This window comes from Streptomyces sp. NPDC018045, assembly GCF_044327445.1.
Classification (GTDB): Bacteria; Actinomycetota; Actinomycetes; order Streptomycetales; family Streptomycetaceae; genus Streptomyces.
Map to the genome: position 1 here is coordinate 1 of NZ_JBIRFL010000001.1, position 56677 is coordinate 56677.

Annotated in this window: 52 protein-coding genes and 1 pseudogene (1 of these 53 cut by a window edge); 13 read left to right on the plus strand and 40 right to left on the minus strand. The window is 71.6% G+C overall.

Features of this window, described 5'->3' with window-relative positions; all coding sequences use genetic code 11:
• Positions 1-144: 144 nt before the first annotated feature.
• A complete protein-coding gene (locus ACH4EB_RS00005) occupies positions 145-1635 on the minus strand; it encodes a hypothetical protein (RefSeq protein WP_398344933.1) in 1491 nt (496 codons plus the stop codon).
• 271 nt (positions 1636-1906) lie between these two features.
• Between ACH4EB_RS00005 and ACH4EB_RS00010 the strand changes: the two genes are divergently transcribed.
• Complete coding sequence (locus ACH4EB_RS00010) at positions 1907-3772, plus strand: endonuclease/exonuclease/phosphatase family protein (RefSeq protein ID WP_398344935.1); 1866 nt, start codon at positions 1907-1909, stop codon at positions 3770-3772.
• A gap of 192 nt (positions 3773-3964) precedes the next feature.
• Here ACH4EB_RS00010 and ACH4EB_RS00015 read toward each other — a convergent pair whose 3' ends face one another.
• The 7 genes and pseudogenes from ACH4EB_RS00015 to ACH4EB_RS00045 all read right to left on the minus strand — a co-directional run.
• Positions 3965-4789 (minus strand): EI24 domain-containing protein, encoded by an 825-nt coding sequence (locus ACH4EB_RS00015; RefSeq protein ID WP_398344936.1) that lies wholly within the window; start codon positions 4787-4789, stop codon positions 3965-3967.
• A 216-nt stretch (positions 4790-5005) separates the two neighbouring features.
• On the minus strand, positions 5006-6007 hold the full coding sequence (dapD, locus tag ACH4EB_RS00020) for a 2,3,4,5-tetrahydropyridine-2,6-dicarboxylate N-succinyltransferase (protein WP_398344937.1): 1002 nt from the start codon (positions 6005-6007) through the stop codon (positions 5006-5008).
• Positions 6008-6179: 172 nt separating this feature from the next.
• The gene (locus tag ACH4EB_RS00025; protein ID WP_398344938.1) at positions 6180-6719 is read right to left on the minus strand and encodes a TetR/AcrR family transcriptional regulator; all 540 of its coding nucleotides are present in this window, start codon (positions 6717-6719) and stop codon (positions 6180-6182) included.
• Positions 6719-7039, minus strand: coding sequence for a DMT family transporter (locus ACH4EB_RS00030; protein WP_398344940.1), 321 nt, complete (start codon positions 7037-7039; stop codon positions 6719-6721). Before ACH4EB_RS00030 ends, ACH4EB_RS00025 begins: the two co-directional genes overlap by 1 nt.
• A gap of 70 nt (positions 7040-7109) precedes the next feature.
• Positions 7110-7475 (minus strand): VOC family protein, encoded by a 366-nt coding sequence (locus tag ACH4EB_RS00035; RefSeq protein WP_398344941.1) that lies wholly within the window; start codon positions 7473-7475, stop codon positions 7110-7112.
• A gap of 55 nt (positions 7476-7530) precedes the next feature.
• On the minus strand, positions 7531-7758 hold the full coding sequence (locus ACH4EB_RS00040; protein ID WP_398344942.1) for a DUF397 domain-containing protein: 228 nt from the start codon (positions 7756-7758) through the stop codon (positions 7531-7533).
• Positions 7751-7924, minus strand: a pseudogene (locus tag ACH4EB_RS00045) (helix-turn-helix transcriptional regulator); the annotation flags it as partial. The pseudogene ACH4EB_RS00045 and the gene ACH4EB_RS00040, both read right to left, overlap by 8 nt.
• Positions 7925-8042: 118 nt before the next feature.
• On the opposite strand from ACH4EB_RS00045, the gene ACH4EB_RS00050 reads away from it, so the two are divergent.
• On the plus strand, positions 8043-8267 hold the full coding sequence (locus tag ACH4EB_RS00050) for a hypothetical protein (protein WP_398344943.1): 225 nt from the start codon (positions 8043-8045) through the stop codon (positions 8265-8267).
• An 80-nt stretch (positions 8268-8347) separates the two neighbouring features.
• On the opposite strand, the gene ACH4EB_RS00055 is transcribed toward ACH4EB_RS00050, so the two are convergent.
• The 8 genes from ACH4EB_RS00055 to ACH4EB_RS00090 are packed head-to-tail and all read right to left on the minus strand — an operon-like array spanning position 8348 to position 15021.
• Positions 8348-8683 carry a metal-sulfur cluster assembly factor gene (locus tag ACH4EB_RS00055; RefSeq protein WP_398344944.1) on the minus strand — a complete coding sequence of 112 codons (336 nt, stop codon included), beginning with the start codon at positions 8681-8683 and terminating at the stop codon, positions 8348-8350.
• Entirely contained in the window at positions 8680-9138 is a 459-nt protein-coding gene (gene sufU, locus ACH4EB_RS00060) for a Fe-S cluster assembly sulfur transfer protein SufU (protein WP_398344945.1), read from the minus strand. The genes ACH4EB_RS00055 and sufU overlap by 4 nt, the downstream gene beginning before the upstream one ends.
• A gap of 20 nt (positions 9139-9158) precedes the next feature.
• Complete coding sequence (locus ACH4EB_RS00065; protein WP_398344946.1) at positions 9159-10415, minus strand: cysteine desulfurase; 1257 nt, start codon at positions 10413-10415, stop codon at positions 9159-9161.
• Positions 10412-11176, minus strand: coding sequence for a Fe-S cluster assembly ATPase SufC (gene sufC / locus ACH4EB_RS00070; protein WP_398344947.1), 765 nt, complete (start codon positions 11174-11176; stop codon positions 10412-10414). The genes ACH4EB_RS00065 and sufC overlap by 4 nt, the downstream gene beginning before the upstream one ends.
• Positions 11177-11182: 6 nt before the next feature.
• Entirely contained in the window at positions 11183-11518 is a 336-nt protein-coding gene (locus tag ACH4EB_RS00075; RefSeq protein WP_398344948.1) for a non-heme iron oxygenase ferredoxin subunit, read from the minus strand.
• Positions 11515-12699, minus strand: a complete 1185-nt coding sequence (gene sufD / locus ACH4EB_RS00080; protein WP_398344949.1) for a Fe-S cluster assembly protein SufD — start codon at positions 12697-12699, stop codon at positions 11515-11517. Before sufD ends, ACH4EB_RS00075 begins: the two co-directional genes overlap by 4 nt.
• 55 nt (positions 12700-12754) lie before the next feature.
• The gene (gene sufB, locus ACH4EB_RS00085) at positions 12755-14176 is read right to left on the minus strand and encodes a Fe-S cluster assembly protein SufB (protein WP_398344950.1); all 1422 of its coding nucleotides are present in this window, start codon (positions 14174-14176) and stop codon (positions 12755-12757) included.
• Complete coding sequence (locus tag ACH4EB_RS00090; RefSeq protein ID WP_398344951.1) at positions 14173-15021, minus strand: helix-turn-helix transcriptional regulator; 849 nt, start codon at positions 15019-15021, stop codon at positions 14173-14175. The genes sufB and ACH4EB_RS00090 overlap by 4 nt, the downstream gene beginning before the upstream one ends.
• Before the next feature lie 305 nt (positions 15022-15326).
• On the opposite strand from ACH4EB_RS00090, the gene ACH4EB_RS00095 reads away from it, so the two are divergent.
• From ACH4EB_RS00095 to ACH4EB_RS00105, 3 genes are all read left to right on the plus strand, one after another.
• Positions 15327-16289 carry an ABC transporter ATP-binding protein gene (locus tag ACH4EB_RS00095; protein ID WP_398344952.1) on the plus strand — a complete coding sequence of 321 codons (963 nt, stop codon included), beginning with the start codon at positions 15327-15329 and terminating at the stop codon, positions 16287-16289.
• Entirely contained in the window at positions 16286-17089 is an 804-nt protein-coding gene (locus ACH4EB_RS00100) for an ABC transporter permease (RefSeq protein WP_398344953.1), read from the plus strand. Before ACH4EB_RS00095 ends, ACH4EB_RS00100 begins: the two co-directional genes overlap by 4 nt.
• Positions 17090-17199: 110 nt before the next feature.
• The gene (locus ACH4EB_RS00105; RefSeq protein WP_398344954.1) at positions 17200-18228 is read left to right on the plus strand and encodes a heme A synthase; all 1029 of its coding nucleotides are present in this window, start codon (positions 17200-17202) and stop codon (positions 18226-18228) included.
• A gap of 88 nt (positions 18229-18316) precedes the next feature.
• Here the strand turns inward: ACH4EB_RS00105 and ACH4EB_RS00110 are convergent, their stop codons facing one another.
• From ACH4EB_RS00110 to ACH4EB_RS00120, 3 genes are all read right to left on the minus strand, one after another.
• On the minus strand, positions 18317-19369 hold the full coding sequence (locus ACH4EB_RS00110) for an amidohydrolase (RefSeq protein ID WP_398344955.1): 1053 nt from the start codon (positions 19367-19369) through the stop codon (positions 18317-18319).
• Positions 19370-19554: 185 nt separating this feature from the next.
• On the minus strand, positions 19555-19929 hold the full coding sequence (locus ACH4EB_RS00115; protein ID WP_398344956.1) for a hypothetical protein: 375 nt from the start codon (positions 19927-19929) through the stop codon (positions 19555-19557).
• A 135-nt stretch (positions 19930-20064) separates the two neighbouring features.
• Positions 20065-21015, minus strand: a complete 951-nt coding sequence (locus tag ACH4EB_RS00120; RefSeq protein ID WP_398344957.1) for a heme o synthase — start codon at positions 21013-21015, stop codon at positions 20065-20067.
• Between the two features lie 698 nt (positions 21016-21713).
• On the opposite strand from ACH4EB_RS00120, the gene tkt reads away from it, so the two are divergent.
• The 5 genes from tkt to pgl are packed head-to-tail and all read left to right on the plus strand — an operon-like array spanning position 21714 to position 28373.
• Positions 21714-23792 (plus strand): transketolase, encoded by a 2079-nt coding sequence (tkt, locus tag ACH4EB_RS00125; RefSeq protein ID WP_398344958.1) that lies wholly within the window; start codon positions 21714-21716, stop codon positions 23790-23792.
• A 35-nt stretch (positions 23793-23827) separates the two neighbouring features.
• Positions 23828-24946, plus strand: coding sequence for a transaldolase (tal, locus tag ACH4EB_RS00130; protein ID WP_398344959.1), 1119 nt, complete (start codon positions 23828-23830; stop codon positions 24944-24946).
• Between the two features lie 6 nt (positions 24947-24952).
• Positions 24953-26476 (plus strand): glucose-6-phosphate dehydrogenase, encoded by a 1524-nt coding sequence (zwf, locus tag ACH4EB_RS00135; protein WP_398344960.1) that lies wholly within the window; start codon positions 24953-24955, stop codon positions 26474-26476.
• A complete protein-coding gene (opcA, locus tag ACH4EB_RS00140; protein WP_398344961.1) occupies positions 26473-27594 on the plus strand; it encodes a glucose-6-phosphate dehydrogenase assembly protein OpcA in 1122 nt (373 codons plus the stop codon). Before zwf ends, opcA begins: the two co-directional genes overlap by 4 nt.
• Positions 27591-28373, plus strand: a complete 783-nt coding sequence (gene pgl / locus ACH4EB_RS00145) for a 6-phosphogluconolactonase (RefSeq protein WP_398344962.1) — start codon at positions 27591-27593, stop codon at positions 28371-28373. The genes opcA and pgl overlap by 4 nt, the downstream gene beginning before the upstream one ends.
• 347 nt (positions 28374-28720) lie before the next feature.
• On the opposite strand, the gene ACH4EB_RS00150 is transcribed toward pgl, so the two are convergent.
• The 14 genes from ACH4EB_RS00150 to ACH4EB_RS00215 all read right to left on the minus strand — a co-directional run bounded on the left by ACH4EB_RS00150 (position 28721) and on the right by ACH4EB_RS00215 (position 45817).
• Entirely contained in the window at positions 28721-28984 is a 264-nt protein-coding gene (locus ACH4EB_RS00150; RefSeq protein ID WP_398344963.1) for a hypothetical protein, read from the minus strand.
• Positions 28984-30636 carry a glucose-6-phosphate isomerase gene (gene pgi, locus ACH4EB_RS00155; RefSeq protein ID WP_398345701.1) on the minus strand — a complete coding sequence of 551 codons (1653 nt, stop codon included), beginning with the start codon at positions 30634-30636 and terminating at the stop codon, positions 28984-28986. The genes ACH4EB_RS00150 and pgi overlap by 1 nt, the downstream gene beginning before the upstream one ends.
• 215 nt (positions 30637-30851) lie before the next feature.
• Positions 30852-31187: an RNA polymerase-binding protein RbpA gene (locus ACH4EB_RS00160; protein ID WP_003986538.1), complete on the minus strand. Its 336-nt coding sequence runs from the start codon at positions 31185-31187 to the stop codon at positions 30852-30854.
• Between the two features lie 158 nt (positions 31188-31345).
• A complete protein-coding gene (secG, locus tag ACH4EB_RS00165; RefSeq protein ID WP_388148656.1) occupies positions 31346-31582 on the minus strand; it encodes a preprotein translocase subunit SecG in 237 nt (78 codons plus the stop codon).
• Positions 31583-31715: 133 nt separating this feature from the next.
• A complete protein-coding gene (gene tpiA, locus ACH4EB_RS00170; RefSeq protein WP_398344964.1) occupies positions 31716-32492 on the minus strand; it encodes a triose-phosphate isomerase in 777 nt (258 codons plus the stop codon).
• 6 nt (positions 32493-32498) lie between these two features.
• Positions 32499-33710, minus strand: coding sequence for a phosphoglycerate kinase (locus tag ACH4EB_RS00175; protein WP_398344965.1), 1212 nt, complete (start codon positions 33708-33710; stop codon positions 32499-32501).
• Positions 33711-33824: 114 nt separating this feature from the next.
• A complete protein-coding gene (gene gap / locus ACH4EB_RS00180; RefSeq protein ID WP_398344966.1) occupies positions 33825-34829 on the minus strand; it encodes a type I glyceraldehyde-3-phosphate dehydrogenase in 1005 nt (334 codons plus the stop codon).
• 171 nt (positions 34830-35000) lie between these two features.
• A complete protein-coding gene (locus ACH4EB_RS00185; protein WP_398344967.1) occupies positions 35001-37952 on the minus strand; it encodes a M14 family zinc carboxypeptidase in 2952 nt (983 codons plus the stop codon).
• A 1023-nt stretch (positions 37953-38975) separates the two neighbouring features.
• Positions 38976-39965 (minus strand): DNA-binding protein WhiA, encoded by a 990-nt coding sequence (whiA, locus tag ACH4EB_RS00190; RefSeq protein WP_003987139.1) that lies wholly within the window; start codon positions 39963-39965, stop codon positions 38976-38978.
• Entirely contained in the window at positions 39956-41023 is a 1068-nt protein-coding gene (gene yvcK / locus ACH4EB_RS00195) for a uridine diphosphate-N-acetylglucosamine-binding protein YvcK (RefSeq protein ID WP_398344968.1), read from the minus strand. Before yvcK ends, whiA begins: the two co-directional genes overlap by 10 nt.
• On the minus strand, positions 41020-41982 hold the full coding sequence (gene rapZ, locus ACH4EB_RS00200; RefSeq protein WP_398345702.1) for an RNase adapter RapZ: 963 nt from the start codon (positions 41980-41982) through the stop codon (positions 41020-41022). The genes yvcK and rapZ overlap by 4 nt, the downstream gene beginning before the upstream one ends.
• Positions 41983-42008: 26 nt before the next feature.
• Positions 42009-44090: an excinuclease ABC subunit UvrC gene (gene uvrC, locus ACH4EB_RS00205; RefSeq protein ID WP_398344969.1), complete on the minus strand. Its 2082-nt coding sequence runs from the start codon at positions 44088-44090 to the stop codon at positions 42009-42011.
• A 175-nt stretch (positions 44091-44265) separates the two neighbouring features.
• Positions 44266-45162, minus strand: a complete 897-nt coding sequence (locus ACH4EB_RS00210) for a hypothetical protein (protein WP_398344970.1) — start codon at positions 45160-45162, stop codon at positions 44266-44268.
• A gap of 4 nt (positions 45163-45166) precedes the next feature.
• Positions 45167-45817 carry a papain-like cysteine protease family protein gene (locus ACH4EB_RS00215; protein ID WP_398344971.1) on the minus strand — a complete coding sequence of 217 codons (651 nt, stop codon included), beginning with the start codon at positions 45815-45817 and terminating at the stop codon, positions 45167-45169.
• A gap of 336 nt (positions 45818-46153) precedes the next feature.
• Here ACH4EB_RS00215 and ACH4EB_RS00220 point away from each other — a divergent pair, with 336 nt between their 5' ends.
• On the plus strand, positions 46154-47098 hold the full coding sequence (locus tag ACH4EB_RS00220) for a hypothetical protein (RefSeq protein WP_398344972.1): 945 nt from the start codon (positions 46154-46156) through the stop codon (positions 47096-47098).
• A 26-nt stretch (positions 47099-47124) separates the two neighbouring features.
• On the opposite strand, the gene ACH4EB_RS00225 is transcribed toward ACH4EB_RS00220, so the two are convergent.
• The 6 genes from ACH4EB_RS00225 to ACH4EB_RS00250 form a co-directional block, all read right to left on the minus strand.
• On the minus strand, positions 47125-47511 hold the full coding sequence (locus tag ACH4EB_RS00225; protein ID WP_398344973.1) for an MTH1187 family thiamine-binding protein: 387 nt from the start codon (positions 47509-47511) through the stop codon (positions 47125-47127).
• 60 nt (positions 47512-47571) lie between these two features.
• Positions 47572-48729 (minus strand): MAB_1171c family putative transporter, encoded by a 1158-nt coding sequence (locus ACH4EB_RS00230; protein WP_398344974.1) that lies wholly within the window; start codon positions 48727-48729, stop codon positions 47572-47574.
• Entirely contained in the window at positions 48714-49283 is a 570-nt protein-coding gene (locus ACH4EB_RS00235) for a hypothetical protein (RefSeq protein ID WP_398344975.1), read from the minus strand. Before ACH4EB_RS00235 ends, ACH4EB_RS00230 begins: the two co-directional genes overlap by 16 nt.
• 243 nt (positions 49284-49526) lie before the next feature.
• Positions 49527-49937 carry a Rieske 2Fe-2S domain-containing protein gene (locus ACH4EB_RS00240; protein WP_398344976.1) on the minus strand — a complete coding sequence of 137 codons (411 nt, stop codon included), beginning with the start codon at positions 49935-49937 and terminating at the stop codon, positions 49527-49529.
• Positions 49938-49972: 35 nt separating this feature from the next.
• The gene (locus tag ACH4EB_RS00245) at positions 49973-51421 is read right to left on the minus strand and encodes a sugar porter family MFS transporter (protein ID WP_398344977.1); all 1449 of its coding nucleotides are present in this window, start codon (positions 51419-51421) and stop codon (positions 49973-49975) included.
• Between the two features lie 6 nt (positions 51422-51427).
• On the minus strand, positions 51428-52462 hold the full coding sequence (locus ACH4EB_RS00250; protein WP_398344978.1) for a zinc-dependent alcohol dehydrogenase family protein: 1035 nt from the start codon (positions 52460-52462) through the stop codon (positions 51428-51430).
• 175 nt (positions 52463-52637) lie between these two features.
• Between ACH4EB_RS00250 and ACH4EB_RS00255 the strand changes: the two genes are divergently transcribed.
• Both ACH4EB_RS00255 and ACH4EB_RS00260 read left to right on the plus strand, forming a co-directional pair.
• Positions 52638-53645 (plus strand): LacI family DNA-binding transcriptional regulator, encoded by a 1008-nt coding sequence (locus ACH4EB_RS00255; protein ID WP_398344979.1) that lies wholly within the window; start codon positions 52638-52640, stop codon positions 53643-53645.
• A 38-nt stretch (positions 53646-53683) separates the two neighbouring features.
• A complete protein-coding gene (locus ACH4EB_RS00260; RefSeq protein ID WP_398344980.1) occupies positions 53684-54631 on the plus strand; it encodes a carbohydrate kinase in 948 nt (315 codons plus the stop codon).
• Between the two features lie 144 nt (positions 54632-54775).
• Here ACH4EB_RS00260 and uvrA read toward each other — a convergent pair whose 3' ends face one another.
• Positions 54776-56677, minus strand: the 3' portion of a protein-coding gene (uvrA, locus tag ACH4EB_RS00265) for an excinuclease ABC subunit UvrA (protein ID WP_398344981.1). Its footprint extends 1173 nt past the window's final position; only the last 1902 of its 3075 coding nucleotides appear in the window; its start codon lies off the right edge, out of view; the stop codon is at positions 54776-54778.

The following is a 56677-nucleotide window of genomic DNA, read 5'->3' on the forward strand; positions in this document are numbered from 1 at the left end:
TGTTTGCTTTCCCCCCGGGGGCCCGCGGGGGGGGGGGGGGGGGGGGGGGGGGGGGGGGGGGGGGGGGGGGGGGGGGGGGGCCGGTGCTTTTCCCCCCCCCCCCCCCGCCGGTCACGACAGCCCGAGGGAGCCGCCGCGAAAGCCTCAACTCCCCTGGCGGGAGCGCGCCTTGAAGGCGGCCTTGCGGGCCTCCTTGGCGGCCTTCTTGTCCGGGTGGAGGCGGCCCATGGCCTCCAGGACGTCGGCGGTCGCCGGGTGGTCCACCCGCCAGGCGGCATCGAAGAATCCGTTGTGCTGGCCCACCACTCCCTCGACGAGGGCGCGCAGCTCGTCGGCGCTCTCGTCGGCGGCCTCGGCCGCGCCGAGCTGGGCCGCGATGGTGTCCACGGTCAGCCAGAAAATCATGTCCTGGGACGGCTCGGGGATCTCGGCGGCGCCGCGCTCGGCGAGCCAGACCCGGGCCAGGCCACCCAGCTCCCGGTCGTCGAGCACCTCGCGCAGCGCGGGCTCGGCCTCCGGCCCGGCCAGCGACAGCGTCTGCTGGCAGGCCAGCCGGCGCAGCGGCCCGTCCTCGTCGTCGCCGCGGGCGGCGGAGAGCAGGTCGCGGGCGGCGTCGACGGGCGTACGGGCGGCGAGCCACTGCTCGGACTCGGCCTGCGCCAGGGGCTCCGGATAGCCGGGCAGCGCGTCCAGGAGGACGTCGGCGCCCTTGTCGGTGAGGTCGCCGACGGCCGGGGCATCGACGCCCGCGTCCAGCATCCGGGCGCGTACGGCGTAGATGCCCAGCGGGGTGAGGCGGACCATCCCGTAGCGGGAGACGTCCTCGTCGTCCAGGGGCTCGGGCGCCCGGGTGGTCGTGCCGTCCTCGTCCAGCTCCTCGATGAGCGCCTCGTCCACCGGCTGGTAGGCGACCAGGCCGATCGGCTCCAGCACCCGGAACTGGTCGTCGAGGCGCATCATCGCCTCGGAGACCTCTTCGAGGATGTCGTCGGTCGGCTCGTCCATGTCGTCCGGGACGATCATGGAGGCGGCGAGGGCGGGCAGCGGCACGGCCTGCTCGGGGTCCTCGTTCAGGGCGGTGAGCAGGTAGAGGTTGCCGAGGATGCCGTCCAGCAGCTCGGCTTCCTCCTCCGGGTTCCAGTCGATCGCGTCCAGGTCCAGTTCGCCGCCCTCGGCGAGCTGGTCGGCGATGTCGGAGAGATCGGGCGCCACGGCGTCGGCGAGCACGGTCTCCATGCCGCCGAGCCAGATGTCGAGGATGTCCTGCGGGCTGCCGGAGGTCAGCAGCGGCAGCTCCTCGCCGGGGGCGGCGGTGCCGGCCGTGGCGTCGTCGGGCCGGTCGTCGTCCTCTTCGGCGCTCTCCTCGATCTCCACCAGGCCGGTGTCGACCGCGAGCTGCCAGGCCTCGGCGGCGTATCCGGGGCCGTCCTCGTCCCCGGCCAGGCCGAGGTGGTCGACGGCGCCGGCCAACTGCTCGTGGAGGAGTTCGCCGCCGACTCCGACGGGGACGCCGGGCTCGGCCCAGCGGGCGAGCCGTGCGGCCCGGGCGAAGAGCGGCGCGCTCAGCGCCTCCCGCGCCAGCTCCGCGTCGGAGTGCAGCCGCACCGGCGGCAGGGTCGGGCGGTCTGCGGACATCTCGGGTTCAGCTCCTCGTGCGGACTACGGCTCGTGCGCAGCCCCAGCGTAGACGGAATTCCGTGCATCTCGGGCGGTTCACCTTGCTTTCCGTTCCCGTACACCCGGCGGACCTTGACAACTGCCGTGGCCACACAAGAGATTGACGCGCGTAGAGGCTGCCGGACCGTTTCCGCTCCGCTCCTTTCCGTCTTCTTCCTCCCCGCTCCGCTCCTTCTCACGTCCCGCTCCCCCTCCCCCCCTCCCCTCGCTCGCCTTCCGGAGGCCCTCCGTGTCCGCGCAGATACCGCCGCACGCCCCGACCCGTACGCCCCGCCGCCGCGCCCTGCGCAGGCCCGCCACGCTGACCGCGGTGGTCGCCGCCGCGCTGACCGGCGGGCTGCTCGCCGTGCCGCAGACCGCCTCGGCCGCGACCACCCGTATCCACGACATCCAGGGCACGACCCGCGTCTCGCCGTTCGCCGGCAAGCAGGTCGCCGAGGTGCCCGGCACGGTCACGGCGGTACGGGCCTTCGGCTCGGCCCGCGGCTTCTGGATGCAGGACCCGCGGCCCGACCACGACCCGGCCACCAGCGAGGCGGTTTTCGTGCTCACCGGCAAGCAGACGCCGAAGGCCGCCGTCGGCGATTCCGTACGGGTCTCCGGCACGGTCGGCGAGTACTACCCGGGCGGCGAGCGGGCCGGCCTCCAGTCCGTCACCGAGATCACCGACGCCGTCTGGACCGTGGCGTCCTCCGGCACCCCGCTCCCGGCCGCCTTCCGGCTCACGGCCTCGGCCGTGCCGGACCGTTACGCCCCGTCCGCGGGCGGCAAGAGCATCGAGAGCCTGCCGCTGCGCCCCCGCTCGTACGCCCTGGACCGCTACGAGTCGCTGGAGGGCATGCGGGTCTCGCTCGCCGACGCGTCCGTCGTCGGGCCCACCACCGCCCACAACGAGCTGTGGGCGACCGCCGAGCCCCACCACAACCGCACCGTGCGCGGCGGCGCGCTCTACGGCTCGTACCGGGACCCCAACCCCGGCCGCATCAAGATCACGTCGCTCATCCCGTTCTCCCAGCGGCCCTTCCCCGTCGCCGACACCGGCGACCGGCTGACCGGCACCACCGCGGGCCCGCTGGACTACGACAACTTCGGCGGGTACGGGATCGCCGCCACCGAACTGGGCACGCTCACCGACCGCGGGCCGGCCCGGGAGACCACCCGCGGGCAGCGCGCCGACGAGCTGGCGGTGGCCACGTACAACGTCGAGAACCTCTCCCCGAAGACGCCGCCCGCCAAGTTCGCGCGGCTGGCCGAGGCGCTGGTGAAGAACCTCGCGTCGCCGGACATCGTGGCGCTGGAGGAGGTGCAGGACGACAACGGCCCCACGGACGACAAGACCGTCTCGGCGGACGCGACGCTCAAGCGGCTCACGGACGCCGTCACGGCAGCCGGCGGCCCCTCCTACGCCTGGCGGCAGATCGACCCGGTGAACAACCAGGACGGCGGCCAGCCCGGCGGCAACATCCGGACCGCCTTCCTCTACAACCCGGCCCGCGTCACGTTCACGGACATCGCCGGCGGCGACGCCACCACCCCGGTCAAGGTGACCGGCGCCCCCGGAAAGCCCCGCCTGACCGCCTCGCCGGGCCGTATCGACCCCGGCAACGCGGCCTGGGCCAACAGCCGCAAGCCGCTCGCCGGCCAGTTCTGCTTCCGGGGCCGCCCGGTCTTCGTCGTCGCCAACCACTTCAACTCCAAGGGCGGCGACCAGGGCCTCGACAGCCGCTTCCAGCCGCCGGCCCGTACGTCGGAGATCCAGCGGGTACAGCAGGCGAAGGTTGTGCACGCCTTCGTCGAGGACGTCCTCGCCGTGGACCCGAAGGCCGATGTGGTGGTGGCCGGCGACCTCAACGACTACCAGTTCTCGCCCGCGCTCAAGGCGCTGACCGCCGACGGCGTCCTCACCGACCTCGTCGACCGGCTGCCGCGCGGCGAGCGGTACGGCTACGTCCACCAGGGCAACTCGCAGGTGCTGGACCACATGCTCACCAGCCGCCACCTGCGCCGCGTGGACTACGACATCGTCCACATCAACGCCGAGTACGCCGACCAGTCGAGCGACCACGACCCGCAGGTACTGCGACTGGAGCCGTAGCGCACCACGAACACGGGGCGCACGCCGCTCGAATACGTAGCACCGCTTAAGGCTTACACCAGAACGCCTAAGTAGACCTGAAGGCTGCGGCGGGGACAGACTCCGCTCATGCTCCCAGCGAGCACGGTGAGCACAGCGAGCAGCTCCGTGTCCCCGCCGCCCTTCGGCCGTACTGCCGCCGCCAGGCCTTCGTCACCAGCGAGCTCGCGGCGGCCCTGAAGACGGTGCGGCAGTAACCCCGTCCGTCCCGTTCGCCTCTGCTTCCTCGCCCGTTTCGTCGTCCTCGCCGGTCAGGTCGCGGACGAGCAGCGTCGCGCCGGCCACCGCGCCCGGCATCAGGAACACGGCCACGAACGGCACGAGGAACAGCAGCACCAGGGGCGTACCGAAACCGACGGCCAGCCCCTTGCGGCCGCGCAGCATCCGCAGCCGCTCCCGCACGGGGATGCCGCGCCGCTGCATCGCCACCGAGGTCAGCTCCACCGTGAGGAAGAACCCCGAGACACAGAAACCGATCGCGGGCACCACGGTCTGCCCGACCACCGGGAGGAAGCCCAGGGCGAAGAAGAGCAGACCGAAGCCGGCGGCGCGCACCAGGACGTGCACACTGTCCCTGAGCGAGATCCACAGCTCCCGCCACAGCGGCAGGCCCGGGCCCGGCGGGCAGCCGCCCTCGCCCTTCTCGACCTGCTCCGACAGCGACTCGTAGAACGGGTCGCCGATCAGCAGCGTGACAGCGGTGAAGGTCAGCACGGACAGCAGCAGCCCGCCCGCGAAGAGCAGCGCGACGAACAGCCCGCGCAGCAGGCCCTGCCAGGGCGATCCCCAGCCGTCGGCGAAGGGCGTCGCCCAGGCCGCGAGGTCGCCCGCGTAGAAGGCGAGCGCGACCAGCGCCCCCGCGTACAGCACGAGGGCGATGAGCGCGGGGATCAGCCCGAACCCCCACCACCGGCCGTGCCGGGCAACCCAGCGCTGCCCCTTCCCCAGGTACCCCGTTCCCGCCACAAGATCGCGCATGCGCGTCAGCCTAGCCGTCGCCCGGCCGGCATCCGTCTCCGTACGGTACGGATACGGATACGGTCACAGAACTTGGCCCCGCCGGTGAACCGGCCCAGTCGGCGCTATGGCCGGTCGTGTACCGGCCGGTACCCGCCGGTACACGACCGCGGCCCGGCGGGAAGGTCCCCGCCGGGCCGCGGTGAGTGTCGGTGCCGGATATGCGGCACCAAGGGCTCAGTTGTGGCTGTGCAGTACGTCGTTCAGGCCGCCCCAGTTGGCCTTGTTGGGGCGGGCCTCGACGGCGCCGGTGGTGGAGTTGCGGCGGAAGAGGATGTTGTCGGCGCCGGACAGCTCGGCGGCCTTGACGATCTGGCCGTCGGGCATGGTGACCCGGGTGCCCGCGGTCACGTACAGGCCGGCCTCGACCACGCACTCGTCACCCAGCGCGATGCCGATGCCGGACTCCGCGCCGAGCAGGCAGCGCTCGCCGATCGAGATGATCTGCTTGCCGCCGCCGGACAGGGTGCCCATGGTGGAGGCGCCGCCGCCGATGTCCGAGCCGTCGCCGATGACGACGCCCGCGGAGATGCGGCCCTCGACCATCGAGGTGCCGAGCGTGCCCGCGTTGAAGTTGACGAAGCCCTCGTGCATGACGGTGGTGCCGGCGGCGAGGTGCGCGCCGAGGCGCACCCGGTCCGCGTCGGCGATCCGTACGCCCGCCGGGGTGACGTAGTCCGTCATGCGCGGGAACTTGTCGACGCTGGTGACCGCCAGGTGCAGGCCCTCGGCGCGGGCGTTCAGGCGCGCGGTCTCCACCTGGTCGACGGGCACCGGGCCCAGCGAGGTCCAGGCGACGTTGGCCAGCAGGCCGAACATGCCCTCCAGGCTCTGGCCGTGCGGCTTGACCAGCCGGTGGCTGAGCAGGTGCAGGCGCAGGTACACGTCGTGCGCGTCCAGCGGCTTGTCGTCCAGCGACGAGATGACCGTACGGACGGCCACGACCTCGACACCACGGCGCGGGTCGGGACCGACCGCCTTCGGCGCGGCCTCACCGATCAGCTCGGCGGCGCGCTCGTCCGTCAGCCGCTCGGTCCCGGCGGGACCGGGGTCGGTCACCAGTTCCGGTGCGGGGAACCAGGTGTCGAGGACGGTGCCGTCGGTGGTGACGGTCGCGAGCCCGGCGGCGACGGCGCCGGTGGTACGCGAGGAGGTGGCGGAGGTAGCAGCATCGGTCATGTCGAAAACCTAACCGGAGGGAGGCCACGGAGGCGAACCGACCCGGGGGACGGACGGGACTCGGGCCGCACGCACGCCGGGGGCGGGCCGAGTCCCGGGGCGCGACGCGGGCCGGGCACGCGCCACGGCCCCCACCCGCCCCACCCGCTGCCCGGGGCCGGCTCACCGCGCCTCAGCCGATCACCCGCGCCACCGCGTCCCGTACCTCTGCCCGGTCGAACTCGCGCCCCGTCAGCAGATGTTGCAACATCAGCCCGTCGATCAGACCGACCAGCGCCCGCGCGGTCCCCGCGTCTCCGGTCCGGCGCCGCAGCAGCCCGGCCATCGTGTCGAGGCACTCGGCCGCGAGCGGCCGCACCGCCTCGTGCCGCAGCGCCGCGAGATACAGCTCGTACTCCAGCTCCACCCGCGTCCGGTCCCCGGCCAGCGACCGCTCGACCAGCCGCGTCACCTCGTCCGCGAGCGGAACGTCCGGGTCCACGTCCCGGACCCACTCCTCGATCCCGGCCAGCCACTCCCCGTTGACCTGCCGCAACGCGGCCATCAGCAGGTCGTCCAGCGAGCGGAAGTGGTATGTGGTCGACCCGAGCGGTACGTCCGCCTCGGCCGCCACCGCGCGGTGACTGAGCCCGGCGATGCCCCGCCCGGCGACCACCCGGATCGCCGCGTCGATGATCCGCTGCCGCCGGTCGGGGTCGTAGCGGCGCGGCATCAGTGCGCCCCGCCCAGATTCAGCACGACGACCCCCACGATCACCAGCACCACCCCGATGATCCGCGCGGCGGTCACCGCCTCCCCCAGGAACACCATCCCGATCGCCGCCACGACGGCCGTCCCGGCCCCGGACCAGATCGCGTACGCCGTCCCGACGTCCATCGTCTTCAGCGTCTTGGCCAGCAGCACGAACGCGACGACATACCCCAGCACCGTGCCCAGCGAGGGCCACAGCCTGCTGAAGCCCTCGCTGTACTTCATCGCGGTCGTCGCGAGAATCTCGGAGATGATCGCCCCGGCGAGCGTCACGTACACCATACGTACGAGCGTACACAACGATGCGTACGACCGTACGTAAACCGGAGCGCGGCGATCCGGTGCCCCGCCGTCAGTCCAGCAACGACTTCTTCGGCCTCAACACGCAGAACTCGTTTCCCTCCGGATCCGCCAGCACCGCCCACGACACGTCGTCCCCCTGCCCCACATCCACCCGTCGCGCGCCGAGCCCGATGATCCGCTCGACCTCGGCCGCCTGGTCGTCGGGGGCGAGGTCGATGTGCAGCCGGTTCTTTCCGGCCTTCGCCTCGGGGACGGTCAGGAACACGATGCCCGGCAGCGCGTTCTCGTCGGCCCCGATGATCACCTCCTCCGGGTCCTCGTACACGAGGCGCCAGTCCAGCACCCGGGCCCAGAAGGTGGCGAGCCCCTTGGCATCGTGCGCGTCAACGGCGAGTTGATACAGCGAAACGGCCATGCCCGCCAGTGTGCCGGGCGGGCATGGCCGTGTCAGGAGGCAGGAGGCAACGCCGTCAGGCGCCGAACTCCCCGTGCAGGACGGCGTCGACGAACGCGGTGAACGCGGTGGCGGAGAAGAGGAGGGCGGGGCCGTGCAGGGCCTTGGAGTCACGCACCGAGACCATTCCGGCGCCACCACCCCACACTTCAAGGCAGTTGCCCCCCGCGCCTCCGCTGTAGCTGGACTTGCGCCATCCCGTTACCTTCAGTGCCCCCGAGAAGCCGTCACCGTGGTCGTTCATGTTCGTAAGCCGGTTTCCGCCTGCCCGCTTCGATATGGGCAATATGAGTGCGCGACATCACAGCGAGTTCGCTGAGCTGTTCCTGGGTGAGCCCGGCCGCCTCGCGTCGCTCTCTCAGCTCCTGCCCGTATGCCGTACGGGACTTCGAAACGCGCTGACCGGCCATACGGGCAACTCCTTCGCGTGACCTGCCCTTTGTCACCCTCCACCTACTGGCGAGCGTACTCGCGCGACTCCACTCTGCAAGCGGAAACGACCACCCCACCCCCTACGGAGGACCGCGCGTGACCAGCCGATTCGAGAACCTGTCCCCTGCCGAGACCGCCCGCGGGATCATGTGCGACCTCGGGGAGGCCGCACGGGCGGTCGGCGTTCAATTCCCCAGCCTGCGGCTGGATCCGCACCCGGTCGCCGGGCTCGGCGCGCCCACCCACCTCATCGACACCGGCCGCATCAACCTCGTCACCGCGACGCAGATGACCGAGGTCTTCCGGGCGGCGCGGAAGTAGCACGCGCCGGGCACGGAAAACGGCTGTGCCCGCCGGGGTCCCGGCGGGCACAGCCGTTCAGGCAGACGATCCCTACGGGATCAGACGTTGAACCCGAGCGCCCGAAGCTGCTCGCGCCCCTCATCGGTGATCTTGTCCGGGCCCCACGGCGGCATCCAGACCCAGTTGATCTTCAGCTCGCTGACGATGCCGTCCGTGGCGGACTTCGCCTGGTCCTCGATGACGTCGGTCAGCGGGCAGGCCGCCGAGGTGAGCGTCATGTCGATGGTGGCGATGTTGGCGTCGTCGACGTGGACGCCGTAGATCAGGCCCAGGTTGACGACGTCGATGCCCAGCTCGGGGTCGACGACGTCGTACAGGGCCTCGCGGACCTCTTCCTCCGAAGCCGGCTTGGTGGTCACTGCGTTGTCGGTCATGCGGTTTTCGCCTCCTCGGAGAGAGCCTTGGCGGTGGCATCCTTCCAAGCCATCCAGCTCAGCAGGGCGCACTTGACGCGGGCCGGGTACTTGGAGACGCCGGCGAACGCCACGGCGTCCTCCAGCACCTCCTCCATCGCGTCGTCCGGGTCGAGCTGGCCGCGGGACTGCATCAGCTCCAGGAAGGTCTCCTGGATCTTCTGCGCCTCACCCAGCTCCTTGCCGACCAGCAGGTCGTTGAGCACGGACGCGCTGGCCTGGCTGATGGAGCAGCCCTGGCCCTCGTACGACACGTCTTCCACGGTCGCACCGTTGAGCCGTACGCGCAGCGTGATCTCGTCACCGCAGGTGGGATTGACGTGGTGCACCTCGGCGTCGCCGTCCCGAAGACCGCGCCCGTGCGGGTGCTTGTAGTGGTCCAGGATGACGTCCTGGTACATGGAATCCAGCTTCACGGCTCAGTCAGTCCTCGTCCTCATCCGAAGAAGTTGCGGACGTGCTCCAGCCCCTCGACGAGGGCGTCGACCTCGGCCGGGGTGGAGTACAGATAGAAAGACGCTCGCGTGGTCGCGGGAATTCCGTACCGCAGGCAGACCGGCCGCGCGCAGTGGTGGCCGACCCGGACCGCGATGCCCTGCTCGTCGAGCACCTGGCCCACGTCGTGCGGGTGGATGTCACCGAGCGTGAAGGAGATCGTCGCGCCGCGGTCCTCGGCCGTGGCGGGGCCGATGATGCGCAGGTCCGGGACCTCCAGCAGCCGCTGGACGGCGTACTCGGTGATCGCGTGCTCGTGCGCGGCGATGTTCTCCATGCCGATCGAGGTGAGGTAGTCCACGGCCGCGCCGAGGCCGACGGCCTGCGCGATCGGGGGCGTACCGGCCTCGAACTTGTGCGGCGCGGGGGCGTAGGTCGAGGAGTGCATGGACACGGTCTCGATCATTTCGCCGCCGCCGAGGAACGGAGGCAGGTCCTCCAGGAGTTCCTGGCGGCCCCACAGGACGCCGATGCCGGTCGGGCCGCACATCTTGTGGCCGGTGAAGGCCACGAAGTCGGCCTGGAGGGCCTGGACGTCCAGCGGCATGTGCGGGGCGGCCTGCGAGGCGTCGATGCAGACCAGCGCGCCGACCTCCTGGGCGCGGCGGATGATCGCCTCGACCGGGTTGACGGTGCCCATCAGGTTGGAGACGAGCGTGAACGAGACGATCTTCGTGCGGTCGGTGATGACCTCGTCGATCGTCTCCAGGTCGAGCCGGCCGTCGTCGGTCAGCCCGAACCACTTCAGCTTCGCGCCGGTGCGCTGCGACAGCAACTGCCACGGCACGATGTTGGAGTGGTGCTCCATCTCCGTGATGACGATCTCGGTGTCCTGGTCGACCCGGTACGGCTCGTCCGCCCAGCCGAGCATGTTCGCCACCAGGTTGAGCGACTCCGAGGCGTTCTTGGTGAAGATCACCTCGTCGCGGCTCGGCGCGTTGATGAAGGCGGCGACCTTGTCGCGTGCGCCCTCGTACAGCGCCGTGGCCTCCTCGGCGAGCACATGCACGCCGCGGTGGACGTTGGCGTTGTAGCGCTCGTAGTACCCGTTCAGCGCGTCGAGCACCTGGCGGGGCTTCTGGGAGGTCGCCGCGTTGTCCAGATACACGACCTTCTTCCCGTCGTGGATCCGGCGGTCCAGGATGGGGAAGTCCTTGCGGATCGCCTCTGTGTCGAGGAGGCCCGGCAGCTTTGTCACGCGGTTGCGCCACCCTTCACGTACGCCTCGTAGCCCTCGGCCTCCAGCTTGTCCGCCAGCTCCGGGCCGCCGGACTCGGCGATCCGGCCGTTGGCGAAGACATGCACGTGGTCGGGCTTGATGTACCGGAGAATCCGGGTGTAGTGGGTGATCAGCAGGGTGCCCACGTCACCGGACTCGCGGACGCGGTTGACGCCCTCGGAGACGATCCGCAGCGCGTCGACGTCCAGGCCGGAGTCGGTCTCGTCGAGGATCGCGATCTTCGGCTTGAGCAGCTCCAACTGAAGGATCTCGTGGCGCTTCTTCTCACCGCCGGAGAAGCCCTCGTTGACGTTGCGCTCGGCGAAGGCCGGGTCCATGTTGAGGCGCTGCATGGCCTCCTTGACTTCCTTGATCCACGTACGCAGCTTGGGGGCCTCGCCGCGGATGGCGGTGGCGGAGGTACGCAGGAAGTTGGAGACCGAGACGCCGGGGACCTCGACCGGGTACTGCATGGCGAGGAAGACGCCGGCGCGGGCGCGCTCGTCGACGGACATCTCCAGGACGTCCTCGCCGTCGAGGGTGACGGTGCCGCCGGTGATCGTGTACTTGGGGTGACCCGCCAGCGAGTAGGCGAGGGTGGACTTGCCGGAGCCGTTGGGGCCCATGATGGCGTGCGTCTCGCCCTGCTTCACGGTCAGGTCGACGCCCTTCAGGATCTCGCGCGGGCCGCCTTCGGCCTCGACGGAGACGTGCAGGTCGTGGATCTCAAGCGTTGCCATGGGGACTCAGGACTCCTGGGTGACGGAGACGAGCACGGAAGCGTCCGCGCCCTCTCCTTCGATCTTTACGGGGTATACGGGGACGGGCTGCGTGGCGGGAAGACCGGACGGCTTGCCGGTGCGCAGGTCGAAGCTGGAGCCGTGCAGCCAGCACTCGATCGCGCAGTCGTCCACCTCGCCCTCGGACAGGGAGACGTTCGCGTGCGAGCAGATGTCGTTGATCGCGAACACCTCGCCCTCGGTACGGACCAGCGAGACCGGTACGCCGTCGAGTTCGACCCGCTTGGGGCTGTCCTCCTCCAGCTCGGACAGCCCGCAGGCACGCACATAGGCCGGGCTCATGCCACGGACGCTTCCAGCTCGGCCTCGATCTTGGCGAGCAGGCGCTCCTCCACGTCCGGCAGACCGATCTGCTGGACGAGTTCGGCGAAGAACCCGCGGACGACCAGGCGGCGGGCCTCGTCGGCCGGGATGCCGCGCGCCATCAGGTAGAAGAGCTGCTCGTCGTCGAAGCGGCCGGTGGCGCTCGCGTGGCCCGCGCCGACGATCTCGCCGGTCTCGATCTCCAGGTTGGGCACCGAGTCGACCCGCGCGCCGTCGGTCAGCACGAGGTTGCGGTTGAGCTCGTAGGTGTCCGTGCCGGTGGCGGCGGCCCGGATGAGCACGTCGCCGATCCAGACGGCGTGCGCGTCCTGGCCCTGGAGGGCGCCCTTGTAGACCACGTTGGAGCGGCAGTTGGCCGCCTCGTGGTCGACGAAGAGGCGGTGCTCCTGGTGCTGGCCGTTGTCGGTGAAGTACAGGCCGTAGAACTCGGCCTCACCGCCGGGCGCCGCGTAGGTGACGCGCGGGTGCAGCCGGACCAGGTCGCCGCCGAAGGTGACGACCACGGACTTGAAGCCGGCGTCCCGGCCGACCAGCGCGTTGTGCTGGGCGACGTGGACGGCGGTGTCTTCCCAGTCCTGCACCGAGACGACGGTCAGCTTGGCGCCGTCGCCGATGAGGTAGTCGACGTTGGCGGCGAGCGTGGCGTCGCCGGTGTGGTCCATCACGACGACGGCCTCGGCGAACGCGCCCAGCTCGATGACCTGGTGGCCGAAGGCCGTGCCGCCGTCGCCGTGCACGGCGATGCGGATCGGCTCGGTGAGCACCGTCTCCTTGGGCACCGTGATGACGGACGCCTTCTCGAAGGAGCTGTACGCCTGGGCGGCGATCCGGTCGACGGGCTTGCCGGCCTTGCCGACCCGCGGGTCGTCGCGCTCGACGAGCTCGTGGGTGACGCCCTCGGGCGCCGTGATGTCCACCTTCAGGTCGGCGCCCGAGGCGACGGCGGTGCCGTCGTGCAGGCCCTTGAGGCGCGCGAGGGGGGTGAAGCGCCACTCCTCCTCGCGGCCGTGCGGCACCGGGAAGTCCGCGACGTCGTAGGACGGCGGCGCGCTCATCCGGGTGGCGACGGTGGACTCGGCGGCCACCGCGATCGAGCCGGTGGTCGTCGAACCTGCCGGAATTGTCTGAGCCTCAGCCATGGCTGTCGTCGTGCTCTCTTCCTCGTGAGAATTCAGTAGCTGCGGTGCGGCGGCGTCAGCCGACCGCGCCTTCCATCTGCAGCTCGATCAGCCGGTTCAGCTCCAGCGCGTACTCCATGGGCAGCTCGCGGGCGATCGGCTCGACGAAGCCGCGCACGATCATCGCCATCGCCTCGTCCTCGGACAGGCCGCGCGCCATCAGGTAGAAGAGCTGGTCGTCGCTGACCTTGGAGACGGTCGCCTCGTGGCCCATCGTGACGTCGTCCTCGCGGACGTCCACGTACGGGTAGGTGTCCGAGCGGGAGATCGTGTCGACGAGCAGGGCGTCGCACAGCACGTTGGACTTGGAGCCCTCGGCGCCCTCGCCGATCTCGATCAGGCCGCGGTAGGACGTACGGCCGCCGGCCCGCGCCACCGACTTGGAGACGATGTTGGACGAGGTGCGCGGGGCCATGTGGACCATCTTGGCGCCCGCGTCCTGGTGCTGGCCCTCGCCCGCGAAGGCGATGGACAGGGTCTCGCCCTTGGCGTGCTCGCCCATCAGGTAGACGGCCGGGTACTTCATCGTCACCTTGGAGCCGATGTTGCCGTCGACCCACTCCATGGTCGCGCCCTCGTAGGCGACGGCGCGCTTGGTGACCAGGTTGTAGACGTTGTTCGACCAGTTCTGGATCGTCGTGTAGCGGCAGCGGCCGCCCTTCTTCACGATGATCTCGACGACCGCGGAGTGCAGCGAGTCGGACTTGTAGATCGGGGCGGTGCAGCCCTCGACGTAGTGGACGTAGGCGTCCTCGTCGACGATGATCAGCGTCCGCTCGAACTGGCCCATGTTCTCGGTGTTGATCCGGAAGTAGGCCTGCAGCGGGATGTCGACGTGCACGCCCGGGGGCACGTAGATGAACGAGCCGCCGGACCACACCGCGGTGTTCAGCGAGGCGAACTTGTTGTCGCCCGCCGGGATCACCGTGCCGAAGTACTCCTTGAACAGCTCCGGGTGCTCCTTGAGCGCGGTGTCGGTGTCCAGGAAGAGGACGCCCTGCTGCTCCAGGTCCTCGCGGATCTGGTGGTAGACCACCTCGGACTCGTACTGCGCGGCGACGCCCGCGACCAGCCGCTGCTTCTCCGCCTCGGGGATGCCCAGCTTGTCGTAGGTGTTCTTGATGTCCTCGGGCAGGTCCTCCCAGGAGGCGGCCTGCTTCTCCGTGGAACGGACGAAGTACTTGATGTTGTCGAAGTCGATGCCCGACAGGTCCGAGCCCCAGTTCGGCATGGGCTTCTTGCCGAAGAGCTTCAGGCCCTTGAGGCGGAGCTTGAGCATCCACTCGGGCTCGTTCTTCTTCGCCGAGATGTCGCGGACGACCTCCTCGGACAGGCCGCGCTTGGCGGAAGCGCCGGCCACGTCGGAGTCGGCCCAGCCGTATTCGTACGTGCCCAGGCCCTCAAGCTCAGGGTGAGCAGTCTCCGTGGGGAGAGTCATGCGGGGTTCCTCCCGGCCGTGCTTGCAGAAGCTTTGGTGGTCTTGGTGGTGCTGTGGACGGTCTTGCCGGCGGCCTCGCGGCCCTTCGGGACGAAGGTCGTGCAGACACCGTCGCCGTGGGCGATGGTGGCAAGACGTTGCACATGGGTCCCCAGCAGGCGGGAGAAGACCTCGGTCTCCGCCTCGCAAAGCTGCGGGAACTGCTCGGCGACGTGGGCGACCGGGCAGTGGTGCTGGCAGAGCTGCTCACCTTGCTGGTGACTGGGCGCGCTGCGTGCCGTAGCAGCGTACCCGTCCGCGGTCAACGCCTCGGCAAGCGCCTGCGTACGTCCTTCGGGGGACGCGGCCTCGACGGCGGCGCGGTAGCCCTCGGCCAGCGCGGCGAAGCGGGCGCGGGCGAACGCCGCGATGGCGGCCTCGCCCAGCTCGCCGCCGCCCGCGCTCTCCGCGATCCAGCGCAGGGCGTCGGCCGCGAGCTGGTCGTAGGACTGGTCGAAGGCGTCCCGGCCGCAGTCGGTGAGCGCGAAGGCCTTGGCCGGGCGGCCGCGGGTGCGCGCGCCGTAGACGCGCTTCTCGCGGGGCTCGACCACGTTCTCCGCGACGAGGGTGTCGAGGTGGCGGCGGACGGCCGCCTGGGTCAGCTCCAGCCTGAGGGCAAGCTCGGCCGCGGTGGACGGACCGTGGTCGAGGATGGAACGCGCGACGCGGTTGCGCGTGCCCTGTTGTTCGTCGTGGTTCGGCGCGGCGCCGGAGGCGGGCCGTGCCGCGCGCGCGGGCGTGGGGCGGTCCGGCCCGCCGGCCGGGCGGGCCGCGGTGCCTTCCTGATCCTCGCTCGCGTATTTCACAACGCCATTGTTGCGTAATTCCTCAGGCCGGCACAACCCTCGACCGGATCACGGACAGGTGGTCTCGATCACTTAGGGTAACCTAATCGCCGCGCCCGCCATGCCCCGCACGAGTGCGCTGACACCTGCTCTGACCTGCGGTTTCACCGTCTTCGTCAGCGTCCGGCGGGCCGCCCCGCTCCCCCGGCCCGGACCGCGGATGATCTACGCCCCGCACAGGGCCGCCCCGCTCACCCACCCGAAGGCGCCCCCGCCTTTTCGCCCCCGCTCCTGTGCACACCCCCACGCTTCGTAGACTGCCGGACATGCGCAGCGCCTCCTCCGGGGACACCCCCCGGGCCCCCGGCCGTCCGCCTGCCGTCGACATCACCGGCCTGGTCAAGCGGTACGGGACCAAGACCGCGGTGGACGGCCTCGACCTCCGGGTCGAGGCGGGCTCGGTCACCGCCGTCCTCGGGCCGAACGGCGCCGGGAAGACCACCACCGTCGAGATCTGCGAGGGCTACCGCCGCCCCGACGCGGGCACCGTCCGCGTCCTGGGCCTCGACCCGGTCGCCGACGCCGCGACGCTACGCCCCCGTATCGGCGTGATGCTCCAGTCGGGCGGCGTCTACGCGGGCGCCCGGGCGGAGGAGATGCTGCGGCACACCGCGAGCCTGCACGCCCACCCCGTCGACGTGGACCTGCTCATGGACCGGCTCGGCCTCGGCAGTTGCGGACGCACGAGCTACCGGCGGCTGTCCGGCGGGCAGCAGCAGCGGCTCGCGCTGGCCATGGCCGTCGTGGGCCGCCCCGAGCTGGTCTTCCTCGACGAGCCGACCGCCGGCCTGGACCCACAGGCCCGGCACGCCACCTGGGACCTCGTACGGGAACTGCGCGCCGACGGCGTCAGCACCGTACTGACCACCCACTTCATGGACGAGGCTGAGCAGCTCGCCGACGACGTCGCGATCATCGACGGCGGCCGGGTGATCGCCCAGGGCAGCCCCGAGGAACTGTGCAAGGGCGGCGCCGAGAACACCCTGCGCTTCACCGGCCGGCCCGGCCTCGACCTGGCGGCACTGCTCAAGGCACTGCCCGCGGACAGCGCGGCGGCCGAGCTGACGCCCGGCACGTACCGGGTGACCGGCAAGGTCGACCCGCAACTGCTGGCGACCGTCGCCTCCTGGTGCGCGCAGCACGGCGTGCTGCCGGACGCCATAGCCGTCGAGCGGCACACCCTGGAGGACGTCTTCCTCGAACTGACCGGCAAGGAGCTGCGTTCATGACCGCCACCGGCACGACGGACGGGGGCGGCGCGGCCGCCGTCGGCACCTTCGCCCCCCGGCCCGGCGCGGCGCCGCTGCCCCGGATGATCCGCGCCCAGGCCCTGCTCGAAACGAAGATGCTGCTGCGCAACGGTGAGCAGCTCCTGCTGACCGTCGTCATCCCGACGCTGCTGCTGGTGCTGTTCTCCGCCGTCGACATCGTCGACACCGGCGCCGGCCGGGCGGTCGACTTCCTCGCCCCCGGCGTCCTGGCGCTGGCCGTGCTGTCCACCGCCTTCACCGGGCAGGCCATCGCCACCGGGTTCGAGCGCCGTTACGGAGTCCTGAAGCGGCTGGCCGCGTCGCCGCTGCCACGCTGGGCGCTGATGACGGCCAAGACGTGTGCGGTGCTGGTGACCGAGGTCCTCCAGGTCGTGCTGCTGACGGTGATCGCGTTCGTGCTGGGCTGGTCCCCGCACGGCAACCCGCTGTCGGTGGTGCTGCTGCTCGTCCTCGGCACGGCGGCGTTCTCGGGCCTCGGGCTGCTGATGGCGGGCACCCTCAAGGCGGAGGCGACGCTCGCGGCGGCCAACCTCGTCTTCCTGCTGCTCCTGGTGGGCGGCGGGGTGATCGTTCCGCTGGACAGGTTCCCGGACGCGGCGCAGTCGGTGCTCGGGCTGCTGCCGATCTCCGCCCTCTCGGACGGCCTGCGGGACGTCCTCCAGCACGGCGCCGGCCTGCCCTGGGGCGACCTCGGCGTCCTCGCGGTGTGGGCGGTGCTCGGGCTGGGCGCGGCGGCGAGGTTCTTCCGCTGGGAGTAGGCGCCGCCCGCGGGTCCGCGGCAGGCGTCCCGCCTGCGGATACGCAACCGGCCCGCGCGTTGCCCACCCCCTCGTGAAACTTTGCACAAGCCGCCGCCTACGATGGCTGCGTGCCGAACACGTGGAACCCCTTTGAGCTGATCGCGCGCCGCTGGCAGCCGAGCGCCGCCTTCGTACGGCGGGCCGCGCTGGCCACCGTCGTGATGTCCGTCGTCATCGTCGTGACCGGCGGCGCCGTCCGGCTCACCCAGTCCGGGCTGGGCTGCTCGACCTGGCCCAAGTGCACCCCGGACAGCCTGACGCCGACCGCCGCGATGGGCATCAACGGCCTCATCGAGTTCGGCAACCGGCTGCTGACGTACGTGCTGTGCGCGGTCATCGGCGTGTTCATCGTCGCGGCCCGGGCCCGCGCGCCCCGGCGCCGCTCGCTCACCCGGCTCGGCTGGGCGCAGTTCTGGGTCGTCATGGGCAACGCGGTCTGGGGCGGCGTCGTCGTCCTGACCGGCCTGAACCCGTACCTGGTCGCCGCGCACTTCCTCCTCACCACCGCCCTGCTCACGGTCTCCGTGCTGGCCTGGCGGCGGGCCGCCGAGGGCGACGAGACGCCGCGGGGCCTGGTCTCCCGCCCGGTCCGCCAGCTCTCCGGGCTGCTGGTGCTGGCGACCGGCGCGCTGACCGTCCTCGGTACGGTCGTCACCGGCGCCGGGCCGCACGCCGGAGACGCCAAGGAGGTCCACCGCATCCCGGTGGACTGGCGCGAGATCACCCAGCTCCACGTCGACTTCGCCTACATCGTCGTCGGCCTGTCCGTGGCCCTGTGGTTCACGCTGCGCGCCGTCAAGGCACCGGCCGCGCCGCGGCGCATGATGCTGGAGCTGTTCGGCTGCATCCTGCTCCAAGGCGTCATCGGCTACGTCCAGTACTTCGCGGGCCTGCCGGAGATCGTCGTGGGCCTGCACATGCTGGTCTCGACGCTGGTGTGGATCTGCGTGCTGCGCGTCCACCTCGCGCTGCGCGACCGGGGCCCCGTACCGGCCGGTCCGGGCGAGGCCCCCGCGGCCGGCGGAGCCGGGTCCGTACCGGCCGCGGGCGCGGAGGTCCCCGCCCCCGCCACCAAGGCCGGAGCCGGCGCCTCCTGACCGGCCGGGCCCGGAGCCCCAGGGCCTGCCGAGCCTCCCGGCCTCGGAGCCGGTGTCCGCACCCCGGCCGGGGTGCGGACACCGGCTCTCAGCCGTCCGGCGCCTCCGCCTCCAGCCGGTAGACCCGGCGCGCGGTCCCGGACACGACCATGGCGGTGATCCGCCGCGCGTCCTCCGGCGCGCACATGCCCTCGTCCGCCCACTCCCGTACGACCCGCTCCACGGCCCGTACGAAGAAGCGCGCGCCCGTCACGTACAGCTCGGGCAGCGCCCGCGCCCCCGTGGAGAACAGCAGCTTGCCGAACGGGGCCTGCGCGAGCGTCTCCTCGGGGCACGGTCCGGCGTCCGCGTAGACGTGCGGATGGACCGCGGCCAACTGCGCCGCCCGCCGATGGTGCGGCGGGCGGGGCAGCAGCACCAGGTCCGTGCCGATGCCGGTGGTGGCCCGCAGGAAGCCCGCGAGCGGCAGCGGGTCGGGGCAGTGGAGCTGTACGGGAACGCCGGTGGCGACCGCGCTCCACAGCAGATGGCGCAGGAGCGACGGCTCGGCCAGCCGCTCCCCCGGCTTGCGGCCCCGCAGCCACCGGTCGGCCGCGCGCCGCACCTCGCCCGCCTCGGGGGCGCGGCCCTCGCAGAAGGCGGCGCCGGAGGCGAAGGCGGTGGCGCCCTGGGCGGCGGCGTAGATCGCTTCCGCCGTGTAGCCGATGAAGGAGTCGACGCTGCCGGAGGTGTCCGCGACCTGTTCGGCGAGCGGTTCGAGCCGGATGACCTCGTGGGCGCGGGCCCCGGCGGCGGTGGCCAATTCCCCGGCCGTGGTCAGCTCGCTGGGCGCGCCGGTCTCCAGCAGGAACGTGCCGATGCCGGCGCCGCGCAGCAGCAGGCGGCTCGCGCGAAAGGCGCCCAGCTCCCGCCTGCGGGCGAGGTAGCGGGCGGGCGGGCAGTGCGCCTCCAGGCCCAGCAGCGGCGGGCACCAGCGGCGTACGCCGAGGCCGGTCCAACTGTCGAAGAAGGTGGTGCCGGCGGGCGCCGGGCCGTGGCCGCCGGAGGCGGCGGCCAGATGCGCCTCGAAGGCGCCGAGCCCCAGGTCCCCGTGGAGCGCGCCGTGGCTGTGCTGGTCCACGAGCGGCGGCAGCCGGTCCATCCACCCCTCCTCGCCGAAACCGAAGGCGCCCGCGGCCCCGGAAGCCCACCCGGCGCGGCCCGGACGCCGCCCCTGGAGGGCTCAACGGGCAACGCGGCCGTCAGGTAGCGGGCCCGGCCGGTCGCGGCGCCGTTCGACGCGGTCCGCACGGACGGAACCGGCGGTTCGGTGCCTGGCGCGCGGGTTCAGGTGTTGGCCGGGCCGCCCACCTGGATGCCCGCCATCCGGGACCACTCGTACGGACCGGTGCGCACCTTGGCCGCCAGTTCGCCGTCGAAGTCCTCGTGCAGTTCGGCGCCCGCGCGCTCGGCCGCGGCCCGTGCGATGTCCCGGGAGTCGGCGACCAGGTTGCCCCACTGGCCGTCGGCGCCGACCAGCGCGATCCGGACGCGGCCGCGGCCGATGTGGGCGAGCTGGGCCTCGGCGCTGCCGCCGTGGGAGGCGGCGAAGGCGCGGACGGCCTTGGCGAGGGCAGCGGTGCGCCGCTCGTCGCGCTTGTCGGTCCGGCCTCCGGCGGCCTGGTCGTCGAGCTGCTCGTCCGCCTGCTTGGTGTCTGCCATGGACAGGATGCTACCCGCCGGTAATCAGCGGGGGAAGAGCCGCACTAGGCCGTACGGGCGGGCCGTACGGGAACGCCGCGGGCCCGCCACGAACGGATCGTGACGGGCCCGGCGGATGCCTCGGCGACCGCGCGCCTACCGCAGGAACGGGTCCACGGCGACGGCGACGAACAGCAGCGACACATAGGTGATCGACCAGTGGAACAGCCGCATCTCCTTGAGCTTGGGGCCCGTGATCCCGGCCTTGGCGCGGGCCTGGAGAGCGTGCGCCTCCTTCAGCCAGAAGGCGCCGCAGAGCACCGCCACCACCGTGTAGAACCAGCCGGTGTAGCCCAGCGGCTGGAGCAGCAGCGAGACCAGCACCATCACCCAGCTATAGGCGACGATCTGCCGCGCCACGGCCTTGTTCCCCGCGACGACCGGCAGCATCGGCACGCCGACCCGCTCGTAATCGTCCTTGGCCTTCATCGACAGCGGCCAGTAGTGCGGCGGCGTCCAGAAGAAGATGACGAGGAAGAGCACCGCCGAGGCCCAGGAGACGGTGTTGGTGACCGCGGACCAGCCGATGAAGACCGGCATACAGCCCGCGATGCCACCCCAGACGATGTTCTGGGCGGTGCGCCGCTTGAGGATCATCGTGTAGACGACGACGTAGAAGAGCAGCGCGCCGAGCGAGAGCATCGCCGAGAGCGGGTTGACCAGGAACCAGAACCACGCGGTGGACCCGACGGCCAGCGCGGTCGCGAAGACCAGGCACTCGCGGGGCGAGACCATGCCGGTCACCAGCGGCCGCTGCGAGGTGCGGTCCATCAGGGCGTCGATGTCCCGGTCGATGTACATGTTGAAGGCGGCGGCGCCGCCCGCGGAGAGGTAACCGCCGACGCAGGTGGCCAGCACCAGCCAGAGGTCGGGGACGCCGCCGGCCGCCAGGAACATCACCGGAATCGTGGTCATCAGCAGCAGCTCGATGACGCGCGGCTTGGTGAGCGCCACGAACGCCTTGACACGGGCCCCGAACGGACGGTGACCTGAACCCTGCGGGCTCGCAGGGAGCACCCCGGCAGGACGGGATTCGACGGCCGTCACGCACACCCCTGGAAGTAACATCAGCGGCTTGCGCCGCGTAGATAAGGCCAGCAAGCGTTCCCGGCCGTGAAGACCCGGGCAAGGCTTGCGCGTACCACGCCACTTTAGACGTTGGCCATACGACGGCCTTCGCGGGGGTGGGGTCGTGTTGAGCGGGTACCGGTGCGGCCAGGCCCTGTCGTCAAACTCCCGCCGGCCCCGCGACGCCTGGCACGCACGCTCGCCGCGTTGTCGGGATCGCCCACGTAGACCCACTACGAGGACGGCCCTCCGCCTTGCGATCGCACGCACCCAGACGCCGCGGGGCCGGCCCTTCGGACCGACGACGGGAGTTCGACGACAGGGCCTAGGGCCCTACCACCCACCGGATTCCCGCGCGCGCCGCGCGCCGGCCCCGGCCGGCCTTCCCCGCCCCGCCGCCGGCGGCCGCGGGCGCGCCTCCCCGGGCCTTCGCCCGCCGTTCACGCCGTTCAGGAGGCGAAGGCCGACACCGCCCGGCAGTCTGGAGAGGTGACCGTCTCGTCCGGGGCGGGAATGTCCGGAGTCCGGATTTGGTTGCCCAAGGCGTCGAGTTTCATCATGACGAGCCGTCGACGCTTCGTCGAAAAAACGCGCGTACATGCAGGGGTAGGCTCGACAACGCCCGGCGGACAAACCGTCCCCGGCATTCGACATGTGGAGAGGAGCCCTGACTCAGGGTGAGCACCAAGCCGACCACCACAGATTTCGAGTGGACCGATCTGGACCAGCGGGCCGTCGATACCGTTCGCGTCCTGGCCATGGATTCCGTGCAGAAGGTCGGTAACGGCCATCCTGGTACCGCCATGAGCCTCGCGCCGGCCGCCTACGTTCTCTTCCAGAAGCTGATGCGGCACGACCCGGCGGACGCGAAGTGGACCGGCCGCGACCGGTTCGTGCTGTCCGCGGGCCACTCCAGCCTGACCCTCTACATCCAGCTCTACCTGGCCGGCTACGGCCTGGAGCTGGACGACCTGAAGGCCTTCCGCACCTGGGGCTCCAAGACCCCGGGCCACCCGGAGTACGGCCACACGGTCGGCGTGGAGACCACGACCGGCCCGCTCGGCCAGGGCGTCGCCAACGCGGTGGGCATGGCCATGGCCGCCCGCTACGAGCGCGGCCTGTTCGACCCGGAGGCAGCCCCCGGCACCTCCCCGTTCGACCACACCATCTGGGCCATCGCCGGCGACGGCTGCCTCCAGGAAGGCGTGTCCGCCGAGGCCTCCTCCCTGGCGGGCCACCAGAAGCTCGGCAACCTCGTACTGCTGTGGGACGACAACCACATCTCCATCGAGGGAGACACCGAGACCGCGATCTCCGAGGACACCCTCAAGCGCTACGAGTCCTACGGCTGGCACGTCCAGCGCGTCGACCAGCTCCCCAGCGGCGACCTCGACCCGGTCGGCCTGGCCAAGGCCCTGAAGGCCGCCCAGGAGGAGACCGAGCGCCCCTCGTTCATCGCGGCCCGCTCGATCATCGCCTGGCCCGCCCCGAACGCCCAGAACACCGAGGCCGCCCACGGCTCCGCGCTGGGTGACGAAGAGGTCGCGGCCACCAAGAAGGTGCTGGGCTTCGACCCGGAGAAGTCCTTCGAGGTCTCCGACGAGGTCATCGAGCACACCCGCGCCGCCTGGGACCGCGGCCGCCAGGCGCACGCCGAGTGGGACAAGGCCATCGCCGCCTGGCGCGCGGCCAACCCGGAGCGCGCCGCCGCGTTCGACCGCATCCAGGCGGGCGAGCTGCCGGACGGCTGGGAGAAGGCGCTGCCCGCCTTCGAGACCGGCAAGGGCATCGCCACCCGCGCGGCCTCCGGCAAGATCCTCCAGTCGCTGGGCGCGGTCGTGCCCGAGCTGTGGGGCGGCTCCGCCGACCTCGCCGGCTCGAACAACACCACGATCGACAAGAACTCGTCGTTCCTGCCCGAGGGCAACCCGCTGCCCGAGGCCAGCCCGTACGGCCGCACGGTCCACTACGGCATCCGCGAGCACGCCATGGGCTCGACCATGAACGGCATCGCGCTGCACGGCAACACCCGCATCTACGGCGGCACCTTCCTGGTGTTCTCCGACTACATGCGCCCCGCCGTCCGGCTCGCCGCCCTCATGCAGCTCCCGGTGACGTACGTGTGGACGCACGACTCCATCGGTCTCGGCGAGGACGGCCCGACCCACCAGCCGGTCGAGCACCTGTCCGCGCTGCGCGCCATTCCGGGCCTGAACATCGTGCGCCCGGCCGACGCCAACGAGACCGCCACCGCCTGGGCCGAGATCCTGCGCCGCCACCAGAGCAAGCCGGCGCCGCACGGCCTCGCGCTCACCCGCCAGGGCGTACCGACGTACGAGGCGAACCCGGCCGCGGCCAAGGGCGGCTACGTGCTGTTCGAGGCCGAGGGCGGCGAGCCCCAGGTCATCCTGATCGGCACCGGCTCCGAGGTGCAGCTCGCCGTCGAGGCGCGCGAGGCGCTCCAGGCCGAGGGCATCCCGACGCGCGTCGTCTCGATGCCGTCCGTCGAGTGGTTCGAGGAGCAGGACCAGGGGTACCGCGACAGCGTGCTGCTGCCGACGGTCAAGGCCCGGGTCGCGGTCGAGGCCGGCATCGGTCTGACCTGGCACCGCTACGTGGGCACGCAGGGCCGCATCGTCTCGCTGGAGCACTTCGGTGCCTCGGCGGACGCCAAGGTCCTCTTCCACGAGTTCGGCTTCACCGCCGACGCGGTCGCCACGGCGGCCCGGGAATCCCTCGCAGCGGCGACGCGCTGACGCCCGTACACGAACAAGTAGGAGATGCAAACCCCATGACAGACGCACTCAAGCGCCTCTCCGACGAAGGCGTCGCGATCTGGCTGGACGACCTGTCCCGCAAGCGGATCACGTCCGGCAACCTGGCCGAGCTGATCGACCAGCAGCATGTCGTCGGTGTCACCACCAACCCGTCGATCTTCCAGAAGGCCATTTCGCAGGGCGACGGGTACGACACCCAGCTCACCGACCTCGCGGCCCGCAAGGTGACCGTCGAGGAAGCCATCCGGATGATCACCACGGCGGACGTCCGGGACGCGGCCGACATCCTGCGCCCGGTCTTCGACGCCACCGACGGCCAGGACGGCCGGGTCTCCATCGAGGTCGACCCGCGCCTTGCGCACGACACCCGCGCCACCGTCGCCGAGGCCAAGCAGCTCGCCTGGCTGGTGGACCGCCCCAACGCGCTGATCAAGATCCCGGCCACCAAGGCGGGCCTGCCGGCGATCACCGAGACGATCGCCCGGGGCATCAGCGTCAACGTCACGCTGATCTTCTCGCTGGAGCGCTACCGCGAGGTGATGGAGGCGTACCTGGAGGGTCTGGAGAAGGCCAAGGCCGCCGGCCTGGACCTGTCCAAGATCCACTCGGTGGCGTCCTTCTTCGTGTCCCGCGTGGACACCGAGACCGACAAGCGCCTGGACGCGATCGGCACCGACGAGGCCAAGGCCCTCAAGGGCAAGGCCGCCGTCGCCAACGCCCGGCTGGCCTACCAGGCGTACGAGGAGGTCTTCTCCTCGGACCGCTGGGCCGCGCTGGACAAGGCGCGCGCCAACAAGCAGCGTCCGCTGTGGGCCTCGACCGGCGTCAAGGACCCGTCGCTCAAGGACACCATGTACGTCGAGGAACTGGTCGCGCCGAACACGGTCAACACCATGCCCGAGGCCACCCTGGAGGCCACCGCCGACCACGGCGAGATCTCCGGCGACAAGGTGCGCGGCACCTACGAGCAGGCCCAGGCCGACCTCGACGCACTGGCGAAGATCGGCATCTCGTACGACGACGTCGTGCAGGTGCTGGAGGACGAGGGCGTCGAGAAGTTCGAGGCGTCCTGGAACGACCTGCTCAAGTCCACTGAGGCGGAGCTCAAGCGCCTCGCTCCTTCGGAGGGCTGACCCACTTTGTCCAGCAGCAATCCGCTGCGTGACGCTGCAGACCGACGGCTCCCGCGTATCGCGGGGCCGTCGGGCCTGGTCATCTTCGGTGTCACGGGCGATTTGTCCCGTAAAAAGCTGATGCCTGCCGTCTACGACCTGGCCAACCGCGGGCTGCTGCCGCCGGGCTTCTCCCTCATCGGCTTCGCCCGCCGCGAGTGGGAGCACCAGGACTTCGCGCAGGAGGTGTACGAGGCCGTCAAACAGCACTCCCGTACGCCGTTCCGCGAGGAGGTCTGGCAGCAGCTCGTCCAGGGCTGCCGGTTCGTCCAGGGCAACTTCGACGACGACGAGGCCTTCGAGACCCTCAAGGACACCATCGAGGAACTCGACAAGGCCCAGGGCACCGGCGGCAACTTCGCCTTCTACCTGTCCGTGCCGCCCAAGTTCTTCCCCACCGTCGTCCAGCAGCTCAAGAAGCACGGCCTGGCCGACCAGCAGGGCGACTGCTGGCGCCGCGCGGTGATCGAGAAGCCCTTCGGCCACGACCTGGCCAGCGCCCAGGAACTCAACCGGATCGTCCACGAGGTCTTCCCGCCCGAGTCGGTCTTCCGCATCGACCACTACCTCGGCAAGGAGACCGTCCAGAACATCCTGGCGCTCCGCTTCGCCAACACCCTCTTCGAGCCGCTCTGGAACCGGTCCTACGTCGACCACATCCAGATCACCATGGCCGAGGACATCGGCATCGGCGGCCGGGCCGGCTACTACGACGGCATCGGCGCCGCGCGCGACGTCATCCAGAACCACCTGCTCCAGTTGCTCGCGCTGACCGCCATGGAGGAGCCCGCCTCCTTCGACGCGGACGCGCTGGTCGCCGAGAAGACCAAGGTCCTGGGCGCCGTACGGCTCCCCGCCGACCTGGGCAAGGAGACGGTGCGCGCCCAGTACGCAGCCGGCTGGCAGGGCGGCGAGAAGGTCGTCGGCTACCTGGAGGAAGAGGGCATCGACCCCCACTCCCGGACCGACACCTACGCCGCGATCAAGCTGGAGGTGGACAACCGCCGCTGGGCGGGCGTCCCCTTCTACCTGCGCACCGGCAAGCGCCTGGGCCGCCGCGTCACGGAGATCGCGGTCGTCTTCCAGCGCGCGCCGCACTCCCCCTTCGACCACACCGCCACCGAAGAGCTGGGGCAGAACGCCCTGGTCATCCGCGTCCAGCCGGACGAGGGCGTCACCATGCGCTTCGGGTCGAAGGTGCCCGGCACCTCCATGGAGGTACGGGACGTCTCGATGGACTTCGCGTACGGCGAGTCCTTCACCGAGTCCAGCCCGGAGGCGTACGAGCGCCTCATCCTGGACGTGCTGCTCGGCGACGCCAACCTCTTCCCGCGCGTCGAGGAGGTCGAACAGTCCTGGCGGATCCTCGACCCGATCGAGGAGTACTGGGACCGGCACGGCAAGCCCGCGCAGTACCCGGCCGGGACCTGGGGACCGGACGAGGCGGACGAAATGCTCGCACGAGACGGACGGAGCTGGCGTCGGCCATGAAGATCGATCTGACGGAAACCACGGCCAGCAAGGTCAACAAGGCGCTGGTCCAGGGCCGTCGTAGCATCGGCACCCCCGCCATCGGCATGGTGCTCACCCTCGTCATCGTCACCGACGAGGAGAACGCCTACGACGCCCTGAAGGCCGCCAACGAGGCATCCCGCGAGCACCCCTCGCGCACCCTCGTCGTCATCAAGCGCGTCAGCCGGTCGCCCCGCGACCGCGCCAAGGCCCGCCTGGACGCCGAGGTCCGCGTCGGCGCGGACGCCGGAACGGGCGAGACGGTCGTGCTGCGGCTGTACGGCGAGGCCATCAACCACGCCCAGTCCGTGGTGCTGCCGCTGCTGCTGCCGGACGCGCCGGTCGTCGTGTGGTGGCCGGTCAACGCCCCGGTGGACGCGGCACGCGACCCGCTCGGCGCGCTCGCCCAGCGGCGCGTCACCGACATGTACAGCGCCGAGAACCCGATCCGGGAGCTGGCCGAGCGCGCCGAGGCGTACTCCCCCGGCGACACGGACCTGTCCTGGACCCGCATCACGCCCTGGCGCTCGATGCTGGCGGCGGCGCTCGACCAGTTGCCCTGCGAGGTCGCCGAGGTCGAGGTCGAGGGCGAGGAGTTCAACCCCAGCGTCGAACTGCTCGGCATGTGGCTCGCGGACCGGCTGAACGTACCGGTCCGGCGGCTGCTGTCGGCCGGCCCCGGCCTGACGGCCGTCCGCATGGAGACCGACTGCGGCCCCGTTGCGCTGGACCGCGCGGACGGCTCGCTGGCCACGCTCGCCATGCAGGGCCAGCCGGACCGCAACGTGGCGCTCAAGCGGCGCGAGACCGCCGAACTGCTGGCGGAGGAGCTGCGCCGGCTCGACCCGGACGACACGTACGCCTCCGCGCTGAAGTACGGCGTGGACCGGCTCGGCGAGCCGCAGCGGGCCCAGACGCCGCTGGCCGCGAAGGCGGCTCAGTCCTCCGACGAGCCGGCGGATGCCGCGGATGCCGCGGGCGCGGCGGATGCGGCGGACGCCACGTCCGAGGCGTCGGAAGCGCCCGCGCCCAAGGCCAAGGCGCCCGCCAAGAAGTCCGCCTCCAAGAAGGCGGCCTCGAAGGCGGCCTCCGAGTGAGCGCGCCGCAGGTCGTCGTCCACCGCGACAAGGAACTGATGGCCAAGGCCGCGGCGGCCCGGCTGATCACGAAGATCGTGGACGCCCAGGCCGCCCGCGGCTCCGCCTCCGTCGTCCTGACGGGCGGCCGCAACGGCAACGGGCTGCTCGCGGCCCTCGCCGAGGCGCCCGCCCGGGACGCGGTGGACTGGTCCCGCCTCGACCTGTGGTGGGGCGACGAGCGGTTCCTGCCGGACGGCGACCCGGAGCGCAACTACACGCAGGCCCGCGAGGCCTTGCTGGACAGCGTTCCGGTGGACCCGGCGCGGGTGCACGTGATGGCCCCGTCCAACGGCCCGTACGGCAACGACGCGGACGCCGCGGCCGAGGCGTACGCGGTCGAACTGGGCGCCGCGGCGGGTCCCGAGGACCACGGTCCCGTCCCGTCCTTCGACGTCCTCCTGCTGGGCGTCGGCCCGGACACCCACGTCGCGTCGCTCTTCCCCGAGCTGCCCGCCGTACGGGAGTCGGAACGCCCGGTCGTCGCCGTGCACGGCGCGCCCAAGCCCCCGCCCACCCGTATCTCGCTGACCCTGCCCGCGATCCGCGCGGCACGGGAGGTCTGGCTGCTCGCGGCGGGCGAGGACAAGGCGAAGGCCGCGGCGATGGCGCTCTCCGGCGCCGGGGAGATCCAGGCCCCGGCGGCGGGCGCCTACGGCCGCAGCCGCACGCTGTGGCTCCTCGACGAGGCGGCCGCGTCGCAACTGCCGCGGGGGCTGTATCCCCCGGCGTCAGCCTGAATACGGCCAACGGCCCCGTTCCCTCATGGGAGCGGGGCCATTGCCGTACCGCCCGGCTTTCGACGGCCGGTGACGGGCCGGGCGCCGTGGCCGACTCACTGCCGACGCGAAGTAGCGCCCGCCCCGCACCCGGACACGGGACCGGGCCTCCAGACTCCGTCCTACGGCCCGCCCCCTCCCGCCGGAACAGCGACCAACGGCCGGTGGGGGCAGGCGTCCCCCCACCCACGTACGTGGCAGCCTGACACGTACCGGAAGGGTCGGGACCGGAGGACGAAGCCTGGAGGGCCCGGGCCCGCGCCGCCGCAGGGCGGGGAGACGGGCCGCCGGCGGGCCCCCTCAGGTCGTCACTGTCGTCGTTCGCGTTCCTGGCGGACCATCGCGTTGGCGAGGTGGCCGGGGTCCTGGAGGTCGCCGACGGCTACGCCCTCGACCTGCGTGTCATGGGTGTCGTACCGGCCCAGGGCGTGCTTCTTGTCGCCCTGTACGGCTTCGAGGTGACGGGTCGCCACCTCCCGCTGCTCGGCCTCCGGGCGGGCCTGGAGCCAGCCGCGGTTCTCCGGGGTGAGGAGGTCCAGGAAGTCGGTGACCACCTCGTCGGCGCCCGCCATCAGCGCCCCCGCATCGCGCGGTACGTGGCGACCAGGGACTTCGTCGAGGCGTCCAGACCCTCGACCTCCGCGCCCTCGGTCAGCGCGGGCTCGACCCGCTTCGCCAGGACCTTGCCGAGTTCGACGCCCCACTGGTCGAAGGAGTCGATGTTCCAGATCGCGCCCTGGACGAAGACCTTGTGCTCGTACAGCGCGATGAGCTGGCCCAGTACGGACGGTGACAGCTCCTCGGCCAGGATGGTGGTGGTGGGGCGGTTGCCCTGGAAGGTCTTGTGCGGGACCAGTTCCTCGGGGACGCCCTCGGCCCGTACCTCGTCCGGGGTCTTGCCGAAGGCCAGCGCCTGGCCCTGGGCGAAGAGGTTGGCCATCAGCAGGTCATGCTGGGCCACCAGGCCCGGCTGGAGGTCCTCGACCGGCTTGGCGAAGCCGATGAGGTCGGCCGGGATCAGCTTCGTGCCCTGGTGGAGGAGCTGGTAGTAGGCGTGCTGGCCGTTGGTGCCGGGTGTGCCCCACACGACGGGGCCGGTCTGCCAGTGCACCGGGTCGCCGTCGCGGTCCACGGACTTGCCGTTGGACTCCATGTCGAGCTGCTGGAGGTACGCGGTGAACTTGGAGAGGTAGTGGCTGTAGGGGAGGACGGCATGGGACTGGACGTCCCAGAAGTTGCCGTACCAGACGCCCAGCAGACCGAGCAGGAGCGGGACGTTCTCCTCGGCGGGTGCGCAGCGGAAGTGCTCGTCGACGAGGTGGAAGCCGGCCAGCATCTCGCGGAACCGCTCCGGGCCGATCGCGACCATGAGGGAGAGGCCGATGGCGGAGTCATAGGAGTAGCGGCCGCCGACCCAGTCCCAGAACTCGAACATGTTGTCGGTGTCGATGCCGAAGTCCGCGACCTTCTCGGAGTTGGTCGACAGCGCGACGAAGTGCTTGGCCACCGCGTCCTCGCCGGCCCGCAGACCGGTCAGCAGCCAGTTGCGGGCGGAGGTGGCGTTGGTGATCGTCTCGATGGTGGTGAAGGTTTTCGAGGCGACGATGAAGAGCGTCTCCGCGGGGTCGAGGTCGCGGACGGCCTCGTGCAGGTCGGCGCCGTCCACGTTGGAGACGAAGCGGAACTGCATGTCGCGGTGGGTGTAGGCGCGCAGCGCCTCGTACGCCATCGCCGGGCCCAGGTCGGAGCCGCCGATGCCGATGTTGACGACCGTCTTGATGCGCTTGCCGGTGTGGCCCTTCCACTCGCCCGAACGCACCCGGTCGGCGAAGATCTGCATCTTGCGCAGCACGGAGTGCACGGCGGGGACGACGTTCTCCCCGTCGACCCGGACGGAGGCGGACTCGGGGGCGCGCAGCGCGGTGTGCAGCACGGCGCGGTTCTCGGTGACGTTGATCTTCTCGCCGCGGAACATCGCGTCCCGCAGCCCGGCGACGCCCCGGGCCGCCGCCAGCTCGCGCAGCAGGCGCAGCGTCTCGTCGGTGACCAGGTGCTTGGAGTAGTCCAGGTGCAGGTCGCCGACCGTGAGGGTGTAGCGTCCGGCGCGCTCCGGGTCCTGGTCGAACAGCTCGCGCAGTCGCACCTCCCCGAGCTGCTCCCGGTGCTTGCTCAGCGCGGTCCACTCAGGCGTCTGGTCGAGCCTGCTGCGGCCTTCTGCGTTCATCTCGGACATCAGCCTTCTTCTTCTCGTACCGGCCCCGCCACCTTCCAACCTAATTGATCAGGGAGCGGGATGAGGTGTCCCCCCGCTGTCGGTGCCCCGGGAAACGGACAGGGCACCTCGCGCCGGTGTCCGGCCCGTCCGGCCGGACACGCGGACGGCCCGGCCTGGAGGGCGGCGTCCCTCCGGCCGGGCCGGTCGTGGTGTGTGCTGGTCCGTCAGATCTCTCCGCGGAGCTTGGCGAGGGCCTCGGCGAGGATCGCCTCGCCGTCGGCGTCGCTCCTGCGCTCCCGGACGTACGCGAGGTGCGTCTTGTACGGTTCGGTGCGCGGCGGGTCCGGCGGGTTGTCCCGGTCCTTGCCTGCCGGGAAGCCGCAGCGCGGGCAGTCCCAGGTGTCAGGAATCTGCGCGTCGCCGGCGAAGCTGGGCTGAGTCTCGTGCCCGTTCGAGCACCAGAAGGAGATGCGGATGCGCGGTGCGGACTCGCCCCGCTCCGCCTCCCCCATCGGCCCCGCCCCGACCCGACTTCCTCGGATCGCGTTGCCACTTGCCACGGTTGTAACTCCCTGCGTAATGGTGCTGCGAAGCATCGAACAGCAGTCGCGCTGCGAGCGCCCCAGTCTACGTAAGGCCCAACGCGCGTCCAGTGACAGGAGTTACACCCCCACCGAGGACGCCGCCCTTCATGATAGGCCGCGTCCTCGACGGCATGTCAGCCGTCCAGCTTCATCAGGACGCCGAGTACGACGATGCAGGCGAACCAGAGCAGGGCGATCACGATGGTGATGCGGTCCAGGTTGCGTTCCGCGACGGAGGAACCGCCGACCGAGGACTGCATGCCGCCGCCGAACATGTCGGACAGGCCGCCGCCCTTCCCCTTGTGCATGAGCACCAGCATCATCAGCAGCAGGCTGAAGACGATGAGGGCTACCGAGAACCCGATGACCACGGCTGGACCAACTCTCTAGGACTGACGGACGGGACGTACCGAAGAAGATCGAATGGTACGGGGCCGGGCGGCGCACACGGCACCGGGCCCGGCCCCGACAGGGTACGACGGGCCTGGCCCGTCGTCATAGCTGCTACTGGTCGCGGAACCGGACGATCTTGACGAACTCGTCCACGTCCAGCGCCGCGCCGCCGATCAGCGCGCCGTCCACATCCGGCTGCGCCATGATCGCGGCGACATTGCCGGACTTGACCGAGCCGCCGTACTGGATGCGGACCTTGTCGGCCAGCTCCTGGCTGTACAGCTCGGCGAGGCGGCGGCGGATCGCGCCGCAGACCTCCTGCGCGTCCTCGGGCGTGGCGACCTCGCCGGTGCCGATGGCCCACACGGGCTCGTAGGCGATGACGACGGTCTCGGCCTGCTCGGCCGGGATGTCCTTGAGGCCGCCGTCGACCTGGGCGAGGGTGTGCGCGACCTGGTTGCCGGCCTTGCGGACGTCCAGGCCCTCGCCGACGCACAGGATCGGGGTGAGGCCGTGCTGGAAGGCCGCCTTCACCTTGGCGTTGCAGATCTCCTCGTTCTCGCCGTGGTACTGGCGACGCTCGCTGTGCCCGACGGCCACGTAGCTGCACTTGAGCTTGGCCAGCATGGCGCCCGAGATCTCACCGGTGTACGCGCCGGAGTCGTGCGCCGAGAGGTCCTGGGCGCCGTACTTGATCTTGAGCTTGTCGCCGTCGACCAGCGTCTGCACCGAACGCAGGTCGGTGAAGGGCGGCAGGACCGCGACCTCGGTGGCCTCGTAGTCCTTGTCGGCGAGTGCGAAGGCGAGCTTCTGGACGTGCGCGATGGCCTCAAGGTGGTTGAGGTTCATCTTCCAGTTGCCCGCCATCAGCGGGGTACGGTCAGTCACGGTTCTTCAGTCCTCCAGAGCGGCGAGGCCGGGGAGCGTCTTGCCTTCGAGGTATTCGAGGCTGGCGCCGCCACCGGTCGAGATGTGGCCGAAAGCATTCTCGTCGAAGCCGAGCGAGCGCACGGCCGCGGCCGAGTCGCCGCCGCCGACGACGGTGAAGCCGTCGCAGTTCAGCAGGGACTGCGCGATGGCGGTGGTGCCGCCCGCGTAGTCGGGGTGCTCGGCGACGCCGACCGGGCCGTTCCAGAACACGGTCTCGGCGTCGGCGATCTTCGAGGCGAACAGCTCGCGGGTCTTCGGGCCGATGTCCAGGCCCTCCTTGTCGGAGGGGATCTTGTCGGCGTCGACCGTGACGTAGTCGGCCGGGGCCTTCGTCTTCAGGTCGGGGAAGTCGGCCGAGGCCAGGATGTCGACCGGCAGGACCAGCTCGACCCCGTTCTTCTCGGCGCGCTCCATGTACTCGGTGACGGTCGGGATCTGGTCCTCCTGGAGGAGGGAGATGCCGACCTCGTAGCCCTTGGCCTTGAGGAAGGTGTACGCCATGCCGCCGCCGATCAGCAGCCGGTCGGCCTTGCCGAGAAGCTGGTCGATGACGGCCAGCTTGTCGGAGACCTTGGCGCCGCCGAGCACGACCACGTACGGGCGCTTGACGTCCTCGGTGAGCTTCTTCAGGACGGTGACCTCGGCGGCGATCAGGTCGCCGGCGGCGTGCGGCAGGCGGGCCGGCAGGTCGTAGACGGAGGCGTGCTTGCGGTGCACGGCGCCGAAGCCGTCACCGACGTACACGTCCGCGAGGGCCGCGAGCCGGTCCGCGAAGGCGCCGCGCTCGGCGTCGTCCTTGCTGGTCTCGCCCGGGTTGAAGCGCAGGTTCTCCAGGACGGCGACCTCGCCCTCCCCGAGCCCGTCGACGACGGAGCGGGCGGACTCGCCGACCGTGTCCGTGGCGAAGGCGACGTCGCGGCCGATCAGCTCACCCAGCCGCTCGGCGGCGGGGCGCAGCGAGAAGGCCGGGTCGGGGGCGCCCTTGGGGCGGCCCAGGTGGGAGGCGACGATCACCTTGGCGCCGAGCTGGGCCAGCTTGGCGATCGTCGGCTGGACGGCGCGGATGCGGCCGTCGTCGGTGATGGTGGTGCCGTCCAGCGGCACATTCAGGTCCGCGCGGACGAAGACCCGCTTGCCGGACAGCCCTTCCCGGGCGAGATCGTCGATCGTCTTCATGCGAAGTGACTCCGTTGCGTAGGTCGGTCATGGGAGGGGGCCCGTACGGCGCTTCCGTGCGCCCTACGAGCCCCTTCCGCACATCTACGTGCCCTGGCCTTGGTCAGGCAGGTGTCAGAGCTGGCCGCCGACGAAGGTGGTCAGGTCCACCAGGCGGTTGGAGTAGCCCCACTCGTTGTCGTACCAGCCGATGACCTTGACGCTCTTGCCCTGCGCCATCGTCAGGGAGGAGTCGAAGGTGCAGGAGGCCGGCCAGTTGACGATGTCCGAGGAGACGATCGGGTCCTCGGTGTACTCCAGGATGCCCTTGAGCTGGCCCTCGGCCGCCTTCTGGAACGCGGCGTTGATCTCGTCCTTGGTGACCTCGCGGTCCAGCTCGATGACCAGGTCGGTCACGGAGCCGGTGGGGACCGGGACGCGCATGGCGATGCCGTCCAGCTTGCCCTCGAGCTGCGGGAGGACCAGCGCGGTGGCCTTGGCGGCACCGGTCGTGGTCGGGATGATGTTCTCCGCGGCGGCGCGGGCGCGGCGCAGGTCCGAGTGCGGGAAGTCCAGGATGCGCTGGTCGTTGGTGTACGCGTGGACGGTCGTCATCAGGCCCTTGACGATGCCGAAGTTCTCGTCGAGAACCTTGGCCATCGGCGCCACGCAGTTGGTGGTGCAGGAGGCATTGGAGATGACGTGGTGGTTGGCCGCGTCGTACTTGTCCTGGTTGACGCCCATCACGATCGTGATGTCCTCGCCCTTGGCGGGCGCGGAGATCAGGACCTTCTTGGCGCCGGCCTGGATGTGCTTCTCGGCGTCGGCCTTCTTGGTGAAGATGCCGGTCGACTCGATGACGATGTCGGCACCCAGCTCGCCCCAGGGGAGGTTCGCCGGGTCGCGCTCGGCCATCGTCTTGAAGGTCTGGTTGCCGACCGTGATGGTGTCGTCGGTGTGGCTGACGTCCTGCTTCAGGCGACCCAGGATGGAGTCGTACTTCAGCAGGTGAACCAGGGTGGCGTTGTCGGTCAGGTCGTTGACACCGACGATCTCGATGTCCGCACCCTGCTCCAGGAGCGCGCGGAAGTAGTTGCGACCAATGCGGCCGAATCCGTTGATGCCTACGCGGATCGTCACGAACCGATCTCCTCGTTGGTGCGCCGGTTCAGTACCGGCGAGCTGTATGGGATGTCCCCGACCGCCTCCGACCCTACCCCCAATACGAGACGTACGTGACATTGACAGGGGCGGTCCGGGCCCACTCTGGGGCCACGGGCCGCCCTGTTCGCCGAGAGAGGACGGGCGCGGTCAGCCGTCGAGCGCCCGGAGCGCCACGCCGGTCAGTTCCGCCCGGTCCGCGGCGGTCTGTACGTGCTCCAGACCGAAGCCCAGCAGCACGGTGTCGCGCGTGGTCACCGCGCCGGCGGCCCGGAACAGCTCCTTGGAGCGGGCCCAGTCGCCCGTGGCGTGCGGGCTGCCGGCGGGCGGGCCGGGGACGGTCCAGGGCCCGAGCGAGGTCTCGAAGCCCTCCAGCGGCTCGCCGCCGGTGCCGGTGGTGAGCCGGGTGTTGTCGGCGAAGACGCCGCGGCCGCCGGCGCTGGGGTCGGTGATGGAGGAGAGCGCCAGCTCGACGCGCTGCCCGGCGTAGGCGGACAGGTCGACGGCGACCGGTCGCCAGCCGTCCGAGGCGCCGGTGAAGCGGTGCCACGCGCCGGTGGTGCCGGTGTTGCGGCACTCGGTGCCCGTACGGGTCAGGTAGTGCCGGAGGAAGGGGTGGGCGGCCAGGTAGTAACCGGCCCCGCACTCCGCGGGTACGTCGGTGCCGGTGCCGCCGTTCGCGTCGGGCAGCGTCGTCCAGTCGTCCTGGCCGGTGGTGTGCGCCTCGACGACGGCGTTGTCGTACCCCGCCTCGGTGTCGTGGCCGAGCATGAACCGGAGGACGGGCTTGTCGCTCGCGGACACGCCGGTCAGGTCCACGGTCCGGGTCAGCCGCATCCAGGAGGAGTCGCGGTGCCGCGCGGCGGCGAACCAGTCGCCCTCGTACGGCTGGAAGGGTGTCCGTACTCCCGGGTACTCGCCGGCCGCTGCGCTGGCGAACTGCGGGAACGTGGCCGGTGGCAGCTCGTCGGAGATCACCGGGTGGGCGCCCGCGGAGTCCAGCGGGTTGCCGGGCGCGTCGCCGAGCTTCACCTCGGCGCCGGCGAGCTTGCCGGCGCCTTGGAAGGAGGGCGGGTTCCCGACCGGGACCCGGCCGCCGGCGCCCAGGTAGTACTGGCTGAAGTCGTCGGTCACGGCCCGGCCGACCACGGCGCTGCCGCCCGCCTGCTCACCCGCGGCGATCAGCTTGCCGCCCTCGTTGAGGTAGTCGCGTACGGCCAGGAGAGTGGTGCCGCCCGGCCGGCCGGCGCCCGTGTACCAGACGACGTTCTCGAAGTGGCTCAGGACGCCCAGCGCGTCCGGGGATCCCTGCCGGGCGACGTCCCAGACGGCGGCGCGGTGGCCGTTGGCGGCGAGGGCCTCGGTGTAGGCGGCGGTGTGCCGCGCGGGGGTGGTGCCGCCCTCCTCGGCGAGGACGAGGGTGTCGGCGCGCGGCCGTTCGGCGACGGTGTAGGTGAAAGGTTCACTCTCGGTGGCCTCGCCGACGCGGGTGCGGCCGGAGAACCAGACCTCGACCTCGTCCCCCGGCCCGGCGCCCTCGACGGACGCCCGGTACTGGTCGAAGTGCAGGTTGTCCTCACCGCCGTACGTCTCGCCGCCCTCCCACGCGTCCAGCTCCTCGGTGTGCCGGCGGCCACCGTTGACGCGGTAGTTCAGCTCCTTGTCGCGTACGGACTTGCGGGCGGTGACGGCGACTTCCTGATCCTCGCCCCGGGCGTAGGACGTGCTGAAGGCGTGCGGGGTGAAGTCGGGCGCCGCCAGGCCCACGGACGAGACGGGCCGGTCAGGGCGCCGAGCGCTCTCGGCGACGGAGAGCGCGAAGGGGATGTTCTTCTCGAACTCCGCCTGGATGAGCTTCTCGGAGTCGGGGAAGCTGAAGACGGACGGGCAGTCGGCGGCGTGCCACTCGTCGTCGGGGTCGGCGTTGGACACCGTCTGGCAGGTGGACATCTCGGGGGTGAACATCGGGATGCCGTTGACGTTGGAAGCGTGGCCGTCGGCCTCGCCGTTGGTGATGTACAGCTCGGAGGAGACCTGCGGGCGGTAGCCGGGAATCGCGGGCTTCTCCGGGGTGCCGGCCAGGGCCCGGTAGAGGACGTCGTCGGGTGTGGGGGTGGCCACCTGCCAGCCGACGCCGTAGAGGATCAACTCCGCGGCGGAGTGGTAGTTGACGGCGTATCGGAAACCGATGCGCTTCTCGAAAGCGTCCAACGCCTTGGTCTCGGGCTCGGAGGCGGCGGCCGGGCCACGGTAGGTCTCGCCTGCCGGATTCGGGGACGAACCCTCGTTGTCGTAACCCCACTTGTAGGTGAAGTTGCGGTTGAGGTCGACGCCGTCGCCGGGCGTGATCCGGCCGTCGCCGTTGTTGTCGCGCAGATTCTTGCGCCACAGCCGGTTCTTCGGGTCCTCGAAGGTGTAGTCGTAGCCGTCCGGATTGGCGGAGAGCACGAACCACAGCTCGGTGGTGTCGAGGATCTTCGTCAGCCGCGGGTCCTTGCCGTACCCGGCCAGGTAGTACTGCATCAGCCGGCGGGTCATCTCGGGAGTGATCCACTCCCGGGCGTGCTGGTTGGACATGTACAGGACGGCGGGCTTGGACCCGTCCGCGGTCCGGTCGGCGTTCCCGGTCAGCTTCAGGGCCATGATGTCGCGGCCCTTGACGGTCTTGCCGATGCTGACGGCCTTCGCGAGGTTCCGGTGGTACCGGGCGGTGTCGATCATCTCCTTCATCAGGCCGTTGACACCTGTGTACGGGCGGAAGACCCGGTCGCCCTGCGCCTTCAGCTTGCGCTGCGCCTCGGCAGGAACGATTTTGCGCGTCAGGTCCACGCCCTGCCGGCGCAGCGCGTCGGCCTGCGCGGCCGAGAGATACACCTCGACCTCCGCCTTACCGGTCCTCGGCACCCGCGCGCTCAGCTCGTGACCGTCCACTCCCGCCTTGAGCAGCAGCGGCACCTGCGCCTGGGTGACCTCGGCCGTCCAGACCGCGACAGCGCTCCGCTCCCCCGCGTCCCCCACCCGCGCCTGCGCGGTCGGCGCCGCCACCACCCCTCCCAGCAGCAACGATGCCGCCGCGAGTAAGGATCTCGCCCTGCGTCTCATGAGCCCCCCTTGCCGTCGTCCCTCTCGTGAATAGGCGTTCGACAGACTGGTGACGCTGCATGATCATGTCAATACAGAGTGTGGCGAAAGCGAGGTGTGGCCGAGAAGCTCCCCGGTCGACGCGGCGCAACCGTGAACCGGCGGCGCCCGGACGTGGCCCTCAGCCGGGCGGGACGCCTGGACGGACAGGCCGCGGACGGCGATGCGACCTCCTGGCCGGATGGCGAGCCCGGCGGCGAGACCGGCAGCGAGACCGGTCGGAGTCGGCGCGCCTACGGGGGCGAATCGAACGCGATCATCCTCCCAGCGGGGGCCTACCCAGAGGTAACGCGGCCAAAGCTCTCCGGCCGCAGGCACAACAAGCGCCTGCGGCGGGGGCCGGTCGACGAACACCGGCTCGGCCCGGTCCCGGGATACGACCAGCCGGCGAGGGGCGAGCGGACCGCGGAGCCGGAGTCGGTACCGGTGCCCCGCAGGTCACGGTCCGAACTTCTGACGTCCGTCATCGGCGCGGGCCCGGGCCCTACGGACTCCGTCCTCCGGTCCCGACCCCTCCCGTACGTGTCAGCCTGCGGCGGCGAGGGTGGGAGGACGCCTGCCCCCACCGGCCGGTGGCCGCTGTTCCGGCGGAAGGGGGCGGGCCGTAGGACGGAGCCTGGAGGCCCGGTCCCGTACCAGCCTGCGGGGCGGCGGCTGCCGGTGGGGGGGACGGGCCCGGGCCCTCCAGACTCCGTCCTCCGGTCCCGGCCCCTCCGGTACGTGTCAGCCTGCGGCGGCGAGGGTGGGAGGACGCCTGCCCCCACCGGCCGGTGGCCGCTGTTCCGGCGGAACGGGGCGGGCCGTAGGACGGAGTCCGGAGGCGCGGTCCCGGGACCGGGGTCGCGGGGGCGTCGCTCGGTACGGTGCGTGCAGCAAGCTTGGTCACGCTGCCGGGTGCCGTGCTGTGCCCATCGCTTCGGGGTAGGAACCGGACCGGCCCCCGCCCCGTGCGGCCGGGCCCGGTGTCGCGCTCGCGTGGTCGGGTCAGCCGACCATCCCGTCGGCCATCTCCTCCGACAGGTTGGATTCCGTGCCGGGGATGCCCAGGTCCTGGGCGCGCTTGTCGGCCATCGCCAGGAGGCGGCGGATGCGGCCGGCGACCGCGTCCTTCGTCAGTGGCGGGTCGGCGAGGGCGCCCAGTTCCTCCAGGGACGCCTGCTTGTGGTCCATGCGCAGGCGGCCGGCGGCGGCGAGGTGTTCGGGGACCTCCTCGCCGAGGATCTCCAGGGCGCGCTGCACCCGGGCGCCCGCGGCGACCGCGGCGCGGGCCGAGCGGCGCAGGTTCGCGTCGTCGAAGTTGGCGAGGCGGTTGGCCGTGGCGCGGACCTCGCGGCGCATCCGCCGCTCCTCCCAGGCCAGTACGGACTCATGGGCACCCAGGCGCGTCAACAGCGCGCCAATCGCATCACCGTCACGGACGACCACGCGGTCCACCCCACGCACCTCGCGGGCCTTGGCGCCGATGCCCAGCCGGCGGGCCGCGCCGACCAGGGCGAGGGCCGCCTCGGGCCCCGGGCAGGTGACCTCCAGGGAGGAGGAGCGGCCGGGCTCGGTGAGCGAGCCGTGCGCGAGGAAGGCCCCGCGCCAGGCCGCCTCGGCGTCACAGGTGGCGCCCGAGACCACCTGCGGGGGCAGGCCCCTGATGGGCCGGCCGCGGCCGTCGACCAGGCCGGTCTGGCGGGCGAGCTGGTCGCCGCCGGCCACGACCCGTACGACGTAGCGGCTGCCGCGCCGCAGTCCGCCGGGGGCCATCACCACCAGGTCGGAGGAGTGGCCGAAGATCTCCAGGATGTCCTTGCGCAGCCGCCGGGCGGCGATGCCCGTGTCCAGCTCCGCCTCGATCACGATGCGCCCGCTGACCAGGTGCAGACCGCCCGCGAACCGCAGGATCGACGAGACCTCCGACTTCCGGCAGCAGGTCCGGGTGACGGGGAGCCGGGAGATTTCATCCTTCACCGCTGCCGTCATCGCCATGGGCCGATCCTTCCATGCATCCGAAAAATACGGTCGTACGCGGCGGCCAGCAGCTCCGGGTCGTGCCGGGCGGCACCCTTGTGGGTCTCCGCCGTGCCGCAGGGGCTGCCGGGCGCGGCGACCTCCGCCAGCTCGACCTCGCTGCCGACGAGCTGCTTGGCAGCGACGGTCAGGCTCTCGATGTCGGGCACGGCGGCCCGGTCGGCCAGCACCACGTCGAAGGCGAGTTTAGGGGCGTGTCGGGCCAAAACCTCCAAATGACGCTGCGGGGAAAAGCCATCGGTTTCGCCCGGCTGGGGTGCCAGGTTCAACGAGAGGACCTTGCGGGCCTTGGTCTCCTCCAGCGCTTCGCGCAGCTCGGGCACGAGCAGGTGCGGGATGACGGAGGAGAACCAGGAGCCGGGGCCGAGCACCACCCAGTCCGCGTCCCGGACCGCGGCGACGACCTCGGGCACCGCGGGCGGGTCCTCCGGGACGAGGTGTACGGACTGCACCTCGCCCGGGGTCAGCGCGACCGTGGCCTGGCCGCGGACCGTGGAGATCTGGTCCGGGCGGGTCTCGTCGTGCCCCTTGACCAGGGCCTGGAGTTCCAGTGGTACGGCGGACATGGGCAGCACCCGGCCGTGGGCGCCGAGCAGCTTGCCGACCAGGTCCAGGGCCTGGACGTGGTCGCCGAGCTGTTCCCACAGGGCGACGATGAGGAGGTTGCCGACGGCGTGGTCGTGCAGCTCGCCCTCGCTGGTGAAGCGGTGCTGGATCACCCGGGACCAGGTCTGGCCCCAGTCGTCGTCCCCGCACAGCGCGGCGAGCGCCTTGCGCAGGTCGCCGGGCGGCAGGACGCCCAGTTCGTCACGCAGCCGCCCGCTGGAGCCGCCGTCGTCGGCGACCGTGACCACGGCGGTCAGGTCGCCGGTGATGCGGCGCAGCGCGGCCAGCGAGGCGGACAGGCCCATGCCGCCGCCGAGCGCCACGACCTTGGGTGTGGCGCCCCTGCCGGAGCGGCTGCCCGGGACCAGCTTGCGGACCCGGCGCAGCCGCAGGGGACGGCTGGCGGTCATTCGCGCCCCATGTCCCGGTGGACGACGACGGTCTCGACGCCTTCGGAGACCAGGCGGTGGGCGAGCTTCTCGGACATGGCGACGCTGCGGTGCTTGCCGCCCGTACAGCCGACCGCGATGGTCACGTACCGCTTGCCCTCGCGGCGGTAGCCCTCGGCGACGATGCGCAGCAGCTCCGCGTAGCCGTCCAGGAACTCCTTGGCGCCGGGCTGGCCGAAGACGTAGCCGGAGACCTCGTCGTTCAGGCCGGTGTACGGGCGCAGCTCCGGGACCCAGTGCGGGTTGGGAATGAACCGGCAGTCGATGACCATGTCGGCGTCGACCGGCAGGCCGTACTTGAAGCCGAAGGACATGACCGTGGCCCGCAGCTCGGGCACCTCCTCGCCGGCGAACTGGGCGTCCATCTTGGCGCGCAGTTCGTGGACGTTCAGGCTGGAGGTGTCGATGACCAGGTCGGCGTCGCCGCGCAGCTCGCGCAGCAGGTCGCGCTCGGCGGCGATGCCGTCCACGATGCGCCCGTCGCCCTGGAGAGGGTGCGGGCGGCGCACCGACTCGAAGCGGCGCACCAGGGCCTCGTCGGAGGACTCCAGGAAGACGATGCGGCGCTTGACGTTCTGCGCGTCGAGGGTGGCCAGGGACTCCTTGAGGTTGTCGAAGAAGCGCCGGCCGCGGACGTCCACGACGACGGCGATCCGCGCCACGTTGCCCTGCGAGCGGGCGCCCAGCTCGACCATGGGCGGGATCAGCTCGGGCGGGATGTTGTCGACGACGAACCAGCCGAGGTCCTCCAGGCACTTGGCGGCCGTGCTGCGGCCGGCCCCGGACATCCCGGAGATGATCACCAGCTCGGGGATGGCGGCGCTCTCGCCCGCGTCGGCATCGCGCGTCGTGCCCGTACTCACCTGTGCACCGTCTCTCTCGGTCGTGCGGGGGCGCCGCGTGTCGTGCCGGTCCCGCATGTCGTGCCTGTTCTGCTCGGTCGTGCTCATCGTTCCCCCCGTTCTGATGACAACGCGGCCGGAGGGGTCGCGTCATCCTCAATGATCTCTCCTGTGGCGGTGTTCACCGCCGGGGCGGCCGGGGCCGCCGCGGCCAGCGCCGCCGCGATCGTCTCGGCCGTCTTGCGGCCGATGCCCGGCACCTCGCAGATGTCCTCGACCCGCGCGGCCCGCAGGCGCTTGACCGAGCCGAAGTGCTTCAGCAGGGCCTGGCGGCGACTCTCGCCGAGGCCGGGGACGCTGTCCAGTGGCCCGGCCTTGAGGCGCTTGCCGCGCTTGTTGCGCTGATAGGCGATGGCGAAGCGGTGGGCTTCGTCACGGACCCGCTGGAGGAAATAGAGGCCCTCACTGCTGCGGGGCAGTACGACGGGGTCGTCCTCGTCGGGCACCCAGACCTCTTCGAGGCGCTTGGCCAGGCCGCAGACGGCGACGTCGTCGATGCCCAGCTCGGACAGGGCCCGCTGGGCGGCGGCGACCTGTGGCTGTCCGCCGTCGACGACGACGAGCTGGGGCGGGTAGGCGAAGCGCTTGGGCCGGCCGTCCTCGTCGGTGGGGCCGGTGGCCGGGGGCGCGTCCCCGTCGGCGGGGCCGGTGGGCGCGGGCGCCTCCCCGTCGGCGGGCTGCGCGTCCTGTCCGGCGGGCGTCTCCTCGTCCCACTCCCCGGTCTGCTGTTTCTCCTGGAGGTAGCGCCGGAAGCGGCGGCCGATGACCTCGTGCATGGCCCGGACGTCGTCCTGGCCCTCGAAGGTCTTGATCTGGAAGCGGCGGTACTCGCTCTTGCGGGCCAGGCCGTCCTCGAAGACGACCATGGAGGCCACCACGTCGTCGCCCTGGAGGTGGGAGATGTCGAAGCATTCGACGCGCAGCGGCACCGAGTCCAGGCCGAGGGCCTGGGCGATCTCCTCCAGGGCGCGGGAGCGGGTGGTCAGGTCGGAGGCGCGCTTGGTCTTGTGCAGGGCCAGCGCCTGCTGGGCGTTGCGCTGGACCGTGGCCATCAGGTCCTTCTTGTCGCCGCGCTGCGGAATGCGCAGCGAGACCTGGGAGCCGCGGCGGCCGGTGAGCCACTGCTGGACGGGCTCGACCGGGTCGGGCAGCGCCGGGACCAGCACTTCCTTGGGTACGGCGTCGCCGCTCTCCTCGCCGTAGAGCTGCTGAAGGGCGTGCTCGACGAGGGCGGCGCTGTCCACGTTCTCGACCTTGTCGGTGACCCAGCCGCGCTGGCCGCGCACCCGGCCGCCGCGGACGTGGAAGATCTGGACGGCCGCTTCCAGCTCGTCCTCGGCGAGGGCGATCAGGTCGGCGTCGGTGGCGTCGGCGAGCACCACGGCGCTCTTCTCCATCGCCCGCCGGAGCGCGTCCAGGTCGTCGCGCAGGCGGGCGGCGCGCTCGTACTCCATCTCCTCGGCCGCCTCCTGCATGGACTTCTCCAGGCGGCGGAGGTAGGCGCCGGTGCGGCCGGCCATGAAGTCGCAGAAGTCCTCGGCCAGTTCGCGGTGCTCCTCGGCGGAGACGCGGCCGACGCAGGGGGCCGAGCACTTGCCGATGTAGCCGAGCAGGCAGGGGCGGCCGATCTGCGCGGAGCGCTTGAAGACCCCGGCGGAGCAGGTCCGTACGGGGAAGACGCGCAGCATCAGGTCGACGGTCTCGCGGATGGCCCAGGCCTGGCCGTACGGGCCGAAGTAGCGCACGCCCTTCTTCTTGGCGCCGCGCATCACCCGGACCCTGGGGAATTCCTCGTTGAGGGTGACGGCCAGATACGGATAGCTCTTGTCGTCGCGGTACTTGACGTTGAACCGCGGGTCGTACTCCTTGATCCAGGTGTATTCGAGCTGGAGCGCCTCGACCTCGGTGCTGACGACCGTCCACTCGACGGAGGCCGCGGTGGTGACCATCGTGCGCGTACGCGGATGGAGGTTGGCCAGGTCCTGGAAGTAGCTGGACAGGCGCTGGCGCAGGCTCTTGGCCTTGCCGACGTAGATGACGCGGCGGTACTCGTCACGGAATCTGTAGACCCCGGGCGAGTCGGGGATCTGTCCCGGCTTGGGTCGGTAACTGCTGGGGTCTGCCATGCCGCCCACCCTACTTGGGGGCGGTGACAGCGGGCGGCGGCGGGCGCGTACGCCGGTGGTGCGGCAGGGCGTCCGCGCCGTGGGGCGGACGGCGCGGACGCGGTGTGCCGGGCGGCTGGGGGCCGCCCGGACCGGTGCGGGTCCGGGGGCCGGGCGGGGCCGCCCGGACCCGGGATCAGCGGCTGTGGCGCCTGCGCACCGCCGCGGCGCCGGAGAGGCCGAGGGCGAGCAGGGCGGCGGTGCCCGCGACGGCCGAGGCGGCGGTCACCGGGCCGCTGCTGTCGCCCGCCGTGGCGCCGGCCGCGACGGGCTCCCCCTGCGGGCCCGCCGGGGTGGCCCCGTCGCCCGCGCCGGGCGTCCGGGGGCCGTATCCGCCCGCGGCGCCGCGCCGGTCGTACGCGGAGCCGGGCAGCTTGTCGCCGTACGCCTTCGCCACGCGCTTCTGGTACGCGGCGACGGTGGTGCCGCCCGCGCCGACCGCCTTGCGGGCCTCGGCGTCCAGCGGCCGGACGCGGTCGCCGCGCTGCTCGTACCACGCGTTGATCTGCGGTTCCTGGAAGACCGTGCCGCCGTCGCCGGCCGCGCTGTAGCGGGCCTCGTCGTCGCCGGTCGCGATGTTGACGACCTTCCAGGCGCCGCCGGTCTCGGCGGTCCACACGGACGCCTTCTGCCCGTCGGCGGAGACCGCCGTGCTGGCCAGGAACTCCAGCCGGGAGACCGGCGCCCCGGCCTCGCCGCGCACGAAGTCGGCCGAGAGCACGTACACGGGCACGGTCCGGCCCTCGATGCGCGGCCGCGCCTGCGCCCGGGCGACCGCGCCGTCCCGGGCGAAGAAGCGGGAGAGCGTCGCGAGGGTGTCCGGCGCGGTGGCCGCCGTGCGGGCGGCGGTGACGGCCGACGCGGCGGGCGCGGGCGGCGGCGCGGGGGCGGCGGCCAGCGCGCTCTGCGGCGCGAGGCCGAGGACGGCGGCGGTGAGCGCGCCGGTGGCGGCGGCCCGTATGGCGGTGCGGCGGGCCGGGGTGCCGCGCCCCGCGGCGGTGGCGGATACGGCCGGAGCGCTGTGCTCGGTCATGGCCTCAGGCTCCGATCCGGTAGAGGGAGTGGGTCCAGGAGAAGGAGTTGCCGTTGACGTAGTAGTTGTAGTCACCCCAGTTGTAGCGGCTGTTGGACCCCCACGGATCTCCCCAGTACACCCAGTTGTTCGCGGTGTCGAAACCGTAGATCACGTGCATGTGCCCGCCGCCCGAGGACCACTGGATGCGGGTCTCGACGGGGCGCCCCGCGTTGATCTCGCTCTGCACGGTGCCGTAGCGCAGGTAGCCGGTGACGTACGAGCCCGGGTTGATGCCCATCCAGTCGAACGCGTTCTGCACGTTGCCGAGCGTGGCCTGGTTGTTGGGGCAGGTGCTGCCCTGCTGGCGGTTGAAGGCCGCGTTGCAGAACTGGTTCTGGCTGTAGCGCTTGCCGTAGAAGGTGGCGATGGTGTTGCCGGACGCGGCCCAGCACCAGTTGCTCTTCTCCTGGGCCTGCATGGTGATGTTGAGCCGGCCGGCGGCCAGCACGCCCTGTGGGGCGGGCGCGGCGACCGCGGCCTGTGCCGTCGTGCCGGTGGGGGCGGGCGCGGCGGTGGCGGGTGTCGCGGGTACGGCGGCCAGTGCGGCGGCCGACAGTGCCGCGGCCGACAGCCATCTGCGGCGCGAGCCGCGTATGCGTGGTGCGCAGGTCATGGCGTTCCTCTCCCGAATGAGGGGGTGGGGATGGAGGAGCGCATCCGGATGCTGGTCAGGAGCATCGGGTGTTGTCGAGAGCAGGTCAACACGCTTCAATGCGGGATGACATGGGGGTGTGGACGTCCGGTGCCGGGTGTGAACAGCCTGTGCCCGGCGTACTGCAGCGGACAGGCAGGGGCCGCGCACGGTGTGGAGTCCGGTTGTGAACGTTCACCGCGCGCGCCGGAGGGTTGGGCGATGACACAGCACACGGCACAGCAGACACCTCGTACACCTCTTGAACATCAGGAAGTACACGAGAAAAATCCGCACCAGACACCCCGGGAACACCCGGTGAACACCCCGGTTTCTCCCCACTTGGCCGAGCTGACGCAGATTCTGCGGACCGGCCCGTTCCACCTGGCCCTGCGCGCCGCCCTGGCCGCGCGCGGCCTCGCCCTGCACCGCGTCCAGCACAAGCTGGCGCAGCGCGGCATCAAGGTGGGCGTGACCAGCCTGAGTTACTGGCAACAGGGGGCACGGCGCCCGCAGCGCCCCGAGTCGCTGCGCGCCGTACGGGCCCTGGAAGAGGTCCTCGACCTGCCCGCGCACTCCCTGCACCGGCTGCTGGTCCCCGAAGGCGGCACGCGGACCGAGGCGACGGAGCGCCCCGCCGCCCGCTCCTACCGCTCGCTCTTCGACCCCTCCGACACCCTGCACGCGCTCCTCGCCGAGCTGGAGGCACCCGCGGACGGCGGTCTGCACACGGTCGGCCACCACGAATGGGTGTACATCGGGGCGGGCCGCGAGCTGAGCGCGCGCCGCTCCCTCCAGGTGATGCGGGCCCACCGGGACGGCGTGGACCGCTACATCGCCATCCATCAGGGTGACGCCGGCTGCGACCCGTCACGGGTGACCGTCACGGCCGGGGAGAACTGCCGTCTGGGACGGGTGCGCCGGCACGCGGCCACCGCGATGGTGGTGGCCGAGCTGCTCTTCGACGTCCGGCTGCGCACGGGCGACACCCACGTCTTCGGCCACACCTTCGAGGACGGCAGCGGCGGCCGGAGCGCGGAGTACGTACGCGGCTTCCGCTTCGCCGGCGGCCAGTACGTCCTCCAGGTGTGCTTCGACGAGGCCGCACTGCCGGTGCGCTGCCGCCGCTTCACCCGGACCAGGGCGGGCGCGCCGCGCGCGGGCCAGCAGGAACTGACACTGAGCGGGCAGCACCGGACCGTACACCTGGTGGAGCAGGGCGTACGGCCCGGGATCGTGGGGATCGGCTGGGACTGGGGGTGATCCGGGCGGCTGCCGTCCGGGGCCCGCTAGCGGCCGGGCCCCGCGCCGGTGGCCGGGACGCCCGACGCGTCGGCGTCCGCGGCGGCCGTACGGCCGTCCAGGGCGGCCGCGGCGGCCGCGTTGTCCGCGACGCGCCGCTCCAGCATCGAGATCTTGCCGTCGAGCGGCCGGTCCATCCCCGGCCACACGTCGGCCTTGATGCTGACCTGGACGCGCGGCACCCGGTCGGCGACGGCCTCGGTCGCGCGCTTGACGACGTCCATGACCTCGTCCCAGTCCCCCTCGATCATCGTGTACATGGAGTCCGAGCGGTTCGGCAGCCCGGACTCCCGGATGATCTTGATCGCGTCGGCGACGTACGCCGCGCCGTTCTCCTCCACGCCCATGGGCGTCAGGGCGAAGGCAATGAGCACGGTCTTCCTCTCCTCGTAGGGACATTCGGCCCGTCGGCGGCGGGCCGCGGCACGGCACCGTCACCCGCTGCCGACGTGTGCCGCCCGGTAGGCGCGTACCACGGGAGACCGGTAGGCATCCGCGATCCGCAGCAGGTGACGGACCTCCTCGCCGAGATCGCCCGCACCGGGGCCCGCGAGATTGGCCGTCTGCGCCCGTGGCTCCTCCCCGGTGCGCCGGGCGTGCAGGGCGGCGGCCAGCCAGCAGGCGGTGACGTGCGCGTCGGCCAGGTGCTCGGGGACGGCCTGCTCCCCCACGTGCCGGCGGACGCCGTCGAGGGTGTCCGGGGTGACGTAGTCCCGCAGCACGATCATCGCGTCACGGATCTCGATGACCCGCCGGTACAGGCGCAACTGGAGCGGCAGCACGGCGTCCCGCAGCCGGCCGCCCGACCCGAGGACCACGTCCGGGGTCACCGCCGTCAGCTCCCGCCACAGCACGGCCAGCCCCCGGTAGGAGGCGCGGTCCCGCCACATCCGCCGGCCCGCGGCCAGGACGGGCAGCGCCACGCCCGCCGCGATGAACAGCGCCTCGACGCCGGTGACCGGCGAGAACAGCGGGCCGAAGACCGGCGAACGGGTCTGGAGGTAACAGAGTTTGAGCACCCACAGGAGGGACGCCAGCAGGATGCCCGTACCGAACAGCCGCAGCCCGTACCGCAGCAGTCGGGGCGCGCCGGTACGGCCCTGGGCCCAGCAGACGCATCCGCAGGTGGTGTCGGCCGTCAGATGGAAGGCGAAGAAGACGTACCAGTAGGCGTCCGGCACGCTCGGGATGTCCGGCGAGGGGGTGATCTGGTTGCGCGCGTGCGGCGGCCCGGCCAGGTCGAGCGCGACGAGCGCGAGCATGACGGCGAGGGCGGCGCCGAACACCAGGACCGTACGGCGCTGCCGCCCCGCCGCCTGGAAGATGAACCACAGCACGGCGGCGGCGTCGACGATGCTGAACAGGTGCGTGGTCAGGTCGACCCAGTGGGCGCCCGGCACGAGGCGGGCCAGGACGGCGGTGACCGGCTCCAGGTGCATCGACATGGCCAGCGCGATCATCACGATGGCGAACCACAGGGGCCGCTGCGCCCGGTCCTTGAGGCCCTGTGGCGCCCGGACCACGACCACCGCCCACAGGGCGGCGATGCCGGCGTTCTCCAGCCAGGCGAGATCCGCTAACCGGGCGAGCACGGCGCCCCCGGGTGGCGGTCTTCCCGCGGGTCCGGACCGGACCGAGGGCCCGTGCCGGACCGCAGGCCCATCCCGGACGCCAGGCCGCCGAGCGTGCCGGACAGCAGCGTCGGCGCGGGCACCCGGCCGGCGCCCTCCAGGATCAGGCTGGCGATCATCTCCGCCTCCTGCTCCTGCCGGTCGGAGTAGCGGGTCCGGCCCAGGGCCCGCCGGATGGAGGCCGGGTCCGCGATGTCGATCTGCCGGAAGAGTCCGGTGTCCTCGACGGCCGTGCGGTGGTCGCAGACCAGGTGGCCGATCTCGTGGAGGATGATGTGCTCCTGGTGGAGCGGGCTGGTCTGCGCGTCGTAGAAGACGTAGTCACCCTCCTCGGTCGCCAGCCACATGCCCGTCGGCATCCCCAGCCCGGTCGGGGTGGGCAGGGTCATCAGCCGTAGTGGGCGGTGCCGGTCGGCGGCGAGCCGGGCGCACAGTTCCTGGGCGGAGAACGGCTCGGGCAGGGGTATCGCGTCGATCACGCGCCGGCAGCGGCGGCGCAGTCGCCTCCAGTGCATCGCGGGTGATACTCCATGACTCGTGGGTACAGGAGGGCACAGGACCCGGTAGCGGCGCCCGGTCATGCTGCCGCCGCCTGGTGGTGACACGAGGAAACCAGCACGACGACACCCCCTCGCGCGCCATCCGTGCAACGCGTCGTGCGATCGTAGATCTTCACCCGGCCCCCTGTCAGGCCCCCGCCCCCGAGCAGCCCGTTTCCGGCCAACCGCGCGGTGTGACGGTGCCCGGCGCCCCGCCCGTCAGCCGGCGATCAGCTTGCCGCCCTCGGCCTTGACGGGGACTTCCGGCAGCGGCTTCGAGGCCGGTCCCTGGATGACCTTGCCGGTCGTCACGTCGAACCGGCTGCCGTGGCAGGGGCAGTTGCCCTGGTTGCGCTCGACCTTGTCCAGCACGCACCCCGCGTGGGTGCACTTGGCGCTGAAGCACTTGAACCGGCCCTTTTCGGGCTGCGAGACCAGCAGCCGGTTCTCGCGGTACAGCTTGGCGCCGCCGACCGGCACCTCGGTGGCGGCGCCCAGCGTGACGGGTTCGGCGGGCGTCGCGGAGGCGCCGTCCGAGTCGCCGCCGGAGCAGGCGGCGACACCGAAGCCCGCCGCGCCGACGAGCGCGGCCCCGCGCAGCACGGTCCGGCGGGCGGGGGGCTGGCTCATGTCGTTCTCCCAGGTTTCCGGTCGGGGACGCGGCGTCACCGTGCGGCGTCGGCTCCCGACGATACCGGTACCGATCCGTCCGCTTCGGGGTGCCCCGACCGGCCCGCGCCACGGTCCTCCGGATGCCCCGACCGGCCCTTGAGGAGCTCCCGTTCGATCTCCTCCAGGCTGCGGCCCTTGGTCTCCGGCAGCAGTTTCCGTACGAAGACGAAGGCGGCGAACGTCGTCACGGCGAAGAACAGGAAGTTCACGCCGGCGCCCCAGGCCCGCAGCAGGGTCGGGAAGAGCAGCGAGACCACCATGTTGAACAGCCAGTTGAACATGACGCACAGGCTCACCGCGGCGGCCCGGATCCGCATCGGGAACAGCTCCGGCAGCATCACCCACTGCACCGGGCCCCAGGAGACGGCGAAGGACGCGATGTACAGGGCGATGCCGAAGAGGGTGAGGACGGACAGCGCCGCGCCGTACCCGAGCCCGGACAGGTTGGTGGCGGCCAGCACGAGCATTGCCGTACACATGCCGAGCGCGCCGTACCGGAGCAGCGGCTTGCGTCCCCTGCGATCGATGAGCCGCATGGCGGGCAGCGTCATCAGCATGTTGAGCAGCCCTATGCCGACGTTGGCGAGGATCGCGCCGTCGGAGCCGAAGCCGATGTCGGTGAGCAGCGTCGGCGCGTAGTAGATGATCGTGTTGATGCCGACGAAGTTCTGGAAGAAGACCAGCAGCATCCCGACGAGGAGGACCGGCCGCAGCCGGGGCGCCGCGAGGTCCTTGAGGGTCAGCGAGCGGGTCTCCGCCCGCTCGACGCGCTCGGCCTCCTCGATCTCGGCCAGTTCGGCGTCGGCCGCGCCGCCCGTGCCGCGCAGTCGCGTCAGCACCTGCCGCGCCTCGTCGCCCCGGCCCTTGCCGACCAGCCAGCGGGGGCTCTCGGGCTGGGTGATGATGCCGAGCGCGAGGATCGCCGCGGGCACCACGCCCAGGCCGATCATCCAGCGCCAGGCCTCGGCGCCGGCGAGCAGGTAGTCGGTGACGTACGCGAGGAAGATGCCGACCGTGACCAGGAGCTGCATCAGGGAGGTCAGCCCGCCGCGCAGGTGCTTGGGGGCCAGTTCCGTCAGGTACAGCGGTACGACGACGGACGCGATGCCCACGCCGGCGCCGATCACGAAGCGGAAGGCGATCAGCGTCCAGGGGGTGGTGGCCAGGGAGGCGCCGAGGGTGCCGAGGATGAAGACGGCGGAGGCGGTGAGGATCAGGCGGCGCCGGCCCCAGGAGTCGGACAGCCGCCCGGACAGGCCCGCGCCGAGCATCGCGCCGACCAGCAGGCCGGAGACGACCATGCCCTCCAGCAGCGGCGTCAGCGCGATGTCCTTCTTGATGAAGAGCATGGCGCCGGAGATGACGCCGGTGTCATAGCCCCACAGGATGCCGCCGAGGGCGCCGAAGACCCAGATCAGGGCGTTCTTGATGCGTGCGGGCACGGCGCGTCACCCCTGTCGCGCGGGGCGCGGGCCGGCCGTACGGGAGTCCTGCCGGGGCGCGATATGGATCTTGCGGCCGGCGCCGGCCCGGAAGCGGGCCACCGCCTCGTCGAAGTCCGCCAGCCCGAAGACGTCGCTGACCAGCGGGTCGAGGTCGAGTCCCGCCGCGAGTACGTCGATGGCGGGCTGAAAGCTGTTGTGGACGGCCATCGAGCCGATGATGTCGATCTCGTGGTGGTAGACGAGGTACGGCGAGAACTTCGCGGTACGGGCCGGGTCGGCGACGCCGAACTGGAGGAACGTACCGCCCTTGCGGACCCGGCCGAGGCCGTCCTCGATGGCCGGGACGGCGCCGGTCGCGTCGACGACCACCTCGAAGCCGGCCTTCCGGCCGAGCCGGTCGGCGCTGGTGACGGCGGCGTCCAGGCCGAAGCTCTCGGCGAAGGCCAGCCGGTCCTCGTTGAGGTCCACGACCGACACCGAGGCGGCTCCGGCGGTGCGCACCAGCGCGGCCATCATCAGGCCCATCGTGCCGGCGCCGTAGATCAGGTAGTGCTCGCCGGGGCGGCGGGGCAGCCGGTTCAGGCCGTGCACCGCGCAGGACAGCGGCTCGATCAGGCCCGCGGCGGCCTCGGAGAAGGACTCCGGGACGAGGTGGCAGCAGCGGGCGGGGACGGCGACCAGTTCGGCGAAGCCGCCCGCCTGGGTGACGCCGATCGCGCGGTAGTCCTCGCAGAGGTTGGCGCGGCCGATGCGGCAGTAGTGGCAGGCGCCGCACGGCAGGTTCGGGTTGACCGCGACGCGGTCGCCGACGGCGGGGCCGGTGACGCCCTCTCCCACGGCCACCACCTCGCCGGTCAGCTCGTGGCCGGGGACCAGCGGATAGGTCACGGCGGGCAGCTCACCGCCGAAGATGTGCATGTCGGTCCCGCACAGCCCGCAGGAGGAGACGCGCACGACGACCTCCGCGGGTTCCGGCCGGGGATCGGGGACTTCGGTCAGGGCGGTACGGCCCGGCTCGGTGACCACGACAGCGCGCATGGCGCCTCCTCACGTCTTCGTGCGGTGTTGCGGGTGTTGCGGGATGGGCGGCGTGAACGTAACCCGGGGGTAAACGTTTGCGCAAGCGTTTACGTCTAGGCTGTGATGGACTACGTACCGGCAGCCGGACCTCCTGCCGGCGAAACAGCGCGACGGACTCGGGGAGACGGACCGGATGACGACGATGGTCGATGTGGCACGGCAGGCGGGGGTCTCCGTGGCCACGGTCTCGCACGTGCTCAACGAGACCCGGCCGGTACGCCCCGACACCCGCGCCGCCGTCCTGAAGGCCATCGACGAGCTGGGCTACACCCACAACACGCTGGCCCGCTCCCTGGTCACCGCGCGCACCCGCTCCATAGGGCTCGCGGTCTCCGCGATCAGCAACCCGTACTTCACCGAGATCCTCCAGGGCGTCGAGGCCGGCGCCCTGGAAGCGGGCTACAGCCTGCTGATCGCCGATCCGCACGACGACCCCGCGCACGAGCAGAAGGTCGTCCGGCTGCTGCACGAACGCCGGGTGGACGGCATGATCGTCGCGCCGTCCGCCGAACCGGCGGGCATGGCCGGCTACCTCACTCGGCGCAAGGTTCCGGCCGTCTTCCTCGACCGGCTCGTCGGCGACGCGTACGACCAGGTCTGCGCCGAGAACACCGCCCCCGTACGGCAGCTCGTCGAGCACCTCGCCGACCTGGGCCACACCCGCATCGGGCTGGTGGCCGGGCTGCCCGGGCTGAGCACCACCACCGAGCGCGTCCAGGGCTACCGCGAGGGCCTGCGCGCCCGCGGCCTGCCCTTCGCCCCCGAACTGCTGGCGGGCGGTAACTCCGAGGCCGAGGGCGCCCAGGACGCCACCCGGCATCTGCTCGCCGCCCCCGAACCGCCCACCGCGATCATCACCGCCAACAACGCGATGACCATCGGCACCCTGCGCGCGCTGCGCGACCTCGGCCGCGACGTCCCCCGCGACATCGCGCTGGCCTGCTTCGACGACTTCTCCTGGGCCGACCTCTTCGCCCCGCGGCTGACGGCGATCTCCCAGCCCAGCAAGGAGATCGGGGCCGCCGCGGTCCGGCTGCTGCTGGAGCGGCTGGAGGAACCGGACCGCCCGCCGCGCACCCTCCGGCTGCCCTGTACGTACGTGCACCGCGACTCCTGCGGCTGCACCGGCGCCGGGCGCTGACCGCCCGCCCCTCCCCCCCCAGAAAGGCCAGGACTCTCGTGATCGTCGTCGCCGGCGAGGCCCTGATCGACCTCGTGCCCAGCTCGCAACCACCCTCCGGGGACGGGCCGTTGCCCGCGCTGCTGCCGCGCCGCGGCGGCGGCCCGTACAACACCGCGCTCGCCCTCGGCCGGCTCGGCTCGCCCGCCGCGTTCTGCTCGCGGGTGTCCACCGACACCTTCGGCGAGGAACTGCTGCGCGGGCTGCGGGCGGACGGGGTGGACACCTCGCTCGTCCAGCGCGGCACCGAGCCCACCACGCTGGCCGTCGCGGACATCAGCCCGGACGGCTCGGCGGGGTACGGCTTCTACGCCGACGGCACCGCCGACCGGCTGTTCGCCCTGCCGCCCGAACTGCCCGCCGCGGCTCGGGCGGTGTCGTTCGGCACCTGCTCGCTGGTCCTGGAGCCGGGCGCGAGCGCGTACGAGGCCCTGCTGCGCCGCTCGGCGGAACAGGGGATCTTCACGGCGCTGGACCCCAACATCCGCGCCGGGCTGATCGCGGACCCGGACGCCTACCGCGCCCGCTTCCGCTCCTGGCTGCCGCACATCACCCTGCTGAAGCTCTCCGAGGAGGACGCGGCGTGGCTGGCCGGCTCCCGGGGCGTCGCGGCCGCGGTGCGGGACTGGCTGACGGCCGGCCCCGCGGCGGTCGTGCTCACCCGCGGCGGCGACGGGCTGTCCGTGCTGACGCCGGACGGTGCGGAGTGCGTGGTGCCCGGCGAGCGGGTCGAGGTCGCCGACACGATCGGCGCGGGCGACACCGTGAACGCGGCGCTGCTGCACCGCCTCGACGCGCACGGTGCCCTCTCCCCCGCCGCGCTGGCCGCCCTGTCCCCCGCCGCCTGGCGCGACATCCTCGGCTTCGCGGCCCGCGCGGCCGCGGTGACCTGCTCCCGGCCGGGCGCCCAGCCGCCGTACGCGACGGAGCTGGTGGGGCCGGAGTGACGGGACACTGAGCGGCGGTCCGGGGCCGGGTTCCGGTACGGCGAACGGGCCCGGTAGGGCGAACAGGTCCCCATACGGCGAACGGGCCGCCGCCCCTCCCGCGTACGGGTGGGGCGGCGGCCCGTTCGGCTCGTCCGGCGGCGGTCAGGCCCGGCGGGCCCGCGTCGGCTTCTTGGCGGCCGTCTTGGCCGTCTTCTTGGCGGCCGCGGGCTTGGCGGCCGTCTTCTTGGCCGTCGCCTTCGTGGCCGTCTTCGCGGACGCCGTCTTGGCCGTCGCCTTCGTGGCCGTCTTCGCGGAAACGGTCTTCCTGGCCGGGGCCTTCGTCGCGGCGACCGTCTTCCTGGCCTTGCCCGCCACGGGCTGCTCCGCGTCGCTGACCCGGTCGCCCAGGATGTCGCGCAGGAACTTGCCGGTGTGGCTGGCGGGGATCGCCGCCACCTGCTCCGGCGTGCCTTCGGCGACGACCAGGCCACCGCCGTTGCCACCCTCGGGCCCCATGTCCACGACCCAGTCCGCGGTCTTGATCACGTCGAGGTTGTGCTCGATGACGATGACCGAATTGCCCTTGTCGACCAGGCCCGAGAGCACCTTGATCAGCTTGCTGATGTCGTCGAAGTGCAGACCGGTGGTCGGCTCGTCGAGGACGTAGACCGTCCGGCCGGTGGAGCGCTTCTGCAGCTCGGAGGCGAGCTTGACGCGCTGCGCCTCACCGCCGGAGAGGGTCGGCGCGGACTGCCCGAGCCGGACGTAGCCCAGCCCGACCTCGTCGAGCGTCTTGAGGTGCCGGGCGATGGTCGGCACGGCCTCGAAGAAGCTCAGCGCCTCCTCGATCGGCATGTCCAGCACCTCGGCGATGGACTTGCCCTTGTAGTGGACCTCCAGGGTCTCCCGGTTGTAGCGCGCGCCGTGGCAGACCTCGCACGGCACGTACACGTCCGGCAGGAAGTTCATCTCGATCTTGATCGTGCCGTCGCCCGCGCAGTTCTCGCAGCGGCCGCCCTTGACGTTGAAGGAGAAGCGCCCCGGGAGGTAGCCGCGGACCTTGGCCTCCATCGTCTCCGCGAACAGCTTGCGGATGTTGTCGAAGACGCCGGTGTACGTCGCGGGGTTGGAGCGCGGCGTACGGCCGATGGGCGACTGGTCGACGTGCACGACCTTGTCCACCAGGTCGTCGCCCGCGACCCGCACATGGCGGCCCGGCACCGACCGGGCGCCGTTCAGCTCGCGCGCCAGGTGGGTGTAGAGGATGTCGTTGACGAGCGTGGACTTGCCGGAGCCGGAGACGCCGGTGACCGCGGTGAGCACGCCGAGCGGGAAGGAGACGGTGATGTCGCGGAGGTTGTTCTCCTTCGCGCCGTGCACCGTGAGCTGCCGCTTCGGGTCGGCGGGCCGCCGTACCCCGGGCGTCACGATGGCCTTCTTGCCGGACAGGTACTGCCCGGTGACCGACTCCTTGTTCGCCAGGAGTTCCTTCATCGGGCCGCTGTGCACGACCTTGCCGCCGTGCTCGCCGGCGCCCGGGCCGATGTCCACGACCCAGTCGGCGACCTTGATCGTGTCCTCGTCGTGCTCGACGACGATGAGGGTGTTGCCCATGTCGCGCAGGCGCACCAGCGTCTCGATGAGGCGGTGGTTGTCGCGCTGGTGCAGGCCGATGGACGGCTCGTCGAGCACGTACAGCACGCCCACCAGACCGGAGCCGATCTGGGTGGCGAGCCGGATGCGCTGGGCCTCGCCGCCGGAGAGGGTGCCCGCGGCGCGGTTGAGCGAGAGGTAGTCCAGGCCGACGTCGACCAGGAACTTCAGCCGCTCGTTGACCTCCTTGAGGACCCGCTCGGCGATCTTCTTCTCGCGGGCGTCGAGCTTCATCTCGCGCAGGAAGTCGGCGCAGTCGCTGATCGACATGGCCGAGACCTCGGCGATCGAGCGGCCCTTGACCGTGACCGCGAGGACGATCGGCTTCAGGCGCGTGCCCTCACAGGTCGGGCAGGGCACCTCGCGCATGTAGCCCTCGAAGCGCTCGCGGCTGCTGTCGCTCTCCGCCTC

Excerpts from the sequence above, each read along its gene's own strand:
- ACH4EB_RS00005 (WP_398344933.1), bottom strand. The coding sequence starts at position 1,635 with ATGTCCGCAGACCGCCCGACCCTGCCGCCGGTGCGGCTGCACTCCGAC.
- ACH4EB_RS00015 (WP_398344936.1), bottom strand. The coding sequence starts at position 4,789 with ATGCGCGATCTTGTGGCGGGAACGGGGTACCTGGGGAAGGGGCAGCGC.
- dapD (WP_398344937.1), bottom strand. The coding sequence starts at position 6,007 with ATGACCGATGCTGCTACCTCCGCCACCTCCTCGCGTACCACCGGCGCC.
- ACH4EB_RS00025 (WP_398344938.1), bottom strand. The coding sequence starts at position 6,719 with ATGCCGCGCCGCTACGACCCCGACCGGCGGCAGCGGATCATCGACGCG.
- ACH4EB_RS00030 (WP_398344940.1), bottom strand. The coding sequence starts at position 7,039 with ATGGTGTACGTGACGCTCGCCGGGGCGATCATCTCCGAGATTCTCGCG.
- ACH4EB_RS00035 (WP_398344941.1), bottom strand. The coding sequence starts at position 7,475 with ATGGCCGTTTCGCTGTATCAACTCGCCGTTGACGCGCACGATGCCAAG.
- ACH4EB_RS00040 (WP_398344942.1), bottom strand. The coding sequence starts at position 7,758 with ATGAACGACCACGGTGACGGCTTCTCGGGGGCACTGAAGGTAACGGGA.
- ACH4EB_RS00055 (WP_398344944.1), bottom strand. The coding sequence starts at position 8,683 with ATGACCGACAACGCAGTGACCACCAAGCCGGCTTCGGAGGAAGAGGTC.
- sufC (WP_398344947.1), bottom strand. The coding sequence starts at position 11,176 with ATGGCAACGCTTGAGATCCACGACCTGCACGTCTCCGTCGAGGCCGAA.
- ACH4EB_RS00075 (WP_398344948.1), bottom strand. The coding sequence starts at position 11,518 with ATGAGCCCGGCCTATGTGCGTGCCTGCGGGCTGTCCGAGCTGGAGGAG.
- sufD (WP_398344949.1), bottom strand. The coding sequence starts at position 12,699 with ATGGCTGAGGCTCAGACAATTCCGGCAGGTTCGACGACCACCGGCTCG.
- sufB (WP_398344950.1), bottom strand. The coding sequence starts at position 14,176 with ATGACTCTCCCCACGGAGACTGCTCACCCTGAGCTTGAGGGCCTGGGC.
- ACH4EB_RS00095 (WP_398344952.1), top strand. The coding sequence starts at position 15,327 with ATGCGCAGCGCCTCCTCCGGGGACACCCCCCGGGCCCCCGGCCGTCCG.
- ACH4EB_RS00100 (WP_398344953.1), top strand. The coding sequence starts at position 16,286 with ATGACCGCCACCGGCACGACGGACGGGGGCGGCGCGGCCGCCGTCGGC.
- ACH4EB_RS00110 (WP_398344955.1), bottom strand. The coding sequence starts at position 19,369 with ATGGACCGGCTGCCGCCGCTCGTGGACCAGCACAGCCACGGCGCGCTC.
- ACH4EB_RS00115 (WP_398344956.1), bottom strand. The coding sequence starts at position 19,929 with ATGGCAGACACCAAGCAGGCGGACGAGCAGCTCGACGACCAGGCCGCC.
- tal (WP_398344959.1), top strand. The coding sequence starts at position 23,828 with ATGACAGACGCACTCAAGCGCCTCTCCGACGAAGGCGTCGCGATCTGG.
- opcA (WP_398344961.1), top strand. The coding sequence starts at position 26,473 with ATGAAGATCGATCTGACGGAAACCACGGCCAGCAAGGTCAACAAGGCG.
- ACH4EB_RS00150 (WP_398344963.1), bottom strand. The coding sequence starts at position 28,984 with ATGGCGGGCGCCGACGAGGTGGTCACCGACTTCCTGGACCTCCTCACC.
- pgi (WP_398345701.1), bottom strand. The coding sequence starts at position 30,636 with ATGAACGCAGAAGGCCGCAGCAGGCTCGACCAGACGCCTGAGTGGACC.
- ACH4EB_RS00175 (WP_398344965.1), bottom strand. The coding sequence starts at position 33,710 with ATGAAGACGATCGACGATCTCGCCCGGGAAGGGCTGTCCGGCAAGCGG.
- ACH4EB_RS00185 (WP_398344967.1), bottom strand. The coding sequence starts at position 37,952 with ATGAGACGCAGGGCGAGATCCTTACTCGCGGCGGCATCGTTGCTGCTG.
- whiA (WP_003987139.1), bottom strand. The coding sequence starts at position 39,965 with ATGGCGATGACGGCAGCGGTGAAGGATGAAATCTCCCGGCTCCCCGTC.
- yvcK (WP_398344968.1), bottom strand. The coding sequence starts at position 41,023 with ATGACCGCCAGCCGTCCCCTGCGGCTGCGCCGGGTCCGCAAGCTGGTC.
- rapZ (WP_398345702.1), bottom strand. The coding sequence starts at position 41,982 with ATGCGGGACCGGCACGACACGCGGCGCCCCCGCACGACCGAGAGAGAC.
- uvrC (WP_398344969.1), bottom strand. The coding sequence starts at position 44,090 with ATGGCAGACCCCAGCAGTTACCGACCCAAGCCGGGACAGATCCCCGAC.
- ACH4EB_RS00210 (WP_398344970.1), bottom strand. The coding sequence starts at position 45,162 with ATGACCGAGCACAGCGCTCCGGCCGTATCCGCCACCGCCGCGGGGCGC.
- ACH4EB_RS00215 (WP_398344971.1), bottom strand. The coding sequence starts at position 45,817 with ATGACCTGCGCACCACGCATACGCGGCTCGCGCCGCAGATGGCTGTCG.
- ACH4EB_RS00235 (WP_398344975.1), bottom strand. The coding sequence starts at position 49,283 with ATGCACTGGAGGCGACTGCGCCGCCGCTGCCGGCGCGTGATCGACGCG.
- ACH4EB_RS00240 (WP_398344976.1), bottom strand. The coding sequence starts at position 49,937 with ATGAGCCAGCCCCCCGCCCGCCGGACCGTGCTGCGCGGGGCCGCGCTC.
- ACH4EB_RS00250 (WP_398344978.1), bottom strand. The coding sequence starts at position 52,462 with ATGCGCGCTGTCGTGGTCACCGAGCCGGGCCGTACCGCCCTGACCGAA.
- ACH4EB_RS00255 (WP_398344979.1), top strand. The coding sequence starts at position 52,638 with ATGACGACGATGGTCGATGTGGCACGGCAGGCGGGGGTCTCCGTGGCC.